The sequence below is a fragment of the Peribacillus saganii genome (assembly GCF_003429095.1).
Lineage (GTDB): Bacteria > Bacillota > Bacilli > Bacillales > DSM-1321 > Peribacillus > Peribacillus saganii.
This window is the reverse complement of sequence record NZ_QVTE01000012.1, coordinates 1-57,671: the sequence shown is the minus strand read 5'-3', so window position 1 is coordinate 57,671 and position 57,671 is coordinate 1. Positions and strand designations below refer to the sequence as shown.

51 protein-coding genes, 1 riboswitch and 3 other annotated features are annotated in these 57,671 nt (G+C 42.2%); of the genes, 47 read left to right on the top strand and 4 right to left on the bottom strand.

The window, feature by feature from the left end; all coding sequences use genetic code 11:
• The first annotated feature begins 687 nt into the window (after positions 1-687).
• The 22 genes from citZ (at position 688) to D0469_RS05190 (ending at position 25,680) form a co-directional block, all read left to right on the top strand.
• Positions 688-1,803 (top strand): citrate synthase, encoded by a 1,116-nt coding sequence (gene citZ, locus D0469_RS05295; protein WP_117325600.1) that lies wholly within the window; start codon positions 688-690, stop codon positions 1,801-1,803.
• Between the two features lie 262 nt (positions 1,804-2,065).
• On the top strand, positions 2,066-3,334 hold the full coding sequence (icd, locus tag D0469_RS05290) for an NADP-dependent isocitrate dehydrogenase (RefSeq protein ID WP_117325599.1): 1,269 nt from the start codon (positions 2,066-2,068) through the stop codon (positions 3,332-3,334).
• 118 nt (positions 3,335-3,452) lie between these two features.
• On the top strand, positions 3,453-4,391 hold the full coding sequence (gene mdh / locus D0469_RS05285; protein WP_117325598.1) for a malate dehydrogenase: 939 nt from the start codon (positions 3,453-3,455) through the stop codon (positions 4,389-4,391).
• Between the two features lie 117 nt (positions 4,392-4,508).
• Entirely contained in the window at positions 4,509-4,964 is a 456-nt protein-coding gene (locus D0469_RS05280) for a MaoC family dehydratase (RefSeq protein WP_117325597.1), read from the top strand.
• Between the two features lie 294 nt (positions 4,965-5,258).
• The gene (locus D0469_RS05275; protein ID WP_117325596.1) at positions 5,259-5,978 is read left to right on the top strand and encodes a response regulator transcription factor; all 720 of its coding nucleotides are present in this window, start codon (positions 5,259-5,261) and stop codon (positions 5,976-5,978) included.
• Entirely contained in the window at positions 5,975-7,735 is a 1,761-nt protein-coding gene (gene pnpS / locus D0469_RS05270) for a two-component system histidine kinase PnpS (RefSeq protein WP_117325595.1), read from the top strand. Before D0469_RS05275 ends, pnpS begins: the two co-directional genes overlap by 4 nt.
• 269 nt (positions 7,736-8,004) lie before the next feature.
• Positions 8,005-8,964, top strand: a complete 960-nt coding sequence (gene hflK, locus D0469_RS05265; RefSeq protein ID WP_117325594.1) for an FtsH protease activity modulator HflK — start codon at positions 8,005-8,007, stop codon at positions 8,962-8,964.
• Positions 8,964-9,896 (top strand): protease modulator HflC, encoded by a 933-nt coding sequence (hflC, locus tag D0469_RS05260; RefSeq protein ID WP_117325593.1) that lies wholly within the window; start codon positions 8,964-8,966, stop codon positions 9,894-9,896. The genes hflK and hflC overlap by 1 nt, the downstream gene beginning before the upstream one ends.
• Before the next feature lie 93 nt (positions 9,897-9,989).
• Complete coding sequence (polA, locus tag D0469_RS05255; protein ID WP_117325592.1) at positions 9,990-12,623, top strand: DNA polymerase I; 2,634 nt, start codon at positions 9,990-9,992, stop codon at positions 12,621-12,623.
• Positions 12,624-12,719: 96 nt separating this feature from the next.
• Positions 12,720-13,553: a DNA-formamidopyrimidine glycosylase gene (gene mutM / locus D0469_RS05250; protein ID WP_117325591.1), complete on the top strand. Its 834-nt coding sequence runs from the start codon at positions 12,720-12,722 to the stop codon at positions 13,551-13,553.
• Positions 13,554-13,673: 120 nt separating this feature from the next.
• Positions 13,674-14,282 carry a dephospho-CoA kinase gene (gene coaE / locus D0469_RS05245; RefSeq protein WP_117325590.1) on the top strand — a complete coding sequence of 203 codons (609 nt, stop codon included), beginning with the start codon at positions 13,674-13,676 and terminating at the stop codon, positions 14,280-14,282.
• Positions 14,283-14,548: 266 nt separating this feature from the next.
• Positions 14,549-15,580, top strand: coding sequence for a glyceraldehyde-3-phosphate dehydrogenase (locus D0469_RS05240; RefSeq protein WP_117325589.1), 1,032 nt, complete (start codon positions 14,549-14,551; stop codon positions 15,578-15,580).
• A gap of 384 nt (positions 15,581-15,964) precedes the next feature.
• Positions 15,965-16,345 carry an adenosylmethionine decarboxylase gene (gene speD, locus D0469_RS05235; RefSeq protein WP_117325588.1) on the top strand — a complete coding sequence of 127 codons (381 nt, stop codon included), beginning with the start codon at positions 15,965-15,967 and terminating at the stop codon, positions 16,343-16,345.
• 503 nt (positions 16,346-16,848) lie between these two features.
• Entirely contained in the window at positions 16,849-17,307 is a 459-nt protein-coding gene (nrdR, locus tag D0469_RS05230) for a transcriptional regulator NrdR (protein WP_117325587.1), read from the top strand.
• Between the two features lie 358 nt (positions 17,308-17,665).
• The gene (locus D0469_RS05225; protein ID WP_117325586.1) at positions 17,666-19,066 is read left to right on the top strand and encodes a replication initiation and membrane attachment family protein; all 1,401 of its coding nucleotides are present in this window, start codon (positions 17,666-17,668) and stop codon (positions 19,064-19,066) included.
• 8 nt (positions 19,067-19,074) lie between these two features.
• The gene (gene dnaI, locus D0469_RS05220; RefSeq protein WP_117325585.1) at positions 19,075-20,013 is read left to right on the top strand and encodes a primosomal protein DnaI; all 939 of its coding nucleotides are present in this window, start codon (positions 19,075-19,077) and stop codon (positions 20,011-20,013) included.
• A gap of 282 nt (positions 20,014-20,295) precedes the next feature.
• Positions 20,296-21,126, top strand: coding sequence for a putative sporulation protein YtxC (gene ytxC, locus D0469_RS05215; protein WP_142919160.1), 831 nt, complete (start codon positions 20,296-20,298; stop codon positions 21,124-21,126).
• Between the two features lie 130 nt (positions 21,127-21,256).
• Positions 21,257-21,497: a binding site (T-box leader), on the top strand.
• Positions 21,498-21,588: 91 nt separating this feature from the next.
• The gene (gene thrS / locus D0469_RS05210) at positions 21,589-23,520 is read left to right on the top strand and encodes a threonine--tRNA ligase (RefSeq protein ID WP_117325583.1); all 1,932 of its coding nucleotides are present in this window, start codon (positions 21,589-21,591) and stop codon (positions 23,518-23,520) included.
• A 468-nt stretch (positions 23,521-23,988) separates the two neighbouring features.
• Positions 23,989-24,126: a sequence feature (ribosomal protein L20 leader region), on the top strand.
• 84 nt (positions 24,127-24,210) lie between these two features.
• Entirely contained in the window at positions 24,211-24,711 is a 501-nt protein-coding gene (gene infC / locus D0469_RS05205) for a translation initiation factor IF-3 (RefSeq protein ID WP_233522948.1), read from the top strand.
• A gap of 22 nt (positions 24,712-24,733) precedes the next feature.
• On the top strand, positions 24,734-24,934 hold the full coding sequence (gene rpmI, locus D0469_RS05200; protein WP_028392188.1) for a 50S ribosomal protein L35: 201 nt from the start codon (positions 24,734-24,736) through the stop codon (positions 24,932-24,934).
• 35 nt (positions 24,935-24,969) lie between these two features.
• On the top strand, positions 24,970-25,329 hold the full coding sequence (gene rplT, locus D0469_RS05195) for a 50S ribosomal protein L20 (RefSeq protein ID WP_117325581.1): 360 nt from the start codon (positions 24,970-24,972) through the stop codon (positions 25,327-25,329).
• Positions 25,330-25,413: 84 nt separating this feature from the next.
• Positions 25,414-25,680, top strand: coding sequence for a DUF1294 domain-containing protein (locus D0469_RS05190; protein WP_233522947.1), 267 nt, complete (start codon positions 25,414-25,416; stop codon positions 25,678-25,680).
• Positions 25,681-25,759: 79 nt separating this feature from the next.
• Here D0469_RS05190 and D0469_RS05185 read toward each other — a convergent pair whose 3' ends face one another.
• On the bottom strand, positions 25,760-26,140 hold the full coding sequence (locus tag D0469_RS05185; protein WP_117325579.1) for a sigma-w pathway protein ysdB: 381 nt from the start codon (positions 26,138-26,140) through the stop codon (positions 25,760-25,762).
• Positions 26,141-26,428: 288 nt separating this feature from the next.
• Here D0469_RS05185 and D0469_RS05180 point away from each other — a divergent pair, with 288 nt between their 5' ends.
• Both D0469_RS05180 and D0469_RS05175 read left to right on the top strand, forming a co-directional pair.
• Positions 26,429-26,917 (top strand): dUTP diphosphatase, encoded by a 489-nt coding sequence (locus D0469_RS05180; RefSeq protein ID WP_117325578.1) that lies wholly within the window; start codon positions 26,429-26,431, stop codon positions 26,915-26,917.
• A 62-nt stretch (positions 26,918-26,979) separates the two neighbouring features.
• Entirely contained in the window at positions 26,980-28,065 is a 1,086-nt protein-coding gene (locus D0469_RS05175; RefSeq protein WP_117325577.1) for a M42 family metallopeptidase, read from the top strand.
• 87 nt (positions 28,066-28,152) lie between these two features.
• On the opposite strand, the gene sspI is transcribed toward D0469_RS05175, so the two are convergent.
• Positions 28,153-28,362 (bottom strand): small acid-soluble spore protein SspI, encoded by a 210-nt coding sequence (sspI, locus tag D0469_RS05170; RefSeq protein WP_117325576.1) that lies wholly within the window; start codon positions 28,360-28,362, stop codon positions 28,153-28,155.
• A gap of 146 nt (positions 28,363-28,508) precedes the next feature.
• Here sspI and D0469_RS05165 point away from each other — a divergent pair, with 146 nt between their 5' ends.
• From D0469_RS05165 to pheT, 3 genes are all read left to right on the top strand, one after another.
• Positions 28,509-29,264 (top strand): TrmH family RNA methyltransferase, encoded by a 756-nt coding sequence (locus tag D0469_RS05165; RefSeq protein ID WP_117325575.1) that lies wholly within the window; start codon positions 28,509-28,511, stop codon positions 29,262-29,264.
• 181 nt (positions 29,265-29,445) lie between these two features.
• Positions 29,446-29,682 (top strand) — a binding site (T-box leader).
• Between the two features lie 58 nt (positions 29,683-29,740).
• Complete coding sequence (gene pheS / locus D0469_RS05160) at positions 29,741-30,778, top strand: phenylalanine--tRNA ligase subunit alpha (RefSeq protein WP_117325574.1); 1,038 nt, start codon at positions 29,741-29,743, stop codon at positions 30,776-30,778.
• A 67-nt stretch (positions 30,779-30,845) separates the two neighbouring features.
• Positions 30,846-33,260, top strand: a complete 2,415-nt coding sequence (pheT, locus tag D0469_RS05155) for a phenylalanine--tRNA ligase subunit beta (RefSeq protein WP_117325573.1) — start codon at positions 30,846-30,848, stop codon at positions 33,258-33,260.
• A gap of 296 nt (positions 33,261-33,556) precedes the next feature.
• Here pheT and rnhC read toward each other — a convergent pair whose 3' ends face one another.
• Positions 33,557-34,519: a ribonuclease HIII gene (rnhC, locus tag D0469_RS05150; protein WP_117325572.1), complete on the bottom strand. Its 963-nt coding sequence runs from the start codon at positions 34,517-34,519 to the stop codon at positions 33,557-33,559.
• 190 nt (positions 34,520-34,709) lie between these two features.
• Here rnhC and zapA point away from each other — a divergent pair, with 190 nt between their 5' ends.
• The 13 genes from zapA to D0469_RS05080 all read left to right on the top strand — a co-directional run bounded on the left by zapA (position 34,710) and on the right by D0469_RS05080 (position 50,766).
• Positions 34,710-34,970, top strand: a complete 261-nt coding sequence (zapA, locus tag D0469_RS05145; RefSeq protein ID WP_117325571.1) for a cell division protein ZapA — start codon at positions 34,710-34,712, stop codon at positions 34,968-34,970.
• Between the two features lie 5 nt (positions 34,971-34,975).
• Positions 34,976-35,518: a CvpA family protein gene (locus D0469_RS05140; RefSeq protein WP_117325631.1), complete on the top strand. Its 543-nt coding sequence runs from the start codon at positions 34,976-34,978 to the stop codon at positions 35,516-35,518.
• Between the two features lie 440 nt (positions 35,519-35,958).
• Entirely contained in the window at positions 35,959-37,677 is a 1,719-nt protein-coding gene (gene polX / locus D0469_RS05135) for a DNA polymerase/3'-5' exonuclease PolX (protein ID WP_117325570.1), read from the top strand.
• 42 nt (positions 37,678-37,719) lie between these two features.
• The gene (locus tag D0469_RS05130) at positions 37,720-40,074 is read left to right on the top strand and encodes an endonuclease MutS2 (protein ID WP_117325569.1); all 2,355 of its coding nucleotides are present in this window, start codon (positions 37,720-37,722) and stop codon (positions 40,072-40,074) included.
• Positions 40,075-40,090: 16 nt separating this feature from the next.
• Positions 40,091-40,498 (top strand): DUF350 domain-containing protein, encoded by a 408-nt coding sequence (locus D0469_RS05125; RefSeq protein WP_117325568.1) that lies wholly within the window; start codon positions 40,091-40,093, stop codon positions 40,496-40,498.
• A 372-nt stretch (positions 40,499-40,870) separates the two neighbouring features.
• On the top strand, positions 40,871-42,565 hold the full coding sequence (locus D0469_RS05120) for an AMP-binding protein (RefSeq protein WP_117325567.1): 1,695 nt from the start codon (positions 40,871-40,873) through the stop codon (positions 42,563-42,565).
• 196 nt (positions 42,566-42,761) lie between these two features.
• On the top strand, positions 42,762-43,382 hold the full coding sequence (locus D0469_RS05115; protein ID WP_407675727.1) for a TetR/AcrR family transcriptional regulator: 621 nt from the start codon (positions 42,762-42,764) through the stop codon (positions 43,380-43,382).
• Positions 43,383-43,464: 82 nt separating this feature from the next.
• Positions 43,465-44,238, top strand: coding sequence for an enoyl-CoA hydratase (locus D0469_RS05110; protein ID WP_117325565.1), 774 nt, complete (start codon positions 43,465-43,467; stop codon positions 44,236-44,238).
• 51 nt (positions 44,239-44,289) lie between these two features.
• The gene (locus D0469_RS05105; protein WP_117325564.1) at positions 44,290-45,063 is read left to right on the top strand and encodes an electron transfer flavoprotein subunit beta/FixA family protein; all 774 of its coding nucleotides are present in this window, start codon (positions 44,290-44,292) and stop codon (positions 45,061-45,063) included.
• A 192-nt stretch (positions 45,064-45,255) separates the two neighbouring features.
• On the top strand, positions 45,256-46,233 hold the full coding sequence (locus D0469_RS05100) for an electron transfer flavoprotein subunit alpha/FixB family protein (protein ID WP_117325563.1): 978 nt from the start codon (positions 45,256-45,258) through the stop codon (positions 46,231-46,233).
• Between the two features lie 517 nt (positions 46,234-46,750).
• Positions 46,751-47,065, top strand: a complete 315-nt coding sequence (gene trxA, locus D0469_RS05095) for a thioredoxin (RefSeq protein WP_117325562.1) — start codon at positions 46,751-46,753, stop codon at positions 47,063-47,065.
• A gap of 339 nt (positions 47,066-47,404) precedes the next feature.
• Entirely contained in the window at positions 47,405-49,177 is a 1,773-nt protein-coding gene (gene uvrC / locus D0469_RS05090; protein WP_117325561.1) for an excinuclease ABC subunit UvrC, read from the top strand.
• A gap of 69 nt (positions 49,178-49,246) precedes the next feature.
• A riboswitch (Lysine riboswitch) is annotated at positions 49,247-49,421 on the top strand.
• Positions 49,422-49,536: 115 nt separating this feature from the next.
• The gene (locus D0469_RS05080; RefSeq protein ID WP_117325559.1) at positions 49,537-50,766 is read left to right on the top strand and encodes an aspartate kinase; all 1,230 of its coding nucleotides are present in this window, start codon (positions 49,537-49,539) and stop codon (positions 50,764-50,766) included.
• 177 nt (positions 50,767-50,943) lie between these two features.
• Here D0469_RS05080 and D0469_RS05075 read toward each other — a convergent pair whose 3' ends face one another.
• Positions 50,944-51,399, bottom strand: a complete 456-nt coding sequence (locus D0469_RS05075) for a YslB family protein (RefSeq protein WP_117325558.1) — start codon at positions 51,397-51,399, stop codon at positions 50,944-50,946.
• Between the two features lie 348 nt (positions 51,400-51,747).
• Between D0469_RS05075 and D0469_RS05070 the strand changes: the two genes are divergently transcribed.
• From D0469_RS05070 to racE, 7 genes are all read left to right on the top strand, one after another.
• Positions 51,748-52,356: a succinate dehydrogenase cytochrome b558 subunit gene (locus tag D0469_RS05070; protein WP_117325557.1), complete on the top strand. Its 609-nt coding sequence runs from the start codon at positions 51,748-51,750 to the stop codon at positions 52,354-52,356.
• A 66-nt stretch (positions 52,357-52,422) separates the two neighbouring features.
• Entirely contained in the window at positions 52,423-54,183 is a 1,761-nt protein-coding gene (sdhA, locus tag D0469_RS05065; protein WP_117325556.1) for a succinate dehydrogenase flavoprotein subunit, read from the top strand.
• A 3-nt stretch (positions 54,184-54,186) separates the two neighbouring features.
• Positions 54,187-54,948, top strand: coding sequence for a succinate dehydrogenase iron-sulfur subunit (gene sdhB / locus D0469_RS05060; protein WP_117325555.1), 762 nt, complete (start codon positions 54,187-54,189; stop codon positions 54,946-54,948).
• Positions 54,949-55,185: 237 nt separating this feature from the next.
• Entirely contained in the window at positions 55,186-55,650 is a 465-nt protein-coding gene (locus D0469_RS05055) for an acyl-CoA thioesterase (protein ID WP_117325554.1), read from the top strand.
• Positions 55,651-55,823: 173 nt separating this feature from the next.
• Positions 55,824-56,048 carry a spore germination transcription factor GerE gene (gene gerE, locus D0469_RS05050; RefSeq protein ID WP_101593148.1) on the top strand — a complete coding sequence of 75 codons (225 nt, stop codon included), beginning with the start codon at positions 55,824-55,826 and terminating at the stop codon, positions 56,046-56,048.
• A gap of 279 nt (positions 56,049-56,327) precedes the next feature.
• On the top strand, positions 56,328-56,783 hold the full coding sequence (locus tag D0469_RS05045; protein ID WP_117325553.1) for a MarR family winged helix-turn-helix transcriptional regulator: 456 nt from the start codon (positions 56,328-56,330) through the stop codon (positions 56,781-56,783).
• Between the two features lies 1 nt (position 56,784).
• A complete protein-coding gene (racE, locus tag D0469_RS05040) occupies positions 56,785-57,597 on the top strand; it encodes a glutamate racemase (RefSeq protein ID WP_117325552.1) in 813 nt (270 codons plus the stop codon).
• The last annotated feature ends 74 nt before the right edge of the window (positions 57,598-57,671 follow it).

Here is a 57,671-nt window from a genome sequence, read left to right as displayed (position 1 = left end):
TGCTGGGCGGTCCAGTCCTCCTCCCTTTACACTAACGTTCTGCCTTCAGCTTGAGATGCACCAAATAAGGCCAGGCCCCTTTTTAAAGAAAAATTTTATTTCTTTTGGTAACTCCTGTCCTAAATTAGTACAGGAAGCAAAATTCTATATAAGAATAAAGATATAATTCTCCATGACGTTCTGCTCTAAATATATGGCGAAGCCGAAATACTTATTCTAATAGAGTTTCAACAAAAATTTCTAAATACAGTTAGTTTTATATGGATTGTGTTTTTCTAATAAAATATTAATTTATTCACATTTTGTGCTTTTTCATTCACAAATGTCAGATAATTGTTTATAATAGGACTTGTAAGCGCATCCTTTCAAAATTTCTATGAACATGCCATTCTAGTGAACGGTTTTGTTTAACGGAAACAGTGCCGCAAGATTGAGCAAGCGCTCAGTTATGAAAGTTTTGAATGCGCAAGGAAGGGGTACATATGGAAGTGCTAGTGCTTTTCTCCTGATGTCAGTATAATGAGGAACCTTAGCACTATTGGTAACGCTTTCATTATTTGCCGGGGGTTTCCTTCGGTTAGAGATACATATGGTGTGGTAATGCGCCCATGCCATCAGTGGTCAATTATATATTACGCAGATAGTAATGGGTAAAGGGGAATTTTTTATTAAAAGGAGAGATTCTTGATGACAGTAACAAGAGGTCTGGAAGGAATTGTAGCAACAACTTCATCCATTAGCTCCATCATTGATGATACGCTTACATACGTAGGTTATGACATCGATGATCTAGCTGAAAATGCGACATTTGAAGAAATTATTTATCTATTATGGCATCGTAAGCTTCCTAACAAAGCCCAGTTGTCTGAATTGACACAACAGCTGGCAGAAAACGCTAGCCTGCCACAGGAAGTGCTTGAACACTTCAAAATGTATCCTATTAACGATGTGCACCCGATGGCAGCTCTTCGTTCTGCTATTTCACTATTAGGACTTTATGATGAAGAAGCGGACCTAATGGATGAAGATGCAAACTACCGTAAAGCGATCCGCCTTCAGGCAAAGATCCCTTCTATTGTTACAGCATTTTCCCGTGTAAGAAAAGGGCTTGAACCCGTAGCTCCAAGAACTGATTTGAGCTTTGCAGCCAACTTCCTTTATATGTTGAGCGGTGAGGAACCATCCCCAGTCGAAGAGGAAGCATTTAACAAAGCGCTTGTTCTTCATGCTGACCACGAATTAAATGCGTCCACATTTACGGCCCGTGTATGTGTCGCTACACTTTCCGATATCTATTCAGGTATCACAGCTGCCATTGGCGCATTGAAAGGACCTCTTCATGGCGGAGCCAATGAAGCGGTAATGAAGATGCTAAAAGAAATCGGTTCAGTTGACAACGTAGAAAGCTATGTAAATAATAAACTTCAAAACAAAGAAAAGATTATGGGCTTCGGCCACCGTGTGTACCGTAAAGGGGATCCCCGTGCGAAGCATCTTAAAGTTATGTCTGAAAGATTAACCAATCTGACAGGGCAGGCTGAATACTATGAAATGTCAATCAAAATAGATGAACTGGTGACTTCTCAGAAGAATCTGCCGCCTAATGTAGACTTCTATTCTGCATCTGTCTATCACAGCCTTGGCATCGACCATGACCTGTTTACTCCAATTTTCGCAGTCAGCCGTACATCAGGCTGGATTGCCCATATTTTGGAGCAGTATGAAAATAACCGCCTGATCCGCCCTCGTGCCGAATATACAGGCCCTGGAATGCAAACGTACGTTCCGGTTGACGCAAGATAAACAGCATTTTTCGAATTGACAGAATTAAAGTAAATTAATAGTGTAGTAGTAAGGGTTATGGGGCTTAATCGATGTAGACATCGTTCTGAATAAAACAGGTGTCTAACTGCAGCGCCTAGCTCCTCGAGGTCATCAGTCAAATTCCTCCAGAAGGCAAAGAACGCCTTCTTACGGAATTCGTCCTATGCTTGTCGGGGCTGACCAAGGCGCTTCCGCATTTCGATGTTCCCTAACCTTTGATATCGAATTTGGAGGGATAGCAATGAATCAAGGTGAAAAAATTACAGTAGAAAATGGTACACTACGCGTGCCGAACAATCCGGTTATACCGTTTATTGAAGGGGATGGCATTGGTCCGGATATTTGGGCAGCAGCGTCACGGGTTCTGGAAGCAGCCGTAGAAAAAGCATATAACGGCGAAAAGAATATTGTTTGGAAAGAAGTCCTTGCAGGGGAAAAGGCATTCAATCAAACTGGCGAATGGCTACCACAGGAAACACTTGATATGATCCAGGAGTACTTGATCGCTATTAAAGGACCTCTTACAACTCCAATTGGCGGAGGAATCCGTTCACTAAACGTAGCTTTACGCCAGGAACTTGACCTGTTTGTCTGCCTGCGCCCAGTTCGTTATTTTGATGGTGTACCTTCTCCAGTAAAGCGTCCTGAAGATACTGATATGGTTATCTTCCGTGAAAATACTGAAGATATTTACGCTGGAATCGAATACGCTAAAGGCTCTGACGAAGTAAAAAAAGTAATTGACTTCCTTCGCAATGAAATGGGAGTAAATAAGATCCGTTTCCCTGAAACATCAGGAATTGGTATCAAGCCTGTTTCTGAAGAAGGAACACAGAGACTTGTACGTGCAGCGATCAACTACGCGGTCAAGGAAGGACGTAAGTCTGTTACTCTAGTACATAAAGGCAATATTATGAAGTTTACTGAGGGTGCATTCAAGAATTGGGGATATGAGCTTGCTGAACAGGAATTCGGCGACAAAGTATTCACTTGGAATCAATATGACCGAATTAAAGAAGAACAAGGCTCTGAAGCTGCAAATAAAGCTCAGGCCGAAGCTGAAGCAGCAGGGAAGATCATCATCAAGGATTCTATCGCGGACATTTTCTTACAGCAAATCCTTACTCGTCCGAAAGAATTTGATGTGGTAGCAACAATGAACCTGAACGGTGATTACATTTCCGATGCACTTGCTGCACAGGTAGGCGGAATTGGTATTGCGCCAGGCGCCAACATTAACTATGAAACTGGACATGCAATTTTCGAAGCGACTCATGGAACAGCTCCTAAGTATGCAGGCCAGGATAAAGTGAATCCATCCTCTGTACTTCTGTCCGGTGTACTGATGCTTGAACACCTTGGATGGAATGAGGCTGCGAAAATGATCACTGCTTCTGTGGAGAAGACAATTTCTTCTAAAGTGGTAACATATGATTTCGCCCGTTTAATGGACGGTGCGACAGAAGTAAAATGCTCTGAATTCGCAGATGAACTTATTAAAAACCTGTAATAGAATAATTTTTGAAAATTTTGCTTCTGTACCGGGGCCTCCCTTGCCCTGCGTACAGAAGCTAATTTGATAGCCAGGAAAAATTAAATATTGTATTTATTTTCGAGGAGGAGCTGTCATGTCTCTAAAACGCAAAAAAGTCTCTGTGATCGGTGGCGGATTTACTGGCGCTACAACTGCTTTTTTATTAGCTCAGAAAGAACTTGGTGACGTAGTATTAGTTGATATTCCTCAAATGGAAAATCCGACAAAAGGTAAAGCTCTTGATATGCTTGAAGCCAGTCCGATACAGGGCTTTGACGCTAACATTACAGGTACTTCCAGCTACGAAGATACAGCTGATTCGGATATCGTTATCATCACAGCAGGTATCGCGCGCAAGCCGGGCATGAGCCGAGATGATTTGGTTCAAACTAACCAAAAGGTCATGAAAGCTGTTACTAAGGAAATTGTAAAATATTCTCCGGAATGCTACATCATCGTCCTTACAAATCCTGTTGATGCAATGAGCTATACAGTATTTAAAGAGTCCGGTTTCCCTAAAAACCGCGTCATCGGCCAATCCGGTGTACTTGATACAGCTCGTTTCCGCACCTTTGTCGCTCAGGAGTTAAATCTTTCTGTTAAAGATGTTACCGGCTTTGTTTTAGGCGGTCACGGAGATGATATGGTCCCTCTTGTACGCTACTCATATGCAGGCGGAATACCATTGGAAACTCTTATCCCCCAAGAGCGCTTAGATGCAATCGTTGAACGCACACGCAAGGGCGGCGGAGAGATTGTCAATCTTTTAGGCAACGGCAGTGCTTACTATGCTCCTGCTGCGTCGCTTGTTGAAATGGCAGAAGCTATCCTTAAAGATCAGCGCCGTGTACTTCCTTCTATCGCTTACCTTGAAGGTGAATATGGCTTTGCAGGAATTTACCTCGGCGTTCCTACTATTCTTGGTGCTGGCGGCATTGAAAAAGTTATCGAACTTGATTTAACTGAAGATGAAAAGGCAGCCCTTGCTAAATCTGCTGAATCTGTTCGCAATGTAATGAATGTTTTAGCTTAACAAACATATCCTCAAAATAAATAGCTTAAGATTAAAATTCGGGGAAACACTATTTTCCCCGAATTTTTTTCAAAATGTTTTCGACTTTTATGCAGCTGATGCAAGGAGGAGGTTTCCATGTTATTAAAAAAAAGGAAGCTTGGCAGAAAAATTGAAGATATTAAGGCAGGAGAGAAGCTTTCGCTAACTGAAAAAATAGAAGACAAAGATCTTTTACTGTACTTAGGTTTAACCAATGATGCCAACCCGCTTTATATTCAGCACGATTACGCCTCACAAACTCCATTCGAGAAACCGATTGTTCCAAGTGTTATGCTGATTGGAATCATTAATTCCGCAATATCAAAATACTTACCGGGACCTGGAAGCCATATTTTATCACAGGATGTTATCTACCATAAGCCAGTTTATCATTACGGCACCATCAAATTCATTTTTGAAGTTAAAGATGTTGATAGGGACCAGCAACTGGTCCAAATACATGTAATTGGTGAAAATGAAGATAACGAACTTGTTTTGGAAGCAAGATTGAAGGTATGCCCTCCCCGCTTCAGTGATGCAGCCCAAGGGTGAGCCTTGGTAATGTACAAGAACCCTCTGCATGGGGTTCTTTTTTTATGAAGAATAAAAGTAAGTTTTTTCAGTAAGAAATGATGTAAACCGTTAAATTAGCTTGGTAAATATCCTGGTTTCTTCGCCAGGTTTTTATATTCCAGGAAGACACATTCATTCATATTCAGGGGAGCAAGCCTTCACGTTGCTAACACCGATGTTTCCCTTTATTCTTTTTTTATTTATAATTGATATTGGATGAAGAGGCCCGTACAGGTCGAGGGGTATTTCGTATTCAAACTCAGGAGGGCAATCATGACAAAAAAGGTTCTTGTAGTGGATGATGAGAAATCGATTCTAACTTTGCTTCAATACAATCTGGAGCAGGCAGGTTATGCGGTTGTGACGGCTATGGACGGGGAAGAGGGAAAAGAGCTTGCTATCAGGGAAATGCCAGATATAATTGTGTTGGATTTAATGCTTCCTCTCCTTGATGGAATAGAAGTGTGCAAACAGCTTCGTCAGCAGAAAATTATCACACCGATATTAATGCTGACCGCTAAGGATGATGAGTTTGATAAAGTCCTTGGACTAGAACTGGGAGCGGATGACTATATGACAAAGCCCTTTAGCCCCCGCGAGGTAGTGGCAAGGGTTAAAGCGATACTAAGAAGATCCCAATTCCAAAAAGAGCAAAGCGATGATGAGTCTGATGAGCTGGATGAAATGATTAAGCTGGGATCTTTAAAAGTTTTCCCGGAACGCTACGAAGCTTTCTTTGAAGAAGTGGAGCTTGAGCTTACACCGAAGGAATTTGAACTATTGTTGTATTTAGCCAAAAACAAGGGCAGGGTGTTAACAAGGGATCAGCTCCTTAGTTCGGTCTGGAATTATGACTTTGCAGGAGATACCAGAATTGTCGATGTCCATATCAGTCATTTGCGGGAGAAAATCGAGAAAGATACGAAGAAGCCTATTTATATAAAGACTATAAGAGGCCTTGGCTACAAACTTGAGGAGCCTAAGGAGGAATGACCAATTCCCGCTCCAGGCTCATTTTTACTTTAATCGTACTTAATATCACTGTTTTATTGGCACTGGGCCTGATACTCGGACAATTATTCAAAAGCTATTTCTTGCACACATTTAATGAAAGGCTGGAAAAAGAGGCATTATTTATTTCAATGTATATTAAAGAAAATGGCGGATTGGATGAGTTTTTCAAGGAAGGAAAAGCTGACAATTTTACCAGGATATTAGATTCCAATCTTACGATTATCTCAAAGTATGGTTCTATTTTATTTGATTCTAATGAAAAGAAGGAAGAATACCGCGAGGAGCACCAAAAAATGATTTCCAGTATCCTGGATAAAAGGGATATGGAATCAGAGGGGTTTAAAGTATCAGATGGCGGAAATGACCTTCATTATTATTGGAAGGAAATTGAAAGCGGCGGAGAAATTGAAGGCTATGTTATCCTTAATAACCAATTAGGTGTAATAAAAGAAGCAAACCGGCAAATGTGGGGGATACTGACTGTAAGTCTTGGATCAGCCTTAATTCTCATTATCATGCTGGGGGTGAAGATTGCTTCGAGATATACACGGCCAATTGAAGCGGCAACCAAGACAGCCATTGAGCTTGCGAAGGGGAACTACAAGGCAAGGACTTATGAAGAACAATCCGATGAAACCGGAATGTTAAGCACTTCATTAAATAAATTAGCAAGAAATCTTCAGGAAATGGAGGTTGCCCGTGCAATGCAGCAGGACCGGCTGGTCACTTTGATTGAAAATATAGGGAGCAGCGTTTTGTTGATTGACAATAAAGGGTACATCACTCTTATTAACCGTTCATATAAACAAATATTTAAGGTGGATGGTTCAAATTTTCTTTACAAGCTTTATTATGAAGTAATCCAGCATAAAGAAATCATTCAGATCATAGAAGAAATTTTTGTTACGGAAAAAAGCCTGAAAAGGCAGCTCATACTTCCTGTTGGTCTTGAAAGAAAGCATTTTGAAGTATACGGGGCACCAATTATTGGAACAAATGATGAATGGAAAGGCATATTGATTGTGTTCCATGATATAAGCGAGCTTAAAAAGCTGGAACAAATGAGGAAGGATTTCGTTGCGAACGTGTCACATGAATTAAAGACCCCGATAACCTCCATTAAAGGCTTTTCGGAAACACTTCTGGACGGAGCCTTAAACGATAAAGATACCCTGGAAAATTTCCTCGGGATCATATTAAAGGAAAGCGACCGTCTCCAGATTCTGATTCAGGAATTACTGGATTTGTCGAAAATAGAGCAGCATGAATTTGCATTGAACATAGAGAAGATTGATTTAAAGGTGCTGTTGAAGGAAACGTGTGCCATCTTAGACGGAAAGGCCCAACAGAAGGAAATAGAGCTGAATTTGGAAGCACCGGGACATCCGGTGTATGTTGAGGGAGATTCTTTCAGGCTTAAGCAAACCTTCATCAATCTTATCACGAATGGATTGACCTACACACCGAACAACGGCAGGGTTGACGTCAATATTGCAGATCAACGGGAATCGGTACGGATTGAAATTAAGGATACCGGAATAGGAATTGAAAAAGAAGAACTGCCTCGAATCTTTGAACGGTTTTATCGAGTTGACCGAGCCCGGAGCCGCAATTCAGGCGGAACAGGGCTTGGCCTTGCAATCGTCAAGCATATCGTAGAGGCTCATCATGGACGAATCCATGTTGAAAGCGAGGTTGGACAAGGTTCAACATTTATTGTTGAACTTAATAAATAATGTAATTCACCTGAAGGGGATCAGTAATATTTACATTTTATTTACATCAAATTCAATTCTGCTTAACATGATGCGGATAAAATAATATATGAAAACCCCTTCATCCAAGGGCTGAAAAGGCAAGGACATGACCCCGTCCTTGCCTTTTTTTCTATATAAAAATTGTTAACCTTTCATTCCTTTTTTTCATTTTTATGAATGAGATTGAAACTTTTACCAATCCTTATTCGTAAAAAGGGTAAACAGTTCGAAGGAGGGGATGAGCGAGCATGGGTAGCCTAAGAAAGATATATATAATTACGGGTGCTTTTTTTGCCGCCTTATTATTAGGTCTTGTAGCTTTTACAACTTGGTATACAGTGGACGAATCCGACCAGGCAGTAATTCTTACATTTGGTGAAGTAGATGAGACGATAACAGAACCAGGACTTCACTTTAAAATGCCTTGGCCAGTCCAGACAATCGAGAAACTTCCGAAAGAAACATTCAGCCTTCAGTTTGGCTACGAGCAGAAGGACGGAGAAATAAAGGAATATCCGGAAGATACAAAAATGATCACGGGGGATGAGAATATTGTCCTCGCTGATCTGGTTGTACAATGGAAAATAACCGATCCGTCGAAATACCTTTTTAACTCTGATGAACCGGAGGAGATTTTATATAATACGACTTCTTCAGCTTTAAGAAGCATTATCGGAAGTTCCAAGATTGATGACGCCCTCACTTCAGGAAAAGCGGAAATTGAAGCAGATGTTCGCGAATTGCTGTCCACCTTAATTGATAAATATGATATTGGCATTTCCGTTCTCGCGGTAAAGTTGCAGGATGTAGAGCTTCCGAATAAAGAAGTCCGAAAGGCATTCACAAATGTTACAAGTGCAAGGGAAACGATGAATACGAAAATCAATGAAGCAAAGAAGTATGAAAATAAGCGGATGAATGAGGCGAAAGGTGAAAAGGATGCCCTGATATCCAATGCCAATGGGGAGAAGGCAGCAAGGACAGAGCGGGCACGCGGGGATGTGGCGGTTTTTGATAAACTCTATCAGGAATATAAAAAGAACCCTGACATTACCAAAGAGCGCTTAATCATTGAAACTATTGAACAGGTACTGCCAAGTTCACAGATTTATATTATGAATGACGAGGGCAATACGATGAAATACTTCCCAATTCGCTCGCTTGAAAAAGAACAGCCAAAACCAAAAGAGGAAGGGGCTGGCCAGTAATGAGCAATAAAGTAATAGGCATTGCTGATAAGAAAAAAGTCCCCATTGAATGGAGAGGGTACACGAAATTAGGAATAGTCATAATTATTCTATTGTCAGCCGCTCTGTTTGTCTTTAATAATATCTATATCGTAAATGAAGGAGAGTATAAGGTTGTCCGCCAATTTGGAGAAGTGGTCAGGATTGATAAATCCCCTGGCCTTAAAACGAAAATACCTTTTATTCAATCTGTTACAACTCTCCCTAAATACCAAATGAGCTATGAGGTTTCAGAAGCGGAGATCAACACAAAAGATAAAAAACGGATGCTGATCGATAACTACGCGGTATGGAGAATCGTTGACCCAAAGAAGATGATCAATAATGCCAGGACAGTGGAAAATGCTGAGGCAAGAATGGAAGAGTTCATCTATTCAGTTGTCAGGGCAGAACTGGGTCAATTAAACTATGATGAAATCATTAATGATGAAAAATCCTCCCGGGGCAGCCTGAATGACAGGGTCACAGAGCGGGTAAATGAGCTATTGCAAAAAGATTCCTATGGCATTGAAGTTACCGATGTAAGAATAAAGCGGACTGACCTGCCTTCAGAAAATGAGGAATCTGTGTTTAAGCGGATGATATCGGAACGTGAGTCTAAAGCCCAAGAATACCTATCAATGGGTGATGCCGAGAAAAACCGGATTGAAGCAGATACAGACAGAAAGGTAAAAGAGATCCTTTCAAAGGCCCAGGCAGATGCTGAAGTAATCAGGGCACAGGGTGAAGGGGAAGCTGCCCGGATCTACAATGCTTCTTTTTCAAAGGATGCCGAGTTCTACAGCCTGTTCCGAACGCTTGAGTCTTATAAGAAGACCATTGATGGGGAAACAGTCATTGTTCTTCCTTCAGACTCTCCATATGCCCGCCTGCTGATGGGATATACAAATTAAATCAGATGCCGTTATTTTTTCTTTCCCATTATTCTCATGGTAGAATGTAGGAAGGATAATTAACGGCTTTTGCTTTTATCGGGAGGGATTCATTTGACTAAAAAAATAGTATTAATTGACGGCAACAGCATTGCATACCGTGCCTTTTTTGCTTTGCCCCTTTTAAATAGCGATAAAGGAGTTCATACAAATTCCATTTATGGTTTTGCGATGATGCTTAATAAAATATTGGAAGAAGAAAAGCCTACACATATGCTAGTCGCTTTTGATGCGGGAAAAACGACTTTCCGGCATTCAACCTTTAAGGAGTATAAAGGTGGTCGGCAGAAAACACCCCCGGAGTTGTCCGAGCAGTTTCCATTTATCCGTGAGCTTTTGGATTCGTACGGCATTTGCAGATATGAACTTTCTAATTATGAAGCTGATGATATTATTGGAACGCTGTCACTCCAGGCTGAAAAGGATGGTTTTGAGGTGAAGGTCATCTCCGGGGATAAGGATTTGACACAGCTATCCACCCCCGCTGTTACGGTAGGCATTACCCGTAAAGGCATTACCGATATTGAAGAATATACACCGGAGCATATTCGGGAAAAGTATGGAATAGGTCCTGATCAAATTATTGATATGAAAGGGCTAATGGGTGATACATCCGATAATATTCCCGGAATCCCGGGCATAGGTGAAAAAACGGCACTGAAGCTTCTGCATCAATTTGGAACAATTGAAAACCTATTGAATTCCATCGATGAAGTAACGGGAAAAAAGCTAAGAGAAAAAATTGAAGAGCATAAAGATCTGGCAGTGCTGAGCAAAGAACTGGCCACGATAACCCGGGAAGCCCCAGTCGAAGTAAAGCTGGAGCAGACTGAGTTTAACGGTATGGATAACGGAAAAGTGATTTCCTTATATAAAGAACTTGGATTTCAATCCCTTCTTGAAAAAATGGATCATACCGCAGGAAATGAAGATGAACTTGTCCAGGAAGCAATCGATGTACAAATTGTCGATGAAGTGACAGAAGAGATTTTTGCCGATGAAAATTCTTTATACATTGAAATCCTTGAAGATAATTACAATCAGGCCGACATTATTGGGCTAAGCCTATCCAATGATAGAGGAAATTTTTATTTGCCTATAGATAAAGCCGTTAATTCTCCAGAATTTAAACAATGGGCCGAGGACGAAACGAAGAAAAAAGCGGTTTATGATGCTAAACGGTCCATTGTGTCGTTGAAAAGAAGAGGTATCGCGCTTGCAGGGATTGATTTTGACATTATGTTAGCCTCTTACATCTTAAATCCTGGCGAGATGGTCGAGGATGTAGCTGATATTTCAAAATGGCACAAGGGAATGCCGCTTCAAAAAGATGAAGTTTTCTACGGAAAAGGCGCTAAGCGTTCAATCCCGGGGAAAGCAGCTTTAAGCGAGCACTTAGCAAGAATTGCCCAGGCAATTCTTGCGATGAAAGAACCAATGATTGTCCAGCTTGAAGAAAATGAACAGTACAGACTATTCACCGAGCTTGAAATGCCTCTGGCAATCATTCTGGCGGAGATGGAAATACAGGGTATCAAGGTTGATGTGGACAGGCTAAAGACAATGGGTTCGGAAATCACACAAAGGCTGAAAGCGATCGAGGAGAAAATACATCACCTGGCGGGCGAAAGCTTTAATATCAATTCACCGAAGCAGCTCGGTGTTATTTTATTTGAGAAGCTTGGACTTCCAGCCGTAAAAAAGACGAAAACAGGCTATTCGACGTCAGCCGATGTTCTTGAGAAGCTGGAGGATAAGCACGAAATCGTCAGGGAAATTCTCCATTACCGGCAGCTTGGAAAGTTGCAGTCAACTTATATCGAGGGCTTACTAAAGGTTGTGGATGAAAAAAACCATAAAGTTCATACCCGGTTCAATCAGGCGTTAACCCAAACAGGAAGGCTCAGCTCAACTGATCCAAACCTTCAGAACATACCAATCCGCCTTGAAGAAGGAAGGAAGATCAGGGAAGCCTTCATACCGTCCGAAAAGGATTGGATCATTTTCGCGGCGGATTATTCTCAGATTGAGCTGCGGGTGCTTGCTCATATAGCAAAAGATGAAGGACTGATTGAAGCGTTCCAGGCCGGTATGGATATTCATACAAGAACAGCAATGGATGTATTTCATGTTACTAAGGATGAGGTTACATCCAATATGCGCCGGCATGCAAAAGCCGTTAACTTCGGTATTGTGTATGGGATTAGCGATTATGGCCTTTCACAAAGCCTTGGCATCACAAGGAAGGAAGCAGGAGAATTTATTGATCAGTATTTAAAGAGTTTCCCGGGAGTTCAGGCATATATGCAAGAAAGCATTCAGGAAGCAAAACAAAAAGGCTACAGCACGACCTTGCTTCATAGAAGACGTTATATTCCTGAGATTACAAGCCGCAACTTCAATATCAGGAGCTTTGCAGAGCGAACAGCTATGAATACGCCGATACAGGGTAGTGCTGCAGATATTATCAAGCAGGCAATGATTAACGTGAGCGAACGCTTGAAAGAAGAGAATCTGCAGGCAAAGCTTCTGCTTCAGGTACATGATGAATTGATCTTTGAGGCTCCACAGGAAGAACTAGAAGTTCTAAAGAAGATTGTCCCTGAAGAAATGGAACGTGCTGTGGAATTAAATGTACCGCTTAAAGTCGATTATGCACATGGACCAACTTGGTTTGATGCAAAATAAATACTTTATTTTTAACTAGGGAATTTATCAATTCATTATTCAAAAATAATAATTTATTAGAAGGTTTCCGGGTTAAACTGAAGGGGGACATCTATAATGCCGGAGCTGCCAGAGGTTGAAACAATCAGGCGGACACTTGAACAGCTTGTAGTAGGTAAAACGATCAAGGAAGTAGCCGTATTTTGGCCTAAAATAATAAAAATGCCAGAGCAGGCTGAACAGTTTCAGGATGCTCTTAAAGGACAGACTATCCATGCTATTGGCCGGAGAGGCAAGTTTTTAATTTTTCATCTGGATGCCTATGCAATGGTGTCCCATTTACGGATGGAAGGCAAGTATGGTCTACACAAAAAGGATGAAGAGTATGATAAGCACACCCATGTGATCTTTTCATTTACGGATGGGACAGAACTTAGATATCGTGATGTCAGGAAATTTGGCACAATGCACTTGTTTTCCAAAGGTGATGAATTGATGAATCTTCCGCTCCAGCATCTTGGGCCCGAACCGCTTTCTGATGAATTTACTGTCCAGCATTTGATGGACAGGCTAGCGAGAACAAACCGAAAAATAAAGCCTGTTCTGCTAGATCAGTCGGTGGTAGTGGGAATAGGTAATATCTATGTAGATGAAGCGTTATTTCGCGCAGGAATTCACCCTGAGCGGATTGCGTCTACTTTAACAGAGGCCGAAATCACAAGGCTGCATCAGGAAATAATTGCAACCTTATCGGAAGCGGTTGAGAAAGGCGGAAGCACGATTCGGTCATATGTCAATTCTCAGGGTCAGATTGGCATGTTTCAGCTGGAACTGCTTGTGTATGGCAGAAAAGGGGAGACCTGCAATAAGTGTGGAACCCCTCTCGAAAAGCTGGTTGTCGGAGGCAGAGGGACACATATCTGCCCTGCATGCCAGCCGTTGAATGGATAAGAATGGGTGGTCCAGTATTATGCAGGACTGCTCCCTCCTTTGCATAGAGGGCCGGGTCTTGCTTTATCCTCCCGCTGTTCAAGGATGTTATTAATAAATAATAAACGAGGATATTAGAAGATGGGTATTGTATATGGAATTACTGGTGGAATTGCAAGCGGAAAGAGCACGGTAAGCAAATTTATCAGCGATGAGCTAGGCTTTAGTGTGATTGATGCAGATATTGCATCCAGAAAAGCAGTAGAGCCGGGGATGAAAGCGAACCAAAAAATAGCTGAAACTTTCGGTAAACAGATTCTCCTTCATGATGGTTCTATTGACCGGGAACAGCTTGGGGCGCTGATTTTTCATGACAAAGAAAAAAGGCTAATCCTAAACAGCATCGTCCACCCCGCAGTGAGAGAGTATATGTTGCAGCAGCAGGAAGAGGCATTTTCAAGGGGAGAACGAGTGGTGTTTTTAGATATTCCATTGTTGTTTGAAAGTAAACTGACCCATTTAGTGGCTAAAACTATGCTTATCTATACTGATGAAAACGTTCAGCTGCTGCGGCTGATGGAGAGAAATAATCTGACCGAATCAGAAGCGAGGGCAAGGATTAATTCCCAGATGCCGCTTGCCGAGAAAAAACAGTTTGCTGATGAGATTGTTAATAATAATGGAACAATTACTGAAACTAAGCAGCAGGTAATAAATATATTAAAAAAGTGGCGGGTTATCAGCCAATAGAAGCACCGGAAACCCGGTGCTTTTTTGTGGTGAAATTTCTAAGTTTCTCACTTGCAACACGGTAAAACAGCATGGAATCCTGCACCAGACCTTTTCATTTTTGGACGATAACGTACCCTTTTATAGTAGACTATAAATATAAATTGTCAGAAAAATTAAATATTTAATTTTCCGCATTTTTATCATCACAATTAAGTTTTAATATGTTATACTAATTACGAGAATACAAACATAAAGTATAACATTAATTCAAAAGGAGCCGAAAAATGAAAGCACGTATAGCAATTAACGGGTTTGGTAGAATCGGTAGAATGGTGTTCCGGAAAGCAATTTTAGAAAACGATTTGGAGATTGTTGCCATTAATGCAAGCTATCCTGCTGAAACTTTAGCTCACTTAGTTAAATATGATACAATCCATGGGAAATTTGACGGAATTGTTTTACCTGAAGAGGGAGCGCTCATTGTAAATGGCCAACGTGTAATGCTGGTAAACGAACGCGATCCTAAACAGCTTCCATGGGCAGAAATGGATATTGACATCGTTATCGAAGCAACAGGCAAGTTCAATTCCCGTGATAAAGCAGCCCTCCATTTGGATGCAGGAGCGAAGAAGGTTATATTAACAGCTCCAGGCAAAAATGAAGACGTTACCATCGTTATGGGTGTCAATGAAGATGCTCTTGATATCGAAAAGCATACCATCATTTCCAATGCTTCCTGTACGACAAATTGCCTTGCTCCAGTCGTAAAGGTGCTTGATGAACAATTTGGAATTGAAAATGGATTAATGACAACTATCCATTCTTATACAAATGACCAGAAAAACCTGGATAATCCGCATAAGGATCTAAGACGTGCCCGCGCTTGCGCCCAAAGCATCATTCCTACGACTACAGGTGCTGCAAAGGCATTATCGCTTGTATTGCCGCAATTAAAAGGAAAGCTCCATGGAATGGCATTAAGGGTTCCAACTCCAAATGTTTCACTTGTCGACCTTGTAGTAGATCTTAAAACGGATGTTACAGTGGAAGATGTCAATGAAGCGTTTGTTGCTGCAGCAGCGGAATCGCTAAACGGTATTTTGGAATTTACAACTGAACCACTTGTTTCAGTAGATTTTAATACAAATCCGCATTCCGCGATTATTGATGGATTATCGACTATGGTGATCGGAGAAAACAAAGTAAAAGTGCTTGCTTGGTATGACAATGAATGGGGCTATTCCAACAGGGTTGTGGATCTAGTATCATTGGTGGCCAGCGAAATGAAGAAACCTCTTAGTGTAAAAGTTGGATAAAAAAGCGAAATCGATATAGCGTTCTTTCTCAAAGCCATTCAATAAAGAACAGAAAGCCCGCCTATGGCCAGGCTTTCTAAAAAGTGGGCCCTGTTCGTAAAAACGGCAGGGTTTTTAGTGCGCTTTAAAATCTGGGTAAAATTGGCTTGCTTCAGCTCTTTTCTTAAGAAGAAAAAAATCATCTAAATTTTTTAAAAAAGATATGTTGCAAAAAAAATACATACAAAGTATACTATGATTCGTGAACTTCTTGATTAAGAGATTCATATATCTACTTAAAGGGTTAGGACCTCTTCGGACTAACTTTCCCCCGTGGTAGTTATTGCGTCAAATGTTTTAAAGGATTTTGAAAAACTTTATCATGTTAAAGGGGGAAACTTGAACATGGAAACAATGGGTAGACACGTAATATCAGAACTTTGGGGTTGCGATTTTGAAAAGCTGAATGACATCACTTTAATTGAACAAATCTTCGTAGACGCAGCATTGAAATCTGGTGCGGAAGTACGCGAGGTTGCGTTCCACAAATTTGCTCCACAGGGAGTAAGCGGTGTGGTAATCATTTCTGAATCTCATCTAACGATTCACAGCTTTCCTGAACATGGATATGCTAGCATTGATGTGTACACTTGTGGTGACTTGAACCCTAATATTGCTGCTGACTACATTGCTGAAGCCCTGAATGCTCAGACACGCGAGAATATTGAACTTCCGCGCGGAATGGGTCCTGTACAGGTCAAGCAGTCACAAGCTAAAGCACTATAATAACCGAACAGACCAAAGAGGTGTATGCATACGCCTCTTTTTTATATTTAAAGGCCAGTTTCGTTTGCTTCATGATATAGAGTTAATAAGTTATAATAAAAGCAGAAATGATTAACGGGTGAGGACTTTGCTGGTTGAAACCAAAGCTTATCCTCACACATATCTGGCAGCAACTTTCATCATTGTTAGGCCATTCGAGACGGCGATCGATTTTAATGCTTCTACCGAAAGATAGTCTTTAATAGGTATATATCGCGCTATATGGATGTACATAGTACAAGCCTATGAAGCGCTGAACAAAAAGCTTACTTTTACTGGGACGGGGAAGAATTCCAGATGTGTTTAATATTGCCTGATAATAATGGTTTTTTCAGAACGACTTCTGTTCCTTTCGGGATTAAGCCCATTTCAGTTTTCTCTTGTACTGGAATGTTCTTTTTTATAAGATTGTAGTATCATAAAGTCCTCGCACGAGAGGAAATAACCAAATCGGAGCTGATTGTATGAAGTGCCCGTCCTGTCAGTATAATGGTACGCGGGTTCTGGATTCCCGTCCTGTCGATGAAAGCCGGGCGATTAGGCGGCGCAGAGAATGCGAGATATGCCAATACCGGTTCACAACATTTGAAAAGGTGGAGGAAATCCCGCTGATTGTCGTGAAAAAAGAAGGCACACGGGAAGAATTCAGCCGTGATAAAATTCTTCGCGGGTTGATCAAGGCTTGCGAAAAACGTCCTGTCCCGCTAAAAGAGCTGGAGGAAATCACTTCCTTTGTAGAAAAGGAGCTTCGCAACCAAGGTGTTTCTGAGGTGAAAAGTGAAAGCATCGGTGAAATGGTGATGGACAAGCTGGCTGGGATTGACGAAGTGGCTTACGTCCGTTTCGCATCCGTTTACAGGCAATTTAAGGACATCAACGTCTTTATCGAGGAACTTAAAGATTTAATCAATAAGGAACGGTAAATGGGCTAAAAGTTTATGTTTTAGCTCTTTTTTTTACCTAAAATGAATGTTAAATTTTATACTGAAAAGTTTTTTCAACGGCGCTTCCGCTTTACTTACTAGTTAATAAAGTTAAACTTTTTTAATAAGTACAGATGTCTAGCTCCAGCGCCCAGCCCCGACGCACAGGACGTGCTAGTGCCGACGTCGCCACAGGACGTGGCGGTTTAAGTCGGCCTCGAGGTCATAAGCCAATCGCTTCGGAAGGCAAAAAGCTCCTTCTGTTAGCGCTTGTCTTATGCTGTATTGTGACCAATAGCCGTCACAACTCTGTCAGGGCTGACCAGGGCGCTTCCGCTTTTAGAAAGGTATGAATGAAATGACAAAGCACTGGCAAGAGCTGCTGCCTGTTGACCGGTATACCGTTTCGGCTGCCGGGATGATACATGATTATGACCGGAAGATTTTAACGATGCTTTACCAGCCGCTGATCGGACCGGTGTGCATTAGTTTATATATTACATTATGGAGCGAACTGGAAGAAAACCGATTGTGGTCAAATTCCTCTCTCCATTATGGCTTGATGAATACAATGGCGATAAATCTGAGGGAGATCTATGATGCCCGGATAAAACTGGAGGGCCTCGGGCTGCTGAAGGTATTTAAAAAAAAGGACAATGATGAGACTGAATTCATTTATGAGCTTCATCCCCCTTTAAGCCCCGAACAATTCTTTACGGATGGGATGCTGAATGTGTACCTGTTTAAAAAAGTCGGCAAGGTGCACTTTGGACGTCTGAAAAAATTCTTTTGTGACGAAACCATCTCTATTGATGAGTACAGTGAAGTTACAAAGCCTTTCCCTGAAGTATTTTCATCTGAGCACTTGGAATCCTTATATACTACTGATGAGGCGCAGAGCCACTTCGCTGCCGATACGGGACAGAAATTTATTGGGAAAACCGGGGACGCTGAGCTAACAGGCTTTGAACCGTTCTTTGATTTTAAATTATTGTTTTCGGGCCTTAACAATTCTCTCGTTCCGCAAAAGGCATTTACCGCTAAGGCAAAGGACACGATTGCTAAGCTGGCATTTTTATATGGCATTGACGCCTTGCAGATGCAAAACCTGATTCTTCGGGCAGTTGACGGGGAAAATGAAATCGATCTGGAGGAACTTCGAAAGGCTGCAAGGGATTGGTATCAAATTGAGCATTATGAAAATCTTCCTTCTCTTTCTGATCGGGTTCAGCCGGCTATTTATCTTACCCAGACAGCTGAGCCAAAGACTAAGGAAGAGCAGCTGATCCGCCACTTGGAGACAGTGTCGCCAAGACAAAGGCTGATACAGGTATCAGGTGGAGCCGAACCTTCGAAAAATGACCTGCAGATCATTGAAGATATTATGATGAACCAGAACCTTCCCCCCGGAGTCATCAACGTCCTGATCGAATACGTTATGCTCAAATCGGATATGAAGCTTTCAAAAGGATATGTCGAAAAGATTGCCGGCCACTGGGCAAGGAAAAAAATTGTTACGGTCAAGCAAGCAATGGAGCTTGCCAAAAAAGAGCACCGTCAATACCAGGAATGGCAAGATGGTAAAGGATCAAATAAGCAATCTGGCAAAAAGCCAATTCGGACGGAACAGGTTCCAGAATGGCTGAAGAACGAGCATAATCCAGTGCCCGAACAAAAGGGGCAAAAGGACAGCCGTGAGCTGGAGGAGCAGAAAAAACAGATGCTCGAGAGGCTTAAAAAGCTGAATAACAAGGGGTGAAAAACACCGTGGAACGAATCGATAGAGCATTAAGCAAATTAACAAATAATACAGAGTTTCAAAATCGATATGAAAACTTAAAGCATGAAGTCCTGAATGAAAAAGAAATCCGCCATTTCCTTAATGAAAATAGCACAAGGATTACTGGGGAAATGGTTGAAAAGGGATTGTCAAAGCTGTATGAGTTTTCTTCCCAAAGCAAAAATTGCGATAAATGTCCCAACCTTCAAGGATGCATCAACTTCTTGGAAGGTTACCATCCAAAGCTTATTTTGCAGGGGAATGCCATTGCTCTAAATTATGAACCATGCCCGCAAAAAATTATGGATGATGAAAAAAGGCGGCATCAAAAACTGATACAAAGCTTATACGTACCAAAGGATATTTTATCGGCCACACTTGAAGACTTCATAATGACAGGCAGTGAAGGCAGCAGGATGGAGGCAGTAAACAAGGCGACAACCTTTGTAGAACAATTTGTTCCCGGGGCCAAGCAAAAAGGGCTGTATTTATATGGAAGTTTCGGAGTCGGTAAAACGTATTTGCTAGGCGCGATCGCAAACGAACTCGCCAAGAAACAAATTTCATCCTTAATTGTCTATGTTCCTGACTTTCTGCGTGAGATCAAGGCTTCAATAAGTGATAACACCCTTAATGAAAAAATCGAGATCACAAAGAAAGCTCATGTTCTCATGCTGGATGATATAGGGGCTGAAGCAATGAGCAGCTGGGCCAGGGATGAAGTACTAGGCCCGATCCTGCAATTCCGGATGCTCGAAAACCTGCCGACCTTCTTCACCTCTAATTTTAATTTTGATGGACTCCAGACCCACCTCACCGTTTCACAGCGGGGTGAGCGGGAAGAAGTGAAAGCTGCAAGGATTATGGAACGGATCAAGTATCTCGCCGAACCGCTGCAGCTGGGCGGAGAAAATCGCAGGCTGTAGAAACAAATCTCAAAAAGTTCATTAGATCGAAGAGGATTGTTCTTTAGCGAAATTAAATGTAGAAGGACATAATGAAGAGGAATTGAGGACTATTTGTCCAAAAATGAGTATTGCTTATCCGGAACAAAAACAATTTGTTCGATAGAAGAAATATGTTATGCCAGTTGCCCATTTTGCAGCTGGCTTTCTGTTTTTCCGGTCCAATCCTCTCTAACTTGCTTCTAAAAAGCAAGCTTATCCCATATACATATAAGCAGGATAAGGGTTAGGGGGTATTGGTTGGTGCATATTCATTTTCAAACTGAAACTGAAGCGTTAAAGCTGCTCGAATACGTATCTGTCCACCCTTTGGGGACAGAACTGAATCCATATATACAATTTCAGCCAGAACGGGGACTGCTGCTTCACATTAAACAAAAGTATATGAAAAAAATGCTCGCATTATTAAGTGATGTGTTTTACACATTCCTGCTTGAGGATAAGCTCTTAAGTGTACTTGAATCGATTGTCAGGCAACGGTTTTACTTCCGGGAACAGGAGGAGATAGATAGCATTGTTGAAATAGCCTGTTCGATTATTGAAGGAGAGCAGCATGAAAAAAAGGTAACTGCATTTAATAAGGAGCGAGAGATCATCCAGGAAGGTCTGAAAACGTTTCTTACCGACAAGGTTTCGTTTTCCTTTGATTCATTTGCAACGTTCCGGCTAAAGTCATTTTATGATTCACTTCTCGAGTATGTGGAATTAGCGATAGACGAGTATAAGCTAGAGCAGGATTATCAAAGCTTTATTGCTGCACTCCGCGATTTCCTTCGTGAACGAAAACCGAAAATGGATAATGTCCATTTGCTTCACAATGACGGCTTTCACTTTTACGATGGGGAGCTTAGAAAGCTGGGAAAGCAGGAAATTTATAAGTTGATTGATAGGAAGCTGCTTGCTGATAATCCTATATATGTCGACTCTACAGCGTTGGCCCCATTGCTTTCAATAGCACCCCGGAACCTTCATTTGTACACCGATGAAGCGGAGGATGGGCTGATCCAAACCATCACCCGAATATTTGAAGAAAGAACAATTATTCGCCCGACTGCGGCTTTCAAGCGCAGCTGATCCGGTCCAAAGCCGCAGGGCTGCTCGTAAAAAGCTTTCTGTAGCCTGAATAACTTTTTTCAACAAATAGCTCTTGATTTTCATTACATAACAAATTATAATTTCCTACATACTATACAACATATCATTTTTAAAAGTTATGATGAGGATATGGGTATTCTATGCACGGTTTTCAGAGAGGGAAGGCTAGGCTGCAAACTTCCTAACACGGGTAGAGTACTTACCGCCTTTAAACTTCGGCCAGGAAAGTTTTTCGAGTATTGGCCGGCGGGAGCTTCCGTTATAAGCGTCGAGTGTCATCTGCGTTAGCAGGTGAAACGAGGGTGGAACCGCGGGTTGCAATCATTTTGATTACTAAGCTCGTCCCTGTTTTTTTAACAGGGGCGGGCTTTTTTGCATTTTTAAGAAGCCTGGCCCCTGCAAAAATCACATTCTAAAATAAACTAAAAGGAGTGGCACTGTATGTCTGAAATGATTAAGCTTTCTTTTCCAGATGGAGCGGTTAAGGAGTTTGCCAGGGGTACGTCAACTGAAGAGGTTGCGGCCTCCATCAGCCCAGGGCTGAAGAAGAAGTCAATTGCAGGCAAGTTTAACGGTCAGCAATATGATTTAAAACGTCCAATAGATGAGGACGGTTCCATTGAAATTATCACTCAGGACAGCGGCGAAGCATTAGAAATCCTCCGCCACAGTTCAGCACACTTAATGGCTCAGGCTATCAAGCGTTTGTACAAGAACGCAAAATTTGGTGTAGGACCGGTTATCGAAGGTGGATTCTATTATGATGTTGATCTTGAGGAATCATTGACTCCGGAAGACCTGCCAAAGATCGAAAAAGAAATGAAGAAAATCATCAACGAAAATCTTGAGGTTGTCCGAGTAGAAGTAAGCCGTGATGAAGCGGTAAACCGGTTCAAGGAAATTGGCGATGAGTACAAACTTGAGCTGATTGAGGCCATTCCCGCAGAACAACAGGTAACAATCTATGAGCAGGGCGAATTTTTTGACCTTTGCCGCGGTGTCCATGTCCCTTCAACAGGCAAAATCAAAGAGTTTAAATTGATGAGCATTGCGGGTGCTTATTGGAGAGGCGACAGCAAAAATAAAATGCTTCAGCGCATTTATGGAACTGCTTTCTTTAAGAAAGAAGATCTTGAAGAACATCTGCGTTTGCTTGAGGAAGCGAAGGAACGCGACCACCGTAAAATCGGAAAAGAACTAAGCTTGTTTACAAGCTCGCAATTGGTTGGCCAGGGATTGCCACTATGGCTTCCGAAAGGTGCTACAATTCGACGCGTTATTGAACGGTATATTGTCGATAAAGAAGAGCGCCTTGGCTATAACCATGTTTATACACCAGTTATGGGAAGCGTAGATTTATACAAAACGTCCGGACACTGGGAGCACTATCAGGAAGATATGTTCCCTGTAATGGACATGGATAATGAACAGCTTGTTCTGCGTCCTATGAACTGCCCGCATCATATGATGATCTATAAAAACAGCATTCACAGCTATCGAGAGCTGCCGATTCGGATTGCGGAGCTTGGCACTATGCATCGATATGAAATGTCAGGTGCACTTTCCGGGCTTCAGCGCGTACGCGGGATGACGCTGAACGATGCACATATCTTTGTCCGTCCAGACCAGATCAAGGATGAATTCAAACGCGTTGTGAACCTAGTCCTTGCTGTTTATAAAGATTTTAACATCAATGATTATACATTCCGTCTTTCTTACCGGGATCCTCAGGACACAGAGAAGTACTTCAATGATGACGCAATGTGGGAAAAGGCACAGGGCATGCTGAAAGAAGCAATGGACGATCTCGGCCTTGATTATTTCGAGGCAGAAGGCGAAGCAGCGTTCTATGGTCCTAAGCTTGATGTCCAGGTCCGAACTGCATTAGGAAAAGACGAAACCCTTTCCACAGTTCAGCTCGATTTCTTACTGCCTGAACGCTTCGACTTAAACTATGTTGGTGAAGATGGAAAGCAACATCGCCCGGTCGTTATCCACCGTGGCGTTGTATCAACAATGGAACGCTTTGTTGCCTTCCTTATTGAGGAATATAAAGGGGCATTCCCAACATGGCTTGCACCAGTCCAGGTACAAGTGATTCCAGTCTCTCCTGAAGCCCATCTTGACTATGCGAAGGAAGTTCAGGAAAAACTTCAGGCGGAAGGCTTCCGTGTTGATCTTGACGGCCGCGATGAGAAAATTGGCTATAAAATCAGGGAAGCACAAATGCAAAAAATCCCTTACATGCTCGTTGTCGGCGATAACGAAAGCAGCGAGGGAAGTGTTAATGTCCGCAAATACGGCGAACAGAAATCCGAAACTGTTGCATTTGAAGACTTTATCAATTCGGTAAAAGCAGAAGTAAGACAGTAATATCTTTGGGAGGCACCCGTAAAGCGGGTGCCTCCTTTTGAAAATGGCTAATTTTAGAATAAAGCTATACTTTGGTCGAATTTTTAATTAAAAAAATACCTAAGACAAAAATCCAATAATATTATTGAACCGGGTCTTGCTAATGTGGTGGGTGGAATAATGCATATCAGAAAAGCAGTTCCCGATGATGTGCACGAAAAAGGACTCACTTTTTATAGATGGAACGTATGCTGACGAATATTATATTGCAAGCTTCCTGGTTTAGCTGCAGAGTATCATGGCACTCAAATATTCAGATGTTTTTAGGCTTGCTTTGTCCTTTGTGAAACATTCATTCAAAAAAAATAACAAAACGTATTGCAAAAAGCAGCTTCATTTGATAAGATAATCTCTGTTGTGAAAAACAAGTGAGTTGACAGATCATCTGTGTTTATGATATATTTTCTAAGGTGAATTGAATACGTGTTTGAGGAAAAGAAGAGGCACCCGCTTCTCACCTGATTGACGCATCTTTGCAGTTAACAGGTTCATGATTTGATAATTTGGATTTATCCTTTTTAATCTATCAGTGTGGGTGTTCTCTGGCACCCACACTTTTTTATTGCTTGTTAACAAGTACAAATCATGATAACTAAACTTGTATTCACTAAATATCCTTGGAGGTGGCTAACTATTAGTAAACAAGACATGATGGTAAACGAGGGCATCCGCGCCCGCGAACTTCGTCTAATTGACCAAAACGGCGAACAGCTGGGAATTAAAACGAAATTCGAAGCACTGGAAATAGCCGCTCGTGCAAATCTTGATCTAGTTGTAGTTGCTGCGAATGCAAAGCCTCCGGTAGCCCGTATCATGGACTACGGAAAATTCCGCTTCGAGCAGCAAAAGAAAGACAAAGAAGCACGCAAAAATCAAAAGATCATTACTTTGAAAGAGGTTCGTCTGAGCCCGACTATTGACGAACATGATTTCAATACTAAGCTTCGCAATGCAATTAAATTCCTTGAAAAAGGCGATAAAGTGAAAGCTTCTATCCGTTTTAAAGGACGTGCAATCACGCACAAAGAAATTGGCCAACGCGTATTGGACCGGTTCTCTGCAGCGTGTAAAGAAGTAGCAACAATTGAAACACATCCAAAAATGGATGGACGCAGCATGTTCTTAATTTTAGCACCGAAAAACGAAAAGTAATTGTAATGAGGAGGAATACCTTATGCCTAAAATGAAAACTCACCGCGGATCCGCAAAGCGTTTCAAGAAAACTGGATCTGGCAAGCTTAAGCGTTCACACGCTTACACAAGCCACTTATTCGCTAACAAGTCTACAAAAGCTAAGCGTAAGCTTCGCAAAGCAAGCCTTGTAAGCAAAGGTGACTTCAAACGCATTCGTCACATGTTAGACAATATCAAGTAATAATCGGCTATCGATTTAAATAGGAGGGAAATAACATGCCACGTGTAAAAGGCGGTACTGTTACTCGCAAACGTCGTAAAAAAGTAATAAAATTAGCTAAAGGATACTATGGTGCGAAACACATTTTATTCAAAGTAGCTAACCAACAAGTAATGAAATCCTTAATGTATGCATTCCGCGACCGTCGCCAGAAAAAGCGCGACTTCCGCAAACTTTGGATCGCACGTATCAATGCAGCTGCACGCATGAATGGTCTTTCTTACAGCCGTTTAATGCATGGCTTGAAGCTTGCAGGTATCGAAGTTAACCGTAAAATGTTAGCTGAACTTGCGGTTTCTGATGAGCAGGCATTTGCTCAATTGGCAACTGCTGCAAAGCAACAGTTTGATAAATAAGATCTAATGATCTGACTTAGCCATTCTCCTTCGCAGAGAATGGCTTTTTACATATTAGATGTTGAAACAGGAGGGGAAAGTTTATTGCAGAACATTGTTTCTCTGTATCTTATAGTAATAAATGTGGCAGCTTTTGCAAGCATGGGGATTGATAAAAGCAGGGCCAGAAAAGGGGCATATCGGATCAGTGAAAGGACGCTATGGATATTGGCTATAGCGGGCGGGACTCCGGGTGCACTGGCAGGCATGTATCAATTTCGGCATAAAACAAAGCACAGCTCCTTTACAGGCGGGATGCCATTGCTGCTGTTTGTCCAGGCTGTAATTTTTGTCTGGCTTATTAATCGGTAGCTTTGGAGAGGAAAGAATAAGAGCATGAAAAAAGCAAAGTTGATGACCCAGCTTTGCTTTTTTCGAGATAAATCCTAAATTAGTTTTTCAAAAACTCCTTAACCGGACTTTTCCAATCAATGGCTGCATGGGGGTATTTCTCCTTAATAACGCCTTCAATCCAGATAAAATCATCCCTTTGTAATCCCTGAAGCTCAGTGACGGTTTTAGGCCAGATAAAAATGGAAACAACTTCAAATGCATTATCAGTCGTGCCTAGATATTTTTCTCCTTCGAATAGCACCCCGTTGTAGGTAAGCAGGAAATTTTTTCGGACATTATTGGCATCATCCAGAAAGTAAAAGCTTTTTTGCTCGTGAGCCAATTCCAGCTTTCGTTTTGGATTGATAACATATTTGATTGCCGAATAGATTATGAAAATAATAACGGCGAATAATAATAATCGGATTAGCAGAAGCATCGGTTATCCTCCTAATGAAAACAGAGATTGTTATTTTTACGAGAAAGTATGACTTATTTAGCTAGTACAGATGTCTAGCTCCAACGCCCAGAACTTTTTTCCGTAGGAAAATAAAGCCCCGACGCACACGACGTACTAGTGCCAACGTCGCGAACTTAGCCTTCTTCCTCTGCACACGATGTTCCTTCTACCAGGGCGGCTGTGCTTTTCTTATATACGAAAGTAATTCGAAAAGGTTCCCTTTATTTGATATAATTTTTCATAAAAATAGATGTTAGGAGAAAACAAATGGATTTTAGCAAGCTTTTTGAAATGCAGGCTGCTTTGGACAGGCATATTGAAAAACAGCACGGACTGGAGAATATAGATTTAGCTAAAAAAAAGATTATGGCGCTCCTTGTGGAGGTAGGCGAACTGGCAAATGAAACCCGCTGCTTTAAATTCTGGAGCAAAAAGCCGGCTTCCCCTGATGAAAAAGTGCTTGAAGAATATGTTGACGGTATTCATTTTCTTCTCTCATTAGGCATTATGAAACAGTACCAGTCGGTTGTCCCTGACACTGCTGAGCAAATGGAACATGACTTGACCTCTCAATTTTTGAAGGTCTTTCAGGCGATTAACCTATTCCATGGTGAACAAACCGCAGCTTCATACTCAGATATGTTTGCGGCATACCTTGAGCTAGGATTGCTGCTTGGATTTGATGGCAATGATATAGAAAGGGCATATACGGAAAAAAATGCCGTGAATTTTGAACGTCAGGAACAGGGATATTAATCCTCTTTTTTGTACGTGCTCTTAAGGTTTAATATAATAGGAAGAAATACAGAACTGGAGGAATGGCAATGCTCGATGAAACACTAACAATGCTTAAGGAATTGACCGATGCTAAAGGGATTCCGGGGAATGAACGCGAAGTTCGCGAGGTAGTAAAAAAATACATAGCTCCTTTTGCAGACGAAATCGAAACAGACAATCTTGGCAGTTTAATCGCCAAGAAGACTGGAAAGGAAGACGGACCGAAAATTATGGTTGCCGGTCATTTAGACGAGATCGGTTTTATGATAACCCAGATCGATGACAAAGGCTTCGTCCGTTTTCAGACAGTAGGAGGATGGTGGTCTCAGGTAATGCTTGCTCAGCGTGTAACCATCGTTACGAAAAAGGGCGATATTACAGGAATAATTGGCTCCAAGCCGCCTCATATCCTTTCAGCGGATGCTCGTAAAAAGCCTGTTGATATTAAGGATATGTTTATTGATATTGGGGCGTCCAGCCGTGAGGAAGCAAAGGAGTGGGGAGTGCGTCCTGGCGATATGGCTGTTCCTTATTTTGAGTTTACAGTGATGAATAACGATAAAATGTTGCTTGCAAAAGCTTGGGATAATCGAATCGGCTGTGCAATAGCGATCAATGTGTTAAAGGGACTAAGAGGAAGCAAGCATCCGAACGTAGTATATGGGGTTGCAACAGTGCAGGAGGAAGTCGGCCTTCGCGGTGCGAGAACATCCGCCTTTAAGATCCAGCCTGATATTGCTTTTGCTGTTGATACTGGAATCGCTGCGGACACACCGGGAATCTCTGAAAAAGAAGCACTTGGAAAAATGGGTTCTGGTCCGCAGATCGTACTATACGACGCTTCGATGGTTTCCCATAAAGGGTTAAGAGATTTTATTGTTAATACAGCAGATGAGCTTGGTATTCCTTATCAATATGAAGTGATTCCAGGAGGCGGTACTGATTCAGGCCAAATCCATCTTACTGCAAAAGGCGTACCGGCTTTGTCTATCGGGATTGCAACACGATACATTCACTCCCACGCAGCCATGATTCATCGCGATGATTTTGAAAACACAGTAAAACTGATTGTTGAAGTCATTAAAAAACTTGACCGTGAAACAGTGGATAAAATAACTTTTGAATAATTTATAAAAAGACCATGCCGTTTTATTTTTGGCATGGTCTTTGCTTCATTGAAATCTTTCACTTTTTTATGGCATGGATTTCAGGCTTTATTTCCTAACGCTGGACTCCAAAACCTGAACCATTTCCTGTCTGTCCTGTTCGCTGCAGTTCTGCCAGATAACTTCAAATAATACACCAAGACCTGGAAGCATTTTTTCCTCGCCATTTTGAATGGCATCTACAATTGTTTCTCTTAATTCTTCCTGTGAATTCCCTGAAATATTTTGCATGATAGCATGACGCAGATTTAAATTCATTATTTTTCCTCCATACGCTAATTTTAAAGTCCGGCTGCCCTGTTGTCAGGAGACTTTAACATAGTGGTATTATTTCTCCTGCAGCGGTGCATTATGTATTCCAATTAGGTATAATAGGAAAATCAGTGATAAAGGGAGCGTATAGCGTGAAATATATCCAATCTGCAAAAAATCCGACAGTAAAGCAGTGGAAGAAGCTGCTTTCCAAAAAAGAACGGGATAATAGCGGTAAATATTTAATTGAAGGGTTCCATTTAGTGGAGGAAGCCTTGAAGGAACAGGATATTATTCAGGAGGTCATTGTTTCTGAAGGAACGGAGCTGCCTGTTGGGTTTCAACTGAATGGGGTAGAGGTCACATATGTAAGCGAGGAGGTAATGAAAGCCATATCTGATACTGAATCGCCGCAGGGAATTGCGGCAATCTGTGAACAGAAGGCTCTGTCTATAAATAATATAGAAGGAAAAACTTTCTTGCTGATTGATGCGGTTCAGGACCCTGGGAACATAGGTACAATGATCAGGACTGCCGATGCTGCGGGCATTGATGCCGTTGTTTTGGGCAATGGCTGTGCCGATCCGTATAACCCCAAGGTTATCCGTTCAACGCAAGGCAGTATTTTTCATCTGCCTGTAATAAAGGGCGATTTATTGGATTTTATCGGCCAAATGAAACAAAAAGATATTCCTGTATATGGGACATCACTAGAAAATGCTGCATCATTTGATCAGGCTGCCAAAAGTGACAGGTTTGCGCTGATCGTTGGAAATGAGGGGGGCGGAGTAAGCAAGGAACTGCTTGCCAATACTGATATGAATTTATATATTCCGATCCATGGCAGAAGCGAGTCTTTAAATGTGGCTGTAGCAGCAGGAATTTTGCTTTACCATCTGCGGGCGTAGTTTTATACCGCTGATGGTTAGTGCAAATTAAGTGACTGCTGGCTTTATTAAAGAGAAGCCTGCAAGCCAGGAATTTAACGATATACAGCCTTAATTAAGCAATGCTCAAAAAAGCTCTTTTTTAAAATTCGGTTTGTAAACAGCAGTAAAGTATACTATAATAAAAGCTAAATTTCATACTTTAAAAACTATGATAGAGAAAAGTAGCCTGCTCAAGCCATTCAGGGAAAAAATGCCGCAGACTGAGAGCATTTTTATGGGACTGTGCAGTTGAATTCACCTCTTGAGTTGGCACCAGGACTGCCATTGGCATAAAGGTGTACCGGCGAAAAGCCGTTAACGCAATGAAGTGAGAGTTCCGAAAGTATTCGGAGCGCTAATAAGGGTGGTAACGCGATACATAAACCTCGTCCCTTCCATGGGCGGGGTTTTTTTGTGTTTAAAATTAATGCACTAGTATTTAAGGAGGAAATTACATGCAGGAGCGTTTGCAAGAACTGCAGGCTGAAGCAATAGGAAAAGTAGAAGCTGCCGCAGATTTAAAAGAACTGAATGATATCCGCGTCGCGTATTTAGGGAAAAAGGGTCCAATAACGGAAGTGCTGAGAGGAATGGGCAAGCTTTCCGCAGAGGAGCGTCCAAAAATCGGTGCGTTAGCGAATGACGTGCGCGAGGCAATTGCCGTTACACTGGAAGCAAAGCAAGTTCAGTTTGAAAATGAGGCAGTGGCCGCAAAATTGGCATCTGAAACAATTGATGTTACACTGCCGGGACGTCAGGTGAACAAAGGAAACCATCATCCATTGACAAGAATCATTGAGGAAATTGAAGATTTGTTTATTGGAATGGGTTATGAAATTGCAGAAGGACCTGAAGTAGAGCAGGATTATTATAATTTTGAGGCTCTGAATCTGCCGAAGGGGCACCCGGCGCGCGATATGCAAGATTCGTTCTACATTACAGAAGAAACGCTTCTTCGTACGCAGACGTCCCCAGTACAGGCTCGGACAATGGAAAAACATAAAGGAAAAGGTCCAGTAAAAATCATCTGTCCTGGGAAAGTGTACCGCCGTGATAATGACGACGCAACGCACTCTCACCAATTCACACAAATTGAGGGCCTTGTTATTGATGAAAATATTCGGATGAGCGATTTGAAAGGAACGCTTGAAGTATTTGCCAAGAAGATGTTCGGGCAGGATCGCGAAATACGACTTCGCCCTAGCTTCTTCCCATTCACAGAACCGTCTGTGGAGATGGATATATCCTGTAAGATTTGCGGCGGAAAAGGATGCAGTGTGTGTAAAGGTACCGGCTGGATTGAAATTTTAGGTGCCGGAATGGTTCACCCGAGAGTTCTGGAAATGTCCGGTTTTGATTCAAAGAAATATTCAGGTTTTGCTTTTGGAATGGGTCCTGAGCGGATTGCCATGCTTAAATATGGTGTAGATGACATCCGTCATTTTTACACAAACGATATCCGTTTCATAAAGCAATTCCATCGCCACGAATAATAAATTACTTTTGAAAATATAACTTGCATGACTTGCCTGCAAGATTAAATACTTTGGGAGGATTAAAATGTTTGTATCCTATAATTGGCTCCGGGAATACGTAGACCTATCAGGCATAGATGCGTACGAACTGGCTGAAAAAATAACAAAAAGCGGAATTGAAGTTGAAGGTGTTGAAAAGAAAAGTGAAGGCCTTAAGGGAGTCGTTGTCGGTCACGTGGTTGAGCGGGAAAAGCATCCTGAGGCGGATAAATTAAACATTTGCCAGGTTGATTTAGGCGGGGAAGCACCTCTTCAGATCATTTGCGGAGCACCGAATGTAGATAAGGGACAAAAAGTAGCCGTAGCAACGGTTGGAGCTGTTCTCCCGGGCAATTTTAAAATTAAAAAGGCAAAGCTGCGTGGAGAAGAATCCAATGGAATGATTTGTTCCCTGCAAGAGCTTGGCTTCGAGGCTAAGCTGATTGCAAAGGAATATGCAACCGGAATCTTTGTGTTCCCTAATGAAACGGAAGTTGGCACTGATGCGCTTGAGGCACTGGGAATGGAGGATTATATTCTTGAACTTGGCCTTACTCCGAACCGGGCAGACGCGATGAGTATGCTTGGTGTTGCTTATGAAGTGGCTGCTATTCTCGGCAGAGAGGTTAAGTGGCCGGAAATAAACACCGTGGAGGCTGCTGAGAAGGCTTCCGAAATTATTTCTGTTTCGGTAGATGCGAAGGAGGATGCGCCGCTTTATACAGTGAAGGTGATCAAGGATGTTAAGATTGCACCATCTCCGCTATGGATGCAGACGAAATTAATGGCGAGTGGCATCCGTCCTCATAATAATATAGTAGATATTACAAACTATGTGATGCTTGAGTATGGACAGCCGCTGCATGCCTTCGATTATGACCGGTTTGGATCTAAGGAAGTTGTCGTTCGCCGGGCAAAAGAAAAAGAAATCCTTGTAACTCTTGATGATGCGGAACGTAAACTGACACCAGAGCATGTGGTAATAACAAATGGTGAAGAACCAGTTGGGATGGCAGGTGTAATGGGTGGAGCCAATTCAGAGGTGAATAGCGACACAACAACCGTACTATTGGAATCCGCGTATTTTGCAGGAGCTGCTATCCGTAAAGCATCAAAGGACCATGGCCTCCGGAGTGAAGCGAGCTCCCGCTATGAAAAGGGAATAGATCCGGCTCGTACCCGCGAGGCAGCAGAACGTGCGGCAAGCCTGATGGCTCAGTATGCCGGTGGAACTGTACTAAAAGGAACTGTTGTCGCAGACTCCCTTACAATCGAGCCAGCAGTTCTTTCTATTACATTAGATAAAATCAATAAAATCATTGGGGCTGAGCTTACGGCTGACGAAGTGGTTTCTATTTTTGAAAGGTTGAAATTTGAAGTGAAATCCGAAAATGGGGAATTCACTGTAACTGTACCTACTCGCCGTGGAGATATCACCATTGAGGAGGACTTAATTGAAGAGGTTGCCCGCCTTTATGGCTATGATAATATTCCAACAACATTGCCGGTCGGTGCCCAAGCCCCTGGCAAGCTGACTGCCTATCAGCAAAAGCGCCGTCAGGTTAAGCGCACTCTTGAGGGTGCGGGTGTATATCAAGCAATCACCTACTCTTTGACAAGCGAAGAAAAAGTTTCCGAATACGCCCTGGAAAAACGAGATCCAATCCGTCTTGCTATGCCAATGAGTGAGGACCGCAGCTATCTTCGCCAAAGTATCGTACCGCAGTTATTGGAAGTGCTGAAGTATAATCTCGCCCGCCAGAATGACTCAATTGCGGTTTATGAAATCGGCTCGGTTTTCTTAAGCAACAGGAAAGAAGAACTTCCTGATGAAAAAGAACATCTGGCTGGCGCGCTTACCGGATTATGGCTGTCACATCCATGGCAGGGAGAGAAAAAGCCGGTTGACTTCTACGTTGCAAAAGGAGTTATCGAAGCTGTTTTTGATACTTTGGGTCTAACACAAAATATTTCATACCAACAGGCAAAAATTCATGGTATGCATCCGGGACGGACAGCGGAAGTCCTATTAAATAATGAAAGCATTGGCTTCATTGGCCAAGTGCATCCGACAGTCCAAAAAGAATTGGATTTGAAGGAAACCTTTGTTTTTGAACTTTCTTTTGAAAAGCTGGCAAGCGTAGATGTTGAGCCAATCAATTACCAAGCCATCCCGCGATATCCGTCCATTACACGTGATATTGCTTTAGTAGTCGATAAAGAAGTTGCTGGCGGAAAATTGGAAAGCATCATAACTGATGCAGGAGGCAAACTTCTGAAGGAAGTACAGATTTTTGATCTTTATGAAGGCGAACGTATGGAGCCGGGCAAGAAATCCCTAGCCTTCTCTCTAAAATACTATGATCCGGAACGTACCCTGACTGAAGAGGATATTGCAAAGGCACATGAAAAAGTATTGAAAGCTGTAAAAGAAGAAGCAGGGGCAGAGCTTCGCGGATAAATAGCTATAATAAAAGCAGTGGCCATACTTTGGACCACTGCTTTTTGCTATTGGAGGAAAAAACCCCTACACACAGGACAAGGAATACTTCTGCAGCGATCACACGAATCAAAGCAGCAGCTTGGGAGGCCGTCCTTGTGCCGGTATCGCAAAAGGATGGATCAGAACAGCGTTTCCACAGGACGCGGCACACTAAGCTGTCCCTTTTTTGTTAGGTCGCTTGCACTTTTGTCCTGTTGCCTGAGAGAAAAATAAACCGGGATTTTATTAAATAAAAAGCGGCCAGCTTCTGCCTTCTACTTATACTTTCTATTATAAAGCCCTTTTGCCTTATTCGTATTTGCAAAATGCACCTTTGTGAATTTATGGAGTGCTTCTACTCCATGCTCATGAATTAATCTCGCTGCTGCTTCATCCACCGCACCACCAGCTCCTTTTGGAATCTTGAATCCGGCAGCTTCGGACAGTTTATCGAATTGCTTAACAAATGCATAGCGGGCAAGAATAGAGGCGGCAGCTACCGACATATGTATACTCTCTGCTTTCGTGCTTAAATAGACATTCTTCGCTTTAAATAGCTCTTGTCCTTTTAAATAGTTGAAGAATACGCCTGGCTGCGCGAACTGGTCGATCAATACTGCATCCGCATCCTCAGGCTGTATTTTTTCAATTACATTTTTTAATGCCTGATTATGGAGCAATGCCTTCATTTTTCCCTGGGACATTCCTTTTGACTGCATGGCATTATATTTCGGATTACCGCAAATCAGCAGGCTGTATGGGACAATATGCTTGATTTCGGAGGCTATACTGATAATCTGCGAATCGTTCAGGAATTTTGAGTCTTTAACTCCTAGTTCCTTTAACAATGGAATTTGATCGCTTTTAACATATACGGCCGCTACTGTTATCGGTCCAAAATAATCGCCAGTTCCAACTTCATCTGACCCAATGACAGATAATTGGCCAATATTGGAGGGAGGCGAGTAGCTGTGTACTTTAACCGACGAAGCGGCGGACTTTTTCTCTGGCTTCTCAGCAACAGACGCAGATGCTGCAGATCCCCACTGCTGAGATTCAGCCGCTGCGCGTGCCCCTTGAAAAAGGACTTTTCCTGACTTATAGGCAGTAATGGTGCACAGGTCTGGTTTGGCCGCAAAAATGCTGCCAGGAGGATTTTTAGCTGAGAGGAATTTGGAATAATGCACTTTCATGGCTTCGATCTGTGAAAGTGATAATTGCAGAACGACATGTGACATAGTTTAAAACTCTCCTTGGTTTTGTGTTTATTGAAATGTAATCGCATTTTCTGTTATATACAGGAAGCTTCACGATTGATTCTAAAGAAAAACCATGCATCGCCTATAAAATGGCATCGTCATGCTTTCAAGGCGAAAGGGTTTCATGTTATGATATAGATTAGGATTCTTTAGGATTGGGGGCATCATCTTGTCAGACGATAAGAAAAATAGAATTACTGTTGATATATTCGGACAGCAATATACCATAGTTGGTACGGAAAGCTCCAGCCATATCCGGCTCGTTGCTTCTATGGTTGACGATAAAATGCGAGAAATCAGCTCCAAGAATCCTTCTTTGGATACAGGTAAGCTTGCTGTTTTGACTGCTGTTAATACCGTACACGATTATATAAAGTTAAAAGATCAAATAAACCAGCTTGAACTGGAATTAAAGAGAGTAAAGGATTGAAGGAAATGCTTGATCTTGCAATTATCGCCATCCTCCTGATAGGGTTCCTGATCGGACTCCGCCGCGGATTCATTCTTCAGCTAATCCACATTACGGGTTTTATTATTGCCTTTATAGTTGCATATGTTTATTATGATGATCTGGCTCCTAAGCTTAAACTGTGGGTTCCTTATCCAAGTTTTGGCGACACAGCAGCACTAAAAATGATTTTTGACGGCATGGGATTGGATACGGCATTTTATAATGCTATTGCTTTTTCGATTCTGTTTTTCGGTGCGAAAATAGCCTGGCAGCTATTTGGATCGATGCTTGATTTTATTGCCCACTTCCCGATTTTAAAACAATTGAATGTCTGGGGCGGTGGCTTATTAGGACTCATAGAAGTTTATCTTATCATGTTTATTCTATTATACATAGCAGCTCTTTTGCCGATTGAACCACTTCAGGCCCAGTTGGCTGATTCTTTCATGGCAGAAGGAATTGTAAAAAGTACTCCTCTGCTGTCGGGCAAAGTAAAGGAACTTTGGTTCGATTACATGCCTGTCTAAACCGCGGTCTGTTTTCAACGAAACTAAAACGTACAGTAATGGTGGAAAAAACCTTGTCAGTTTATCTTGGCAGGGTTCTTCGTTTGAAACAGAAAGAGTATGCTGTGTAAAGTACTGCGCTTCCGCTTTTCTAAAGAGATAAGTAATACTTTTTAACAAGTACAGATGTCTAGCTCCAGCGCCCAGCTCCGACGCAGCGATCTTAGTCGGCCTCAAGGTCATAAGCCAAACGCTTCGGAAGGCAAAAAGCGCTTTCTATCCGCGTTTGTCTTATGCTTGCCGGGCCCGCACGATGTGGGTCAGAACAGCGAAGGAATGCGGACGTGGCTACCTTAGCCGTTCATCCTCCGCAGGCGCTTCCACTTTTAGGAGTTGTGAATTCTTTTGAAGCACGGTATCTTAAAGAAAGAAAATCTAGCGGAAATTGCAGGTGAAAAACAATGTCAGTTAATAAAAAAGATGTAATCCGATTATTGGAACGCATTGCGATATATATGGAGTTAAAGGGCGAGAATCCTTTTAAAGTTTCTGCATTCAGGAAAGCGGCTGGAGCACTCGAAACCGATGACCGGAGCTTGCATGGAATAGAAGATTTTACGGCACTGTCAGGTATTGGAAAAGGAACAGCTGCAGTGATTGAAGAGTATATAAAAGAAGGAAAATCGTCTGTGCTAGAAGAACTGCAGGCTGAGGTTCCTGAGGGGCTGGTTCCATTGCTGCAGCTGCCAGGGCTAGGAGGAAAGAAAATTTCCAAGCTTTATAAAGAATTACAGGTAGAGAATATAGAAGATTTGAAGTCTGTCTGTGAAGCAGGAAAGGTTCGTGACCTTGCAGGCTTTGGCAAAAAAACGGAGGAGAAAATCTTGGCTGCGATCCAGGAGTCAGGATCCCGTCCGGACCGTCTCCCAATTGCGTTTATGCTGCCGATTGCAGCAGAGATTGAAAACATTCTTGGCAAGATGAAGGATATAGTAAGATTTTCACGGGCAGGCAGTATCCGCCGGATGAAGGAAACAATAAAGGATCTTGATTTCATTATTGCGACCGATAATCCTGTTTCCGTAAAGGACCAGCTGCTTGCGATACCGCATGTCAGCCAGGTCATTGCAGCAGGTGACACCAAGGTTTCCGTCACATTGGCTTATCAATATGAAGTATCAGTGGATTTCAGGCTGGTAAAAAACCATGAATTCATTACTACCCTCCACCACTTTACAGGCTCTAAAGATCATAATGTCCGCATGAGACAGCTGGCGAAAGATAGGGGAGAGAAAATCAGCGAATATGGTGTAGAACAGTCTGAAACTGGAGAAATTCTCAATTTTGACTCCGAAAAAGAGTTTTTTGAGCATTTTGGACTGCCATTTATCCCTCCAGAAGCACGGGAGGACGGAACTGAGGTTGATAAACGAATTTCAGCGAGTGACCTAATCTCTCTATCGGATATAAAAGGTGATCTCCATTTGCACTCCACATGGAGTGATGGGGCATACTCTATAGAAGAAATGATAGAGGCTTGCCGTGCTAAAGGTTATAAGTATATGGCCATTACAGACCACTCCCGCTATTTGGTTGTGGCAAATGGGCTGACTCCTGAACGTTTAAGGGAACAAAAAGCCCTTATACGTGAATTGAATAAGAAATATGATGACATTACGATCCTTTCAGGCGTTGAGATGGATATTCTGCCTGATGGATCGCTTGATTATGATGACGATCTTCTAAAAGAGATGGACCTTGTCATTGCATCTATTCACTCGAGTTTTTCACAGCCAAGAGAAAAAATTATGAACAGGCTCAAAAATGCACTTGAAAACAAACATGTTGACATAATTGCTCATCCGACAGGGAGAGTGATTGGCAGGCGTAAAGGCTATGATGTTGATATGGATATGCTGATTGAATTGGCTGCAAAAACGAATACAGCCCTAGAGCTAAACGCAAACCCCAACAGACTTGATCTTTCCTCCGAGAATGTAAGAAAGGCACAAGAGGCAGGCGTTATGCTTGTTATCAATACTGATGCACACAGCATTGATATGCTTGAGGATATGGAGGTCGGAGTAGCGGCAGCAAAGAAAGGCTGGATTAAAACATCCAGTGTGTTAAATGCAAGGGAGCCAGATGAATTATTGGGGTTTTTAAAAAGAAATGATTAATTTTCCGGAGTATACAGGCTAAGTGAAGGAGGTAGTTACTCCATGCATAATAAAGCAATGCGTACATTAGAATTTCATAAAATTAAAGAACAGCTGCTTACATTTGCATCTTCTTCAATAGGAAAGGAAAAAGCGCAGCAATTGGAACCTTCTGTTGATTTTCAAGAAGTAGTTAAATGGCAGGAAGAAACGGATGAAGCAGCAAAAGCTTTTCGGCTGCGAGGAAATGTTCCCCTTGGCGGCATTTTTGATATAAGACCACATGCAAAAAGAGCACAAATAGGCGGAATGCTGAGTCCAGGTGAGCTTATGGAAATCTCAAGCACGATCCGGGCGGGAAGGGTATTGGAGCGTTTTATCGCTGAATTGATTGAGGATGGACATGAACTGCCGCTTATTGCAGAATACATGAACGCATTTAGCCCGCAGCAGGATCTGCAGAAGCTCATTAATAATGCAATAAGTGAAAACGGCGAAGTGATGGATTCAGCAAGCGAAAAGCTAAGGGCTCTTCGCAATCAGCTGCGGACGAATGAGGCAAGGGTCCGGGAAAAGCTTGAAAGCATGATCCGTTCCTCCAATGCCCAAAAAATGCTGTCGGATGCCATTATAACGATCCGAAATGATCGCTTTGTTATTCCAGTGAAACAAGAATATCGCAGCTCATATGGCGGTATTATTCATGACCAATCCTCTTCAGGTCAAACGTTATTTATTGAACCCCAGGTAATTGTACAGCTCAATAACGTGTTGCAAGAAACCCGGGTTCTGGAACAGCAGGAAATTGAACGGATACTAATTGAATTGTCAGCAGCTGTTGGTGAACACACTCACGAGCTGCTGCAGAACGTAAAAATTCTTGCGCATATTGACTTTATGTTTGCCAAGGCTAAATACGCAAAGAAACTGAAAGCTTCTAAGCCGCTGCTGAACAATGAAGGCAGGGTGAAGCTTTTTAAGGCGAAGCATCCATTAATCCCGCCAGACGTAGTAGTGGCAAACGATATTTTTCTAGGTGAAGACTTCACGACAATCGTAATAACAGGGCCCAATACAGGTGGTAAAACAGTTACGCTGAAAACGATCGGCTTGTGCACCCTGATGGCACAGGCCGGCTTGCAAATACCGGCCATAGATGGGTCTGAGGCAGCTGTTTTCCGCTCTGTTTACGCCGACATTGGCGATGAACAGTCGATTGAACAGAGTCTGAGTACCTTCTCGTCCCATATGGTTAACATTGTTGATATTTTAAAGCAGATGGACCATGATAGCCTCGTTCTGTTTGATGAATTGGGTGCTGGAACCGATCCTCAGGAAGGTGCGGCGCTGGCGATTTCCATTCTTGATGAGGTCTATAAAAGAGGAGCTAGAGTCATTGCGACAACTCACTATCCGGAGCTCAAGGCATATGGCTATAATCGTCAGGGAGTTATAAATGCGAGCGTGGAATTTGATATTGAGACGCTTAGCCCAACCTATCGATTATTAATCGGAGTACCGGGCCGAAGCAACGCGTTTGAAATTTCCAAGCGGCTGGGGCTAAACGAATCCGTTATTGAAAATGCCAGAGGCTATATTGGTGCCGATACAAATAAAGTCGAGAATATGATCGCTTCTCTTGAAGAAAGCCGAAAGCAGGCAGAAGAGGACAGGGAAGAAGCAAACGACTATCTCAAGCAGTCAGAAAAACTTCATAAAGACCTTCAAAAACAGATTATGGAATATTATGATGAAAAAGACTCAATGATCGACAAAGCTGCCCGGGAAGCATCAGAAATTGTTGAAAAAGCAAAGCGTGAAGCAGAAGAAGTGATCTCTGAACTGCGAAAGCTTGCTCTTGAAAAAAATGCTGAAGTGAAAGAGCATGAGCTAATCGAGGCACGGAGACGGATTGAAGAATCCGCCCCAGCTGTGAAAAAATCGAAAAAAGCTGCTGTAAAAGCAGAAAAACGAGAATGGCAGCCAGGTGATGAGGTCAAGGTTATTACCTTTGGCCAAAAGGGGCATATAGTAGAGAAAGTTTCGTCAGACGAGTGGCAGGTTCAAATTGGCATTATGAAGATGAAAGTGAAAGAAAGTGACCTCTTATTCATTAAAAGTGAAAAGCCTAAAGAAACGAAGCATCTTGCTACTGTCCGCGGCAAAGACTACCACGTTAGTCTTGAGCTGGATTTAAGAGGAGAGCGTTTCGAAACGGCGCTTTCCAGGGTGGAGAAGTATATCGATGATGCGCTGCTTGCCGGCTATCCTCGAGTGTCCATCATCCATGGTAAAGGTACTGGGGCGCTAAGACAGGGTGTACAGGAGTATCTGCGCAATCACCGCTCAGTGAAAAAAATCCGTTTTGGGGAAGCGGGAGAAGGCGGAACAGGTGTGACGGTTGTAGAGTTTAAATAAATCGGGAGCTAACCATATGAAAAACTTTTGGGAAAATGAGTTTGTGAATACTGCTGCTAATTATAGCGTCGTCATCCTTTTCATCGTGGTTTTTCTTGCCGTTTTCGAGCTGGTGACAAAATATAAAAACTGGGCTGAAATCAAAAATGGAAACTTGGCCGTCGCAATGGCAACGAGCGGAAAAATTTTTGGGATCGCTAATATTTTTACTCATTCAATCCAGCAGCATAATTCTTTATTGTCGATGATAAGCTGGGGTATTTTTGGATTTATCCTGCTGTTGGCCAGTTATTTTATTTTTGAATTTTTAACCCCAGGTTTTAAAATTGATGAAGAAATAGAGAATGATAACCGTGCCGTCGGTTTAATATCACTGATGATTTCTGTCGGGCTATCCTTTGTGATCGGAGCAGGCATCTCATAATGGGAGAGGTTGGATTTGGAAACACTCGCTAAGGTACTCCTTGGTTTATGTGCAGTATTCCTGTTAGTAGGCATCATTTATATGGTTTTCTTTTAGTCTAAGCTTATTCTTAAACGGATACCGATTAAAAATATATACCCGGATCTGTGTAAGTAAGAGAATCCTCAGCTTGGCACCGCTAAACAATTGGCCAACCCTGCCAGGAAGGGTTAAATTTAAGCGCCTTGTCGGAAATGTTTTTTCTGATGGGGCGCTATTATTTTTTAACTGCAGTGGAATTATGAATCGTTAATCATTGTCTAGGCAGTTTGCGTATAATATAATTATATCGAATAGTTTGAATTATTAATAAAAAAAAAGGAGGGAAATTTATTGGAACAAAAACCTTGGCTCAAATTATATCCAGAGGAAATTCCTTTTGAGCTCTCCTATGGAAATACACCATTGCCAGCCTTTTTGAAGGAAGCTGCCGAACAGTTCCCGGACCTGACTTCAATCCATTTTATGGGGAAGGAATTGAAGTTCAAGGAAGTTTATCATTCAGCGCTAAAATTTGCAGCATATCTCAAACAGCTAGGGCTGCAAAAAGGGGACCGGGTGGCAATCATGCTGCCGAACTGTCCGCAATCAGTCATTACATTTTTTGGGACGATGCTCGCAGGCGGTGTAGTTGTTCCGACTAACCCGCTTTATATGGACCGTGAACTTGAATACCAAATGAAGGATTCAGGGGCTAAAGTTATCGTAACGATGGATATTTTGTATCCCCGTACAGCAAGGGTAATGCCTAACACCAAACTTGAACACATTATTGTAACCGCTATCAAAGATTTCCTGCCATTCCCGAAGAACTTGATTTATCCATTTATCCAAAAAAAACAGTATGGCATTACGGTGCAAGTGGAGCATCACGGACACAATCACTTACTTAAAGAAATTTTAAAAGGTACAGTACCCGAAGAAATTGAGTTGTCGATAGACTTTGAAAATGATCTTGCAGTTCTTCAATATACGGGTGGTACTACCGGTTTTCCAAAGGGAGTCATGCTGACACATAAAAACCTTGTCGCCAATGCAAAAATGTGCGCTGCCTGGCTGTATAAAGCACGCAAGGGAAAAGAAAGCGTACTCGGGATTATTCCTTTTTTCCATGTGTATGGAATGACAACCGTTATGTTCTTATCTATTATGCAAGGCAATAAGATGATCCTGCTGCCTAAATTCGACGCAGAAACAGCACTAAAAACAATCCAAAAACAGCGCCCGACACTCTTCCCAGGGGCTCCTACGATCTATATCGGATTATTAAACCATCCAGAATTAACGAAGTATGATTTATCTTCAATCGATGCCTGCATAAGCGGTTCTGCACCATTGCCTGTTGAAATACAGCAAAGGTTTGAAGAAGTAACGGGCGGGAAGCTTGTCGAGGGCTATGGACTGACAGAAACGTCTCCTGTTACCCATTCCAATTTTGTATGGGATCGTCCGAGGGTAAAAGGAAGCATTGGAGTTCCGTGGCCCGATACTGACGCTGCTATTATTTCTGCAGAAACAGGAGAGCCTTTGCCGCCAAAAGAAATAGGCGAAATAGGAATTAAAGGTCCGCAGGTAATGAAAGGATATTGGAACAGGCCGGATGATAGCGAACAGGCTTTCAGAAATGGCTGGTTCTTGACCGGCGACATCGGATACATGGATGAGGAAGGCTATTTTTACGTGGTGGACCGGAAAAAGGATATGATTATAGCTGGCGGTTTTAACATTTATCCGAGGGAAATAGAAGAAGTCCTTTACGAGCATAGCGATGTACAAGAGCTTGTCGTCGCGGGAATTCCAGACCCTTACCGCGGTGAAACCGTTAAGGCTTATATCGTCCTGAAAGAAGGAGCTGCAGTAACAGAGGAAGAACTGAATCAGTTTGCGAGAAAGCATTTGGCTGCCTATAAAGTTCCGCGGATTTACGAATTCAGGAATGAATTGCCTAAAACAGCTGTCGGAAAAATTCTGCGGCGTGTGCTTGTGGATGAGGAAAAACGAAAGTTTGATGAAAGAAAAGAAGCATAAAGATATATTCCCGGGCCATAAAACTGGCTCAGGTTTTTGTAAGTCCTGGACATGCCTTTGGAGTAATGGATAAAATATAAAAAAAGGATTAATTACAAAAGAAAATTAACACAAATGAATATCTGAATGGAAGCGACACAAAGCCAGTTTTCTCTTGACAGACAGGTCACGTCAGCTTATGATAAAATTATGAATGATGATTCATTCATTTTCTGAAGAAGGGGCATTATCATTGAATAAGAACAGGCCAAAATATAAACAAATTATTGATGCAGCGGTAATTGTTATTGCTGAAAATGGTTATCACCAAGCGCAGGTTTCAAGGATCGCAAAGCAAGCAGGCGTGGCTGATGGAACGATTTATCTATATTTCAAAAACAAAGAAGATATCCTGATTTCTTTATTTCATGAAAAAATGGGTTATTTTGTTGAAAAAATTGAAGAAGAAATTAAAGGAATCGACACGGCAACGCAGAAATTATTAGTGATGGTCGAAAAACATTTTGAGATTCTGTCTGAAGATCGCCATCTCGCCATTGTAACCCAGCTTGAACTAAGGCAGTCCAATAAAGAGCTAAGGCACAGGATTAATGATGTATTGCGGGGTTATTTAAATCTAATCGACGAAATTATGACGGAGGGGATAGCCAGCGGAGAATTCCGTCCGGACCTTAATCTAAGGCTGGCAAGACAAACAGTCTTTGGGACGATAGATGAAATTGCTACGACTTGGGTCATGAATGAACAAAAGTATAGCTTGACGGACCTCGCAAAGCCAGTGCATGAGCTGTTAGTTGGCGGCTGCGGCAAAAGCTAGGAGCAGGATCGGGCAGCTTGCTGCCCATCCAATTACATACTAAAAGTGTTTTCGATTAATAAAGCTAGAGGGAGGTGAAGATTTGGGATTCTTATCATACTCAATTGAGGGGCATGTGGCAGAGGTAACTATACAAAAGCCGCCTGCAAATGCACTCTCCTCAGGTCTCTTGGAAGAGCTTTCAGTGATCTTTGACGAATTCGAGATGAATGAATCAGTCAGGGTCATATTGCTTAAGGGCGAAGGAAAATTCTTTTCGGCCGGAGCAGATATCAAGGAATTCACAACAATAGGGAGCGGAGAAGAATTTGCTCAATTAGCCTCAAAAGGCCAGGATTTGTTTGAACGTATTGAAACATTTTCAAAACCGGTCCTTGCTGCTATCCATGGAGCAGCGCTTGGAGGAGGACTTGAATTGGCAATGGCATGTCATATCAGGCTGGTGTCCGAAAATGCAAAACTTGGGCTTCCTGAGCTGCAGCTCGGTCTTGTCCCGGGCTTCGCAGGTTCACAGCGCCTGCCCCGTTATGTCGGGCCTGCCAAGGCAGCGGAAATGCTGTTCACCAGCGAGCCGATCACCGGCACACAAGCGGCTCAATTTGGTCTTGCTAACCATGCATACACTGAGGAAGAGCTTTTTCCAAAGGCACGGGAGCTGGCAGCAAAAATAGCAAAGAAAAGCCCGCTGGCAATTAAGGCAGCAATCGAGCTGCTGAACTATTCGAAGACTGAATCTTATTATAAGGGCGTGCAAAAGGAAGCAGAGGCATTCGGGACCGTTTTCGTCTCAGCTGATGCAAAGGAAGGTATCAGTGCTTTTATAGAAAAAAGGGAGCCTGTATTTAAAGGGAATTAGATAGTTTAATAGTCTTACAATATACTGAATTTAACTAGGAGGAGAATACCCGTGAATATTTACGTTTTGCTAAAAAGAACTTTTGATACAGAAGAAAAAATTACTCTTTCTGGCGGGAAAATCAATGAAGATGGCGCTGAGTTTATTATTAATCCATACGATGAATACGCTGTAGAAGAAGCAATCACAGTCCGCGATGCACAAGGCGGAGAAGTTACTGTAGTAACAGTTGGTTCCGAAGAAGCTGAAAAGCAGCTGCGTACAGCACTAGCCATGGGAGCAGATAAGGCAGTATTGATCAACACAGAGGATGATCTTGAAAATGGAGATCAGTTTTCAACCGCTAAGATTTTAGCCGAGTACCTGAAGGACAAAGAAGCTGATTTAATCATTGGCGGAAATGTAGCAATCGACGGAGGATCAGGTCAGGTTGGGCCACGCGTTGCCGAGCTATTGGATATCCCATATATCACAACGATTACAAAACTTGAAATTGACGGCAAAAATGTAAGCGTTGTCCGTGATGTTGAGGGTGATTCTGAAGTAATTTCCACCACTCTTCCAATTCTTGTTACCGCTCAGCAGGGCTTAAATGAACCGCGATATCCTTCGCTTCCAGGAATCATGAAAGCGAAAAAGAAACCTCTTGAGGAATTGGAGCTTGACGACCTTGATCTTGAGGAAGATGATGTGCAAGCAAAAACAAAAACAATTGAGGTTTACTTGCCGCCGAAGAAGGAAGCAGGCAAAGTGCTGAGCGGGGATATCCCTCAGCAGGTAGCCGAACTTGTAAAGCTGCTGTATACAGAAGCAAAGGTAATATAGAAAAGCATTAGTGCCCTGAAAAGAGGAGTGATCGGCTAAGTTCGACACATCCTTGGGTGACTACGGCACTGGCACGTAGCGTGAGAGGGGGCTTTATTTGCTTCTTATGCAAAAAAAGGTGCCGGTGCTGGAGCTGACAGTAGTTATGTGGTAGAAGCATACTTATATAAAAAAGCACAGGAGGTTATATAGATGGCTAGAAAAGTTCTTGTATTGGGAGAGGTTCGCGACGGTGCCCTTCGTAATGTATCATTTGAAGCGGTTGCTGCAGCAAAAAAGGCTGCAGAAGGCGGAGAGGTTGTCGGCGTATTAATTGGTGACAGTATTCAGTCTTTAGGCAACTCATTAATCAAATATGGCGCTGACCGTGTAGTAGCAGTTGAAGACGAAAAACTTAAGCAATATACTTCAGATGGCTTCACTCAAGCTTTTATGGCTGTAGTAGAGTCAGAAAAACCAGAAGGAATATTTCTTGGACATACAGCACTTGGAAAGGATCTTTCACCACGAATTGCAAGTAAGCTGAATTCAGGTTTGGTATCTGACGTTACAGATATTGAGGAAAGCGGAGGAAACTTGGTATTTGTCCGCCCTATCTATTCCGGAAAAGCATTTGAAAAGAAAATCGTTACAGATGGCCTGATCTTTGCAACAATTCGTCCTAACAATATCACGCCGCTTGAAAAGGATGAATCCCGTTCAGGTGAGGTAACCTCTCTTTCAGCTGAAATTAAGGACCTCCGTACAGTTATTAAGGAAGTAGTCCGGAAAGCTAGTGAAGGTGTTGATCTGTCTGAAGCAAAGGTAATCATTGCTGGTGGACGCGGAGTTAAGAGCGCTGATGGGTTCAATCCATTAAACGAGCTGGCACAGGTATTGGGAGGAGCTGTGGGCGCATCCCGCGGAGCTTGTGATGCGGATTATTGCGATTACTCACTGCAAATCGGACAAACAGGCAAGGTAGTAACGCCTGACCTGTACATTGCTTGCGGAATTTCAGGAGCTATCCAGCATCTTGCCGGTATGTCCAATTCAAAAGTGATTGTTGCCATCAACAAGGATCCAGAAGCAAACATTTTTAAGGTTGCGGACTACGGCATTGTAGGGGATCTATTTGAGGTAGTTCCAATGCTGACTGAAGAATTCAAGAAATTAAAGGTAAACGCATAAAACAAACAGAAAAGACCCGGTTTTTGCCAGGTCTTTTCACTTCTTAAGGGTAAAACTAATTTTTTTCTAATGCCATGTTAAAGCTCATTGTTAATTTTGACACTTGTTAATTGGAGTGGAAGGTGCGAGACTCCTGCGGGAAAAACGGTCAAGGGAGACCCCGCAGGTGCGCTGATGAGGCTCCCGAACCGCCCGCGGAAAACGAGTGCCTGGACCGGAAATCAACAGGCAAGTTAACAGAGCCTTTTCTAAAGGGATTAAGCCACTACCATAGTTCTTGCATATGCAGCCATAAACGAATGGTAATATGGTTGGTTTAACGACTGGGTGTTTAGCTTTAAAGGATAGTGGTATATAGCTTTAACAGGTTCATTGAAAGATGCTTGCACTTTCAAAAAAAGGATAGATGACCCAATTACAGGGTAAAGTAAAATGAGGCAAATAATTAGCTGCTGTAAATAAACAATGCTATACTGTCTTTAGTTATTTACTTTACTCAATTAGGAGGCATTTAGATATGGCGATTGTAAACGTGACTGACCAAACTTTCTCTAATGAAACTAGCCAAGGTCTTGTTCTTGCAGACTTTTGGGCTCCATGGTGCGGACCTTGTAAAATGATTGCTCCCGTTCTTGAAGAACTTGATTCAGAAATGGGCGATAAATTGAAAATCGTTAAACTTGATGTTGATGAAAACCAGGAAACAGCAGGAAAGTACAGCGTAATGAGCATTCCTACTTTACTGGTATTTAAAAACGGAGAAGTAGTTGATAAAGTGGTTGGTTTCCAGCCTAAAGAAGCATTATCTGAGTTATTATCAAGACACGCTTAATATTTGCAGCTGCTCTAAACACGAAAACCTTGCCGGTGGGCAGGGTTTTCTTTCTTTTTGATAGGAAATCATAAAATGTTATGTGGATAACGAAAGTAATTGTGTATACCTCCAGCGAGGTAGGAAAAAAGCCTCGACGCTCACGGCGTTCTAGTGCCGGCGCCGCTAAAGGACGTGGTGAATTAACCGTTCTTCCTCTATCCAGGGTGCTTAAATGCTGTGCAGAATCTGCTAATTGAAAATACAGCCGAACCACTATATGATGGAATATAGCGTAAATTAGCCTGCAGTCATGCCTAGGCTTTTGATATAAAACTAACTGAGAAAGGAGGGCTAATAATGAATCAGAAAATTAAAGATAAGTTGGCCATTCTCCCTGATCAATCCGGCTGTTATTTAATGAAGGACCGCCAGGGAACAATCATCTATGTAGGCAAGGCGAAGGTTTTAAAAAATCGGGTCAGATCCTATTTTACGGGTTCGCATGACGGGAAAACCCTCAGGCTGGTGAATGAAATTGAAGACTTTGAATATATTGTTACATCATCTGATATAGAAGCACTTATTCTAGAACTTAATTTAATAAAAAAACATGATCCCAAATACAATGTCATGCTCAAGGATGATAAAACTTACCCATTCATCAAGCTTACCTCAGAAAGGCATCCCAGGCTGATAACCACCCGAAAGGTTAAAAAAGACGGGGGGAAATATTTTGGGCCCTACCCAAACGTGATCGCAGCTAATGAAACAAAAAAGCTTCTGGATCGGATATACCCGCTGCGGAAATGCACGACCCTTCCCGACCGTGTCTGCTTATACCATCATCTTGGACAGTGTCTCGCTCCATGTGTGTATAAGGTTTCTGAATCTGAGTATAAGACTATTGTCGAAGATATCACACGTTTTCTAAACGGGGGGTATAAGGACATAAAAAAAGAACTGTCTGAAAAAATGACGGCTGCAGCAGAAGAGCTGGATTTTGAGCGGGCAAAGGAATACCGTGATAAAATCGCCCATATAGAAGTAACGATGGAAAAGCAAAAAATGATGAATACCGATTTCACTGACCGGGACGTTTTCGGATATGCCTTTGACAAGGGATGGATGTGCGTTCAGGTATTTTTCGTAAGGCAGGGAAAATTGATCGAGAGAGATGTGTCTACCTTTCCGGTTTATGGTGAGCCAGAGGAAGAACTGCTTACCTTCCTTGGCCAATTTTATTCCCAGGTCAATCACTTTAAGCCAAAGGAAATCCTTTTGCCTGAATCTATCGATGCAGGGCTGGCTGAAGAATTGCTGCAAGTTAAGGTTCTCCGGCCTAAAAGAGGGCAGAAGAAGGATTTATTAAAGCTGGCCAGCAAAAATGCAACGATTGCACTTCAAGAGAAATTTTCTCTAATTGAACGGGACGAAGATCGGACAATAAAGGCAGTGGAAAGCCTCGGAGAACAGCTGGGGATTTACACCCCGCATAGAATCGAAGCCTTTGACAATTCGAATATCCAGGGAACGAATCCAGTTTCGGCCATGGTTGTCTTTATTGACGGAAAGCCGGAGAAAAGAGAGTATCGGAAGTATAAAATTAAGACAGTAAAGGGTCCTGATGACTATGAGTCAATGCGGGAAGTAATCAGAAGAAGGTACAGCAGAGTATTGAGGGAAGGCCTGCCTTTACCGGATTTGATTATTATTGATGGAGGAAAAGGCCATGTCGAGGGGGTCCGCGACATATTGGAAAATGAATTGGGGCTGGATATTCCGCTTGCCGGGCTTGTGAAGGATGAGAAACACCGAACCTCTCAATTGATGATAGGGAGCCCGCTTGAAATTGTTGAGCTTGACCGACGAAGCCAGGAATTTTATTTGCTCCAGCGGATACAGGATGAAGTCCACCGTTTTGCGATTACATTCCATCGTCAAATACGGGGGAAAAATGCCTTTCAATCGATGCTTGATGATATTCCAGGAGTAGGCGAAAAGCGGAGGAAGCTGTTATTGAAACACTTTGGATCAGTTAAGAAAATGAAGGAAGCTTCAGTGGAAGACATTATGGCTGCAGGCATTCCATCAGCATTGGCAGATGAAATCGTAAGAAAATTACAAGAATAACATTGCCACTGCCATATAGCTGTGCTATAATCATTTTTAAATTCATACGTTTAAACTTTACCATATTAAAGTGGTGATAGAGGTGCGAAATTCAATAGTACAGGTTTGGAGAAGTATGAGCTTCAACGAAAAGCCTGGAAAGGGGAAATCGCCGAAGTGGGACAGGCCTCATAGCTTGTTTTGCTGGTCCGGTATTGAATAAAAACCGGATTGTCAAGAATATTCTTGGAGAGCTATCTCACTGTGTCTTGCGTATTTTTTTGCGTACCTCACAGCAATGAGATATTATTCTCATTGCTTTTTTGTGTTTATTCGAATGAAAAAAGGTTGTTTGCAACCGATTGAGAGGGGATTACAGCGTGGGCATTATTGTACAAAAGTTCGGAGGAACTTCAGTAGGCAGTGTTGAGAAAATCAGAAATGTAGCCGAGAGAGCTATTGAAGAAGTTAATAACGGCAATCAAGTGGTTGTTGTGGTTTCTGCAATGGGAAAAACAACCGATCATTTGGTTTCCATGGCAAAGGAAATATCTTCTTATCCAAGCAAAAGGGAAATGGATATGCTGCTCACAACCGGCGAGCAAATCACGATTTCCTTGCTGGCCATGACTTTAAAGGAGTTAGGCCAAGAGGCAATATCATACACCGGCTGGCAGGCTGGGATTGAGACAGAACCTATCCATTCAAATGCAAGAATCATGAACATTGAAACAGGAAAAATCCTTGATCAGCTAAAGCAAGGGAAAATCGTTGTTGTAGCGGGCTTCCAGGGCTGGACTGCGGATGGAGAAATAACAACTCTTGGCAGAGGCGGTTCTGATACAACTGCTGTGGCCTTGGCAGCTGCTTTAAAAGCGGAAAAATGTGATATTTATACGGATGTAACTGGAGTTTATACGACAGATCCGAGGTATGTTGAAGGGGCAAGAAAGCTTCTATCAGTTTCCTATGATGAAATGCTCGAGCTTGCTAACTTAGGAGCAGGTGTATTGCATCCCAGGGCAGTTGAGTTTGCAAAAAATTATAAAATTCCTTTGCAGGTCAGATCAAGCATGGAACGGGTTCTAGGTACTATAATTGAGGAGGAAGCAACAATGGAACAAAACTTGGTAGTAAGGGGCATTGCATTTGAAGATGGTATTACCAGAGTGACAATCTGTGGGTTATCTGGAAAAATAGGTACGCTGTCAACGGTTTTCACCACTTTGGCAAAACACCATATTAATGTTGATATTATTATCCAGAGCATGACTCAGGAACAAAACAGTACTAGTCTATCCTTTTCTATCAAAAGTGATGATGTCAAAGAAACCTTGAAAGTTCTGAATACATACAAGGAGCAGCTTGATTTTTCCCATGTTGAAACGGAAACAGATCTTGCTAAAGTATCCATTGTCGGGTCCGGAATGGTATCAAACCCTGGGGTTGCTGCAGAGATGTTTCAGGTACTGGCGGAAAATGATATCCAAATCAAAATGGTCAGCACATCAGAAATTAAAGTTTCAACAGTCGTTGCTGAAGCCGAGATGCTAAAGGCTGTAAAAGCATTGCATAACGCCTTCAACCTTGAAGCAGTACCAGCAGTTTAATCCGCTGGAAAAAGAAGGTCTGCTAAATTTGCTTTTTTTGGAGAGAGAACGGGATATTCTTGAATTAGCTTCCGGATGACGAAGTTGGACTGATGGCATTCCCTTACCAGTTAAAGAAACCTTGTTTGCATATAACAAGGTTTCTCTAACATAGCGGTAACACAAAAAATATTTAGATTACTCTATATGATCCTTTGCATCACATTTGACAATTAAGATAACCTTGCCGGCACGTTTCTTCTTTTCTTCAACGGCTTCAGAAATCATATTTTTTTGCAGGGTAAGCTGTTCGGCCAGGAAACCGGCCTCTAATTGAAAATGACAGTCTGGATACATGGAGAGGCGCCGAGCGATGACATAACCCGTCAGTTCAATTTCATAAGTGTCTCGGGTTTGTTTGACAATATGGAGATTGCCCCAGCCGGCATTTTGAAAAAATGATGCTACGTCCTCTGTGCCGGCTAAAGGAAATTTCCTGGCCAGCTGCTTTCCGGCCCAATAGAGGATTTGAGCTGAATCTTTACCAAGAATATCGGGCAGCAGTATATCCTTGATCACTTCGTATCCAAACGAAGGCATTAATTCTTTTTCATTCAAGGTTATCTGGTCATTTGTCGAATTCTTATTTACCATTTTCATCTCCTCTTTCTATTCTTACATTATATACGCTTTTTGCTGGTAGCAGAATAAATTATTTCCTGGAATATATTTTTGACAAATAACTATTTTGATATATTTTAAATAAGTAATTCTGCAGAAAAGGGTATTATCTTAATAAGGTGTGTGATGTTTCAATATTTTTAATATTTCTATTTTACTAAAGAAATAATGTTGTATCCGTTTTCTTGACGCTGATAGATTGAGGGAGTAAAATGAACATGTCACTTAATTGTTAGAAAATGACGAAAAATCATTTTCGGGTTGCATTGGCGGGGGATATTGCCATGCATTGCTTTTTTTATTTATAAGGGGGGGTATTGTATGGCAAAAAATCGAGAGTTTGCCTATCGCAGGTTACATTCACTGCTGGGAGTAATCCCTGTAGGTGTGTTCCTCATTCAGCATTTAGTTGTCAATCATTTTGCAACAAAAGGACCGGAATCATTTAACGACGCGGCGCATTTTATGGAAAGCCTGCCTTTCCGGATTATTTTAGAGACGGTGATTATCTATTTGCCGCTTCTTTATCATGCTATTTATGGGATATACATAGCTTTCACTGCGAAAAACAATACTGGTAGATTCGGATATTTTCGCAACTGGATGTTTATGCTTCAGCGTGTAACTGGGATTATTACACTAGTGTTCTTAGCATGGCATGTATGGGAAACAAGAGTTCAGGCAGCATTAGGTGCAGATGTTAATTTCCAGATGATGGAGAATATCCTGTCGAATCCATTCATGCTTGCATTTTACCTGGTTGGAGTTCTCTCAGCGATTTTCCATTTTGCCAATGGTTTATGGTCATTCGCTGTCAGCTGGGGACTAACAGTAACACCGCGTTCACAAAGAATATCTACATATGTTACGATTGGCATTTTTGTCGCTCTTTCTGTAGTAGGCATTCGAACTATTTTCGCATTCATTTAATATTAGATAGATTTATTGGTCAAAGCCAGTTAGTAAGCTTTGATTAGATTAAGGGAGTGAGCAAGTTTGGGTAAAGGAAGAATTATCGTTGTCGGCGGCGGGCTGGCCGGTTTGATGGCTACCATTAAGGCTGCTGAAGAAGGACAGCAAGTTGAGTTATTCTCATTGGTTCCAGTGAAACGCTCCCACTCTGTATGTGCACAGGGCGGAATTAACGGTGCGGTTAATACTAAGGGTGAAGGGGATTCACCTTGGGAGCACTTTGATGATACAGTTTATGGAGGGGATTTTCTTGCCAATCAGCCTCCTGTAGAGGCAATGACAAAAGCCGCTCCTGCAATTATTCATATGCTTGATAGAATGGGCGTTATGTTTAACCGTACGCCAGAAGGATTACTTGATTTCCGCCGTTTTGGCGGCACGCAGCACCACAGGACAGCTTTTGCCGGAGCGACAACAGGGCAGCAGCTTTTATATGCACTTGATGAGCAGGTTCGCCGCTATGAGGTGGCAGGACTTGTTACCAAATACGAAGGATGGGAATTCCTTGGTGCGGTTATCGATGAGAGTGGGGTATGCCGCGGTATAACTGCGCAAAACCTTCAGGACATGAGAGTTCAATCCTTCCCTGCCGATGCAGTAATCATGGCAACAGGCGGACCTGGGATTATCTTCGGTAAATCTACCAATTCAATAATCAATACAGGATCTGCAGCTTCGATCGTGTACCAGCAGGGCGTTTACTACTCAAATGGAGAGTTTATCCAGATTCATCCGACGGCGATTCCTGGCGATGATAAACTTCGCCTGATGAGTGAGTCTGCCCGCGGGGAAGGCGGCCGCGTCTGGACGTATAAGGATGGAAAACCTTGGTACTTCCTTGAAGAAAAGTATCCAGCATACGGAAACTTGGTGCCTCGTGATATCGCTACACGTGAAATCTTCGATGTGTGCGTTAACCAAAAGCTTGGTATTAATGGTGAAAACATGGTCTACCTGGATCTTTCTCATAAAGATCCTAAGGAATTGGATATTAAACTTGGAGGAATCATCGAAATCTATGAAAAATTCATGGGAGATGATCCTCGAAAGGTTCCTATGAAAATATTCCCGGCGGTCCACTATTCAATGGGCGGTCTGTGGGTTGATTATGATCAGATGACTAATATTCCGGGCTTGTTTGCTGCCGGAGAATGTGATTATTCACAGCACGGTGCGAACCGTCTTGGAGCAAACTCTCTGCTATCTGCAATCTATGGCGGAATGGTTGCAGGACCAAAGGCTGTCCACTACATCCAAGGCCTTGAAAAGGGTGCAGATTCCCTTGATTCCTCTTTATTTGATGGTTACGTAAAGCAAGAAGAAGAAAAGTGGAATAATATCATGTCACTTAATGGTTCGGAAAATGCTTATGTACTTCACAGAGAGCTTGGGGAATGGATGACTGATAACGTTACGGTTGTCCGTTATAATGACAAGCTTAAGAAAACAGACGAAAAGATCCAGGAGCTTATCGAGCGCTGGAACAACATCAATATTAACGATACAGCAAAATGGAGCAACCAGGGTGCAGCATTTACCCGTCAGCTTCAAAATATGCTTCAACTTGCAAGGGTTATTACATTAGGAGCGTATAACCGTAATGAAAGCCGTGGTGCTCATTACAAGCCGGAATTCCCGGACCGTAATGATGAAGATTTCCTAAAAACAACAATGGCCAAGTTTACAGGATTAACAAGTGCTCCAGAGTTCCATTATGAGGACGTAGATGTTCACTTGATTGCACCGCGTAAACGCGACTACTCCAAGAAGAAGGGGGAAAATTAACAAATGGCCGAGAATAAAACAGTACGTTTTGTGATTACACGTCAAGACCAGCCAGATTCTGCCCCTTATACAGAGGAATTTGAAATCCCATATCGTCCTAACATGAACGTAATCTCAGCACTGATGGAGCTTCGCCGGAATCCTGTGAACGTAACAGGAAAACAAACAACTCCAGTTGCCTGGGATATGAACTGTTTAGAAGAAGTTTGCGGTGCCTGCTCAATGGTAATCAACGGCAAGCCGCGCCAATCTTGTACTGCACTCGTCGACAAATTGGAGCAGCCGATCCGTCTGGAGCCTATGCGTACCTTCCCGGTAGTCCGTGACCTTCAGGTAGACCGCAGCCGCATGTTTGACTCACTGAAAAAGGTTAAGGCATGGATTCCTATCGATGGGACATATGATCTTGGCCCTGGACCGCGTATGCCAGAAAGAAAGCGCCAATGGGCGTACGAACTTTCTAAGTGCATGACATGTGGTGTTTGCCTGGAAGCGTGCCCGAACGTGAACAGCAATTCCGATTTTATCGGTCCTGCACCTCTTTCTCAGGTGCGCTTATTCAATGCTCATCCAACAGGTGAAATGAACAAGGCAGAACGCCTGAATGCAATCATGGGTGATGGTGGACTTGCTAATTGCGGTAATTCACAAAACTGTGTTCAGTCATGCCCGAAAGGCATTCCGTTAACAACATCTATTGCAGCTTTAAACAGGGATACTACTCTACAATCCTTCCGTAATTTCTTCGGAAGCGACCAGGTATAGTTAGTAAACTCCCTTTTGACAAGGTAATTAAATAAAAAGTTCTTCAACAACAGGAGCCTTTATCTCTGGATGAAGGCTCCTGTTTTTATTGCAATGAAAACCTTGTTATCAAAGTCAATACAGTATGGAATGAAAAGCCATATTTTAATCCATATTCCATGTAAAACCCTTTCAATTAATTTCATATTCAATTAAAATATGAATGAATATTCATTCAAAGGAAGGGGTTCATCCATTTTGAGCAAAATTGCATATATACCTAATATCGAAGAGTGGGAGAAATCATTCTCATTTAAAAATGAAGTAAAAGTTCGTTTTTCAGAAACAGATATGTTCGGACATTTAAACAATACTGTCCCATTTACCTATTTTGAAGAGGCGAGAATAGAGTTTTTCAATAGTCTTGGTTTAATGCAGGATTGGGTTAGCAGCAATAGTGATACTATACCTGTTGTAGCTGATCTGCAATGCGATTTTATGAAGCAAGTGTTTTTCGATGAAACATTGTTGGTATATGTTAAAGCTAATTCTGTAGGCTCAACATCTGTGGATGTCCACTATATGGGGAAAAAAGAGGATGGTACAATATGTTTCACTGGAAGAGGGACTATGGTACAGATTTCAAGGAAAAATGGAAAACCAGTGAAATGGTCAGATGAAACAAAATATTTACTATTGGCAACAGAACACAGTAAAGTATAAAATGTTTGGTCAGCCTCTTCTTTTTGGTTCAAGTGTGTAAAAGGGCTCCTCCTGATCCCAGAAGTTTTTGTTTAAAACCAGTCACACCAGTCCTGTCTTTCACATAAGATATGATGACTAAATAGATACCCATTCCGGGTTTACGCTGGTGAAGGCAAGGAGGGTTACAATACTTGAAGGAGAACGAATTCACTCATAAGCCATTACTCACCAAAAGAGAAAGAGAAGTATTTGAGTTATTAGTTCAAGACAAAACCACAAAAGAAATTGCAGGTGAATTGTTTATCAGCGAAAAAACCGTTCGGAACCACATTTCGAATGCTATGCAAAAGCTTGGAGTTAAAGGGCGATCACAAGCTGTAGTAGAGCTCCTTCGAATGGGCGAGCTTGAGCTTTAGTGTTTTGTCGGTTAATTCTTGCCTCTGGCAGGGTGAAAAACAAATAATCCTTGTTTAATCAGAATCAATGCAGTAAGGTGGCACGGGGTTGTTATGCGTATTGGAATGTTCCATATACGCTGGAAAGCACCCTTTGTCATCTTTACTGTTTTTTTTATGAACATTGCTAGCAATAATTGAAAACCCGCAGAAAGTGGATTCGCCTTGAAATTTCATATGTTTTATACCACAATAAGATTGAGGGGTTTGCAAAAGAAGGAATAGGGAGCTGTGTAGAGAATGAGTAAAGTCCATCCAAAAACAAGCAATGCCAACAATGTTGCTGAGATAGAAAAAGAATTACGCTATATTTCAACAATCATAAAGCAAAAAGGGCGGGAAATACTAAGCAATTATAAAATAACGTCCCCGCAATTTGTCGCGCTGACATGGCTGTTTGAAGATGGAGACATGACAATTGGGGAACTCTCTAATAAAATGTATTTAGCATTCAGCACTACTACCGACTTAGTGGACCGCATGGAAAAGAATGAATTGCTGATGAGGGTAAAGGACGTAAATGATCGCCGTGTCGTCAGAATCCATTTATTGTCTGAAGGGAAGCGGATTATTGATGAGGTTATTAAAAAGCGTCAGGATTATTTAAATGCAATTCTGACTGAATTTAATGAAGAGGAAATATCATCTCTTAAGCGAAGTTTAATTAAATTACACCAAGAAATGAGAGACGAATAAGTTGAAACAAGCAATTGGAATAATCGATTCGGGAGTAGGCGGGCTGACAGTCACCAAAGAAATTATGCGCCAGCTGCCGAACGAAAGCATTCTGTATATGGGGGATACGGCAAGATGCCCCTATGGCCCCAGGCCGATGGAAGAAGTACAGCAATTTACATGGGAATTAACAAGATATTTATTAAAATGTGATATTAAAATGCTTATTATAGCCTGCAATACTGCAACCGCGGCTGTGCTGGAGGAAATTAAGGAAAACCTGCCGATCCCAGTTCTGGGAGTTATCCATCCAGGAGCCAGAGCCGCCCTTAAGGCGTCACACACTCTTCGTATTGGCGTCATCGGAACGGAAGGAACAGTAAAAAGCGAGGCTTATAAAAAAGCACTGCAATCCATTAACCGACGGGTATCTGTAGTTAGCCTTGCCTGCCCAAAATTTGTTCCTATCGTGGAGAGCGGCGAGTTTAAGGGATCGATAGTGAAAAAAGTAGTAGCCGAAACTCTTGGCCCCTTAAAGGCCAAAAATCTCGATACACTTATTCTGGGATGCACCCATTACCCGCTCTTAGGTCCAGTAATCAGCAACTATATGGGTCCAACCACAAAGGTAATTTCTTCAGGTGAGGAAACGGCTAGAGAAGCAAGCGTCATCCTGCAGCACAATGGGCTGCTGAACTCAAGCAACGATACTCCCGAGCATCGATTCTTTACGACGGGATCAAAGGATATCTTTCGGGAAATTGCTTCTTCTTGGCTTGAGAAACCAATAGACGAAGTAATTACAGTCAAACTGGCTGATCTAATGTTAAATTGAATGAATCAATTTAAGACCCCTGTCAAACTAAACTGTACCCTATAGAGTAGACACTTAAAAAAGTCTACCTATAG

Excerpts from the sequence above, each read along its gene's own strand:
- citZ (WP_117325600.1), top strand. The coding sequence starts at position 688 with ATGACAGTAACAAGAGGTCTGGAAGGAATTGTAGCAACAACTTCATCC.
- icd (WP_117325599.1), top strand. The coding sequence starts at position 2,066 with ATGAATCAAGGTGAAAAAATTACAGTAGAAAATGGTACACTACGCGTG.
- mdh (WP_117325598.1), top strand. The coding sequence starts at position 3,453 with ATGTCTCTAAAACGCAAAAAAGTCTCTGTGATCGGTGGCGGATTTACT.
- D0469_RS05280 (WP_117325597.1), top strand. The coding sequence starts at position 4,509 with ATGTTATTAAAAAAAAGGAAGCTTGGCAGAAAAATTGAAGATATTAAG.
- D0469_RS05275 (WP_117325596.1), top strand. The coding sequence starts at position 5,259 with ATGACAAAAAAGGTTCTTGTAGTGGATGATGAGAAATCGATTCTAACT.
- pnpS (WP_117325595.1), top strand. The coding sequence starts at position 5,975 with ATGACCAATTCCCGCTCCAGGCTCATTTTTACTTTAATCGTACTTAAT.
- hflK (WP_117325594.1), top strand. The coding sequence starts at position 8,005 with ATGGGTAGCCTAAGAAAGATATATATAATTACGGGTGCTTTTTTTGCC.
- hflC (WP_117325593.1), top strand. The coding sequence starts at position 8,964 with ATGAGCAATAAAGTAATAGGCATTGCTGATAAGAAAAAAGTCCCCATT.
- mutM (WP_117325591.1), top strand. The coding sequence starts at position 12,720 with ATGCCGGAGCTGCCAGAGGTTGAAACAATCAGGCGGACACTTGAACAG.
- coaE (WP_117325590.1), top strand. The coding sequence starts at position 13,674 with ATGGGTATTGTATATGGAATTACTGGTGGAATTGCAAGCGGAAAGAGC.
- D0469_RS05240 (WP_117325589.1), top strand. The coding sequence starts at position 14,549 with ATGAAAGCACGTATAGCAATTAACGGGTTTGGTAGAATCGGTAGAATG.
- speD (WP_117325588.1), top strand. The coding sequence starts at position 15,965 with ATGGAAACAATGGGTAGACACGTAATATCAGAACTTTGGGGTTGCGAT.
- nrdR (WP_117325587.1), top strand. The coding sequence starts at position 16,849 with ATGAAGTGCCCGTCCTGTCAGTATAATGGTACGCGGGTTCTGGATTCC.
- D0469_RS05225 (WP_117325586.1), top strand. The coding sequence starts at position 17,666 with ATGACAAAGCACTGGCAAGAGCTGCTGCCTGTTGACCGGTATACCGTT.
- thrS (WP_117325583.1), top strand. The coding sequence starts at position 21,589 with ATGTCTGAAATGATTAAGCTTTCTTTTCCAGATGGAGCGGTTAAGGAG.
- infC (WP_233522948.1), top strand. The coding sequence starts at position 24,211 with ATGGTAAACGAGGGCATCCGCGCCCGCGAACTTCGTCTAATTGACCAA.
- rpmI (WP_028392188.1), top strand. The coding sequence starts at position 24,734 with ATGCCTAAAATGAAAACTCACCGCGGATCCGCAAAGCGTTTCAAGAAA.
- rplT (WP_117325581.1), top strand. The coding sequence starts at position 24,970 with ATGCCACGTGTAAAAGGCGGTACTGTTACTCGCAAACGTCGTAAAAAA.
- D0469_RS05185 (WP_117325579.1), bottom strand. The coding sequence starts at position 26,140 with ATGCTTCTGCTAATCCGATTATTATTATTCGCCGTTATTATTTTCATA.
- D0469_RS05180 (WP_117325578.1), top strand. The coding sequence starts at position 26,429 with ATGGATTTTAGCAAGCTTTTTGAAATGCAGGCTGCTTTGGACAGGCAT.
- D0469_RS05175 (WP_117325577.1), top strand. The coding sequence starts at position 26,980 with ATGGCAATGCTCGATGAAACACTAACAATGCTTAAGGAATTGACCGAT.
- sspI (WP_117325576.1), bottom strand. The coding sequence starts at position 28,362 with ATGAATTTAAATCTGCGTCATGCTATCATGCAAAATATTTCAGGGAAT.
- pheS (WP_117325574.1), top strand. The coding sequence starts at position 29,741 with ATGCAGGAGCGTTTGCAAGAACTGCAGGCTGAAGCAATAGGAAAAGTA.
- pheT (WP_117325573.1), top strand. The coding sequence starts at position 30,846 with ATGTTTGTATCCTATAATTGGCTCCGGGAATACGTAGACCTATCAGGC.
- rnhC (WP_117325572.1), bottom strand. The coding sequence starts at position 34,519 with ATGTCACATGTCGTTCTGCAATTATCACTTTCACAGATCGAAGCCATG.
- D0469_RS05140 (WP_117325631.1), top strand. The coding sequence starts at position 34,976 with ATGCTTGATCTTGCAATTATCGCCATCCTCCTGATAGGGTTCCTGATC.
- polX (WP_117325570.1), top strand. The coding sequence starts at position 35,959 with ATGTCAGTTAATAAAAAAGATGTAATCCGATTATTGGAACGCATTGCG.
- D0469_RS05130 (WP_117325569.1), top strand. The coding sequence starts at position 37,720 with ATGCATAATAAAGCAATGCGTACATTAGAATTTCATAAAATTAAAGAA.
- D0469_RS05125 (WP_117325568.1), top strand. The coding sequence starts at position 40,091 with ATGAAAAACTTTTGGGAAAATGAGTTTGTGAATACTGCTGCTAATTAT.
- D0469_RS05115 (WP_407675727.1), top strand. The coding sequence starts at position 42,762 with ATGATTCATTCATTTTCTGAAGAAGGGGCATTATCATTGAATAAGAAC.
- D0469_RS05100 (WP_117325563.1), top strand. The coding sequence starts at position 45,256 with ATGGCTAGAAAAGTTCTTGTATTGGGAGAGGTTCGCGACGGTGCCCTT.
- trxA (WP_117325562.1), top strand. The coding sequence starts at position 46,751 with ATGGCGATTGTAAACGTGACTGACCAAACTTTCTCTAATGAAACTAGC.
- uvrC (WP_117325561.1), top strand. The coding sequence starts at position 47,405 with ATGAATCAGAAAATTAAAGATAAGTTGGCCATTCTCCCTGATCAATCC.
- D0469_RS05075 (WP_117325558.1), bottom strand. The coding sequence starts at position 51,399 with ATGGTAAATAAGAATTCGACAAATGACCAGATAACCTTGAATGAAAAA.
- D0469_RS05070 (WP_117325557.1), top strand. The coding sequence starts at position 51,748 with ATGGCAAAAAATCGAGAGTTTGCCTATCGCAGGTTACATTCACTGCTG.
- sdhB (WP_117325555.1), top strand. The coding sequence starts at position 54,187 with ATGGCCGAGAATAAAACAGTACGTTTTGTGATTACACGTCAAGACCAG.
- D0469_RS05045 (WP_117325553.1), top strand. The coding sequence starts at position 56,328 with ATGAGTAAAGTCCATCCAAAAACAAGCAATGCCAACAATGTTGCTGAG.